Source organism: uncultured Rothia sp. (assembly GCF_916715725.1).
GTDB lineage: Bacteria > Actinomycetota > Actinomycetes > Actinomycetales > Micrococcaceae > Rothia.
This window is the reverse complement of sequence record NZ_CAKAPD010000012.1, coordinates 1-57,671: the sequence shown is the minus strand read 5'-3', so window position 1 is coordinate 57,671 and position 57,671 is coordinate 1. Positions and strand designations below refer to the sequence as shown.

General features: G+C 60.2%; 46 protein-coding genes (1 of these 46 running past the window's edge). 41 read left to right on the top strand and 5 right to left on the bottom strand.

The genetic code is table 11. The features are described from left to right. From mtnN to QZ822_RS07325, 6 genes are all read left to right on the top strand, one after another. Positions 1-708, top strand: the 3' portion of a protein-coding gene (gene mtnN, locus QZ822_RS07350; protein ID WP_005507095.1) for a 5'-methylthioadenosine/S-adenosylhomocysteine nucleosidase. Its footprint begins 186 nt before the window's first position; the window shows 708 of its 894 coding nt (coding positions 187-894); its start codon lies off the left edge, out of view; the stop codon is at positions 706-708. A 210-nt stretch (positions 709-918) separates the two neighbouring features. After that, positions 919-1,257 carry a hypothetical protein gene (locus QZ822_RS07345; protein WP_049341701.1) on the top strand — a complete coding sequence of 113 codons (339 nt, stop codon included), beginning with the start codon at positions 919-921 and terminating at the stop codon, positions 1,255-1,257. Between the two features lie 252 nt (positions 1,258-1,509). Further along, positions 1,510-2,925 (top strand): amino acid permease, encoded by a 1,416-nt coding sequence (locus QZ822_RS07340; protein ID WP_294643683.1) that lies wholly within the window; start codon positions 1,510-1,512, stop codon positions 2,923-2,925. 283 nt (positions 2,926-3,208) lie between these two features. Next, the gene (gene rpsO, locus QZ822_RS07335) at positions 3,209-3,478 is read left to right on the top strand and encodes a 30S ribosomal protein S15 (protein WP_005507098.1); all 270 of its coding nucleotides are present in this window, start codon (positions 3,209-3,211) and stop codon (positions 3,476-3,478) included. Positions 3,479-3,861: 383 nt separating this feature from the next. Further along, positions 3,862-6,081, top strand: coding sequence for a polyribonucleotide nucleotidyltransferase (locus QZ822_RS07330; protein WP_070633921.1), 2,220 nt, complete (start codon positions 3,862-3,864; stop codon positions 6,079-6,081). Between the two features lie 200 nt (positions 6,082-6,281). After that, positions 6,282-7,613 (top strand): pitrilysin family protein, encoded by a 1,332-nt coding sequence (locus tag QZ822_RS07325; protein WP_005507100.1) that lies wholly within the window; start codon positions 6,282-6,284, stop codon positions 7,611-7,613. A gap of 186 nt (positions 7,614-7,799) precedes the next feature. Here QZ822_RS07325 and QZ822_RS07320 read toward each other — a convergent pair whose 3' ends face one another. Then, a complete protein-coding gene (locus QZ822_RS07320; protein ID WP_294643681.1) occupies positions 7,800-9,746 on the bottom strand; it encodes an acyltransferase family protein in 1,947 nt (648 codons plus the stop codon). A 253-nt stretch (positions 9,747-9,999) separates the two neighbouring features. Here QZ822_RS07320 and dapB point away from each other — a divergent pair, with 253 nt between their 5' ends. The 11 genes from dapB to QZ822_RS07265 all read left to right on the top strand — a co-directional run bounded on the left by dapB (position 10,000) and on the right by QZ822_RS07265 (position 24,366). After that, the gene (gene dapB / locus QZ822_RS07315; RefSeq protein ID WP_294643678.1) at positions 10,000-10,770 is read left to right on the top strand and encodes a 4-hydroxy-tetrahydrodipicolinate reductase; all 771 of its coding nucleotides are present in this window, start codon (positions 10,000-10,002) and stop codon (positions 10,768-10,770) included. Between the two features lie 9 nt (positions 10,771-10,779). Continuing rightward, positions 10,780-11,442 carry a tetratricopeptide repeat protein gene (locus QZ822_RS07310; protein WP_294643676.1) on the top strand — a complete coding sequence of 221 codons (663 nt, stop codon included), beginning with the start codon at positions 10,780-10,782 and terminating at the stop codon, positions 11,440-11,442. 194 nt (positions 11,443-11,636) lie between these two features. Beyond that, a complete protein-coding gene (gene dapA, locus QZ822_RS07305) occupies positions 11,637-12,572 on the top strand; it encodes a 4-hydroxy-tetrahydrodipicolinate synthase (protein ID WP_070600699.1) in 936 nt (311 codons plus the stop codon). A gap of 383 nt (positions 12,573-12,955) precedes the next feature. Next, entirely contained in the window at positions 12,956-14,671 is a 1,716-nt protein-coding gene (locus tag QZ822_RS07300) for a ribonuclease J (protein ID WP_294643673.1), read from the top strand. A gap of 256 nt (positions 14,672-14,927) precedes the next feature. Further along, positions 14,928-18,107 (top strand): DNA translocase FtsK 4TM domain-containing protein, encoded by a 3,180-nt coding sequence (locus QZ822_RS07295; protein WP_294643671.1) that lies wholly within the window; start codon positions 14,928-14,930, stop codon positions 18,105-18,107. A gap of 212 nt (positions 18,108-18,319) precedes the next feature. After that, positions 18,320-18,967: a CDP-diacylglycerol--glycerol-3-phosphate 3-phosphatidyltransferase gene (gene pgsA / locus QZ822_RS07290; RefSeq protein WP_294643669.1), complete on the top strand. Its 648-nt coding sequence runs from the start codon at positions 18,320-18,322 to the stop codon at positions 18,965-18,967. A 100-nt stretch (positions 18,968-19,067) separates the two neighbouring features. Continuing rightward, on the top strand, positions 19,068-19,658 hold the full coding sequence (locus tag QZ822_RS07285) for a CinA family protein (protein ID WP_294643667.1): 591 nt from the start codon (positions 19,068-19,070) through the stop codon (positions 19,656-19,658). A 290-nt stretch (positions 19,659-19,948) separates the two neighbouring features. Next, the gene (locus QZ822_RS07280; protein WP_005507109.1) at positions 19,949-20,356 is read left to right on the top strand and encodes a helix-turn-helix domain-containing protein; all 408 of its coding nucleotides are present in this window, start codon (positions 19,949-19,951) and stop codon (positions 20,354-20,356) included. Between the two features lie 136 nt (positions 20,357-20,492). Next, positions 20,493-20,714, top strand: coding sequence for a DUF3046 domain-containing protein (locus QZ822_RS07275; protein ID WP_005507110.1), 222 nt, complete (start codon positions 20,493-20,495; stop codon positions 20,712-20,714). 390 nt (positions 20,715-21,104) lie between these two features. Further along, entirely contained in the window at positions 21,105-22,208 is a 1,104-nt protein-coding gene (recA, locus tag QZ822_RS07270; RefSeq protein ID WP_005507111.1) for a recombinase RecA, read from the top strand. Positions 22,209-22,419: 211 nt separating this feature from the next. Further along, positions 22,420-24,366 (top strand): regulatory protein RecX, encoded by a 1,947-nt coding sequence (locus QZ822_RS07265; protein ID WP_294643664.1) that lies wholly within the window; start codon positions 22,420-22,422, stop codon positions 24,364-24,366. A 169-nt stretch (positions 24,367-24,535) separates the two neighbouring features. On the opposite strand, the gene QZ822_RS07260 is transcribed toward QZ822_RS07265, so the two are convergent. Further along, entirely contained in the window at positions 24,536-25,903 is a 1,368-nt protein-coding gene (locus QZ822_RS07260; RefSeq protein WP_294643662.1) for a hemin ABC transporter substrate-binding protein, read from the bottom strand. Between the two features lie 35 nt (positions 25,904-25,938). On the opposite strand from QZ822_RS07260, the gene miaB reads away from it, so the two are divergent. The 3 genes from miaB to dapF all read left to right on the top strand — a co-directional run bounded on the left by miaB (position 25,939) and on the right by dapF (position 29,490). Beyond that, positions 25,939-27,453, top strand: a complete 1,515-nt coding sequence (miaB, locus tag QZ822_RS07255; RefSeq protein WP_294643660.1) for a tRNA (N6-isopentenyl adenosine(37)-C2)-methylthiotransferase MiaB — start codon at positions 25,939-25,941, stop codon at positions 27,451-27,453. 75 nt (positions 27,454-27,528) lie between these two features. Further along, positions 27,529-28,458, top strand: a complete 930-nt coding sequence (miaA, locus tag QZ822_RS07250; protein WP_294643658.1) for a tRNA (adenosine(37)-N6)-dimethylallyltransferase MiaA — start codon at positions 27,529-27,531, stop codon at positions 28,456-28,458. 96 nt (positions 28,459-28,554) lie between these two features. Next, positions 28,555-29,490, top strand: coding sequence for a diaminopimelate epimerase (gene dapF / locus QZ822_RS07245; RefSeq protein WP_294643657.1), 936 nt, complete (start codon positions 28,555-28,557; stop codon positions 29,488-29,490). A gap of 111 nt (positions 29,491-29,601) precedes the next feature. Here the strand turns inward: dapF and QZ822_RS07240 are convergent, their stop codons facing one another. Continuing rightward, positions 29,602-30,225 (bottom strand): class I SAM-dependent methyltransferase, encoded by a 624-nt coding sequence (locus QZ822_RS07240; RefSeq protein ID WP_294643655.1) that lies wholly within the window; start codon positions 30,223-30,225, stop codon positions 29,602-29,604. A gap of 172 nt (positions 30,226-30,397) precedes the next feature. Between QZ822_RS07240 and hflX the strand changes: the two genes are divergently transcribed. Both hflX and QZ822_RS07230 read left to right on the top strand, forming a co-directional pair. Then, positions 30,398-32,077, top strand: coding sequence for a GTPase HflX (hflX, locus tag QZ822_RS07235; protein ID WP_294643653.1), 1,680 nt, complete (start codon positions 30,398-30,400; stop codon positions 32,075-32,077). 12 nt (positions 32,078-32,089) lie between these two features. Next, positions 32,090-34,168 carry an ATP-dependent DNA helicase gene (locus tag QZ822_RS07230; RefSeq protein WP_294643651.1) on the top strand — a complete coding sequence of 693 codons (2,079 nt, stop codon included), beginning with the start codon at positions 32,090-32,092 and terminating at the stop codon, positions 34,166-34,168. A gap of 232 nt (positions 34,169-34,400) precedes the next feature. On the opposite strand, the gene lexA is transcribed toward QZ822_RS07230, so the two are convergent. After that, the gene (gene lexA, locus QZ822_RS07225) at positions 34,401-35,075 is read right to left on the bottom strand and encodes a transcriptional repressor LexA (RefSeq protein ID WP_070614766.1); all 675 of its coding nucleotides are present in this window, start codon (positions 35,073-35,075) and stop codon (positions 34,401-34,403) included. 815 nt (positions 35,076-35,890) lie between these two features. Between lexA and QZ822_RS07220 the strand changes: the two genes are divergently transcribed. From QZ822_RS07220 to QZ822_RS07210, 3 genes are all read left to right on the top strand, one after another. Beyond that, complete coding sequence (locus tag QZ822_RS07220; protein ID WP_294628815.1) at positions 35,891-36,568, top strand: LysM peptidoglycan-binding domain-containing protein; 678 nt, start codon at positions 35,891-35,893, stop codon at positions 36,566-36,568. A 133-nt stretch (positions 36,569-36,701) separates the two neighbouring features. Further along, positions 36,702-37,445, top strand: coding sequence for an imidazole glycerol phosphate synthase (locus QZ822_RS07215; protein ID WP_294643648.1), 744 nt, complete (start codon positions 36,702-36,704; stop codon positions 37,443-37,445). Further along, the gene (locus QZ822_RS07210; RefSeq protein WP_294643646.1) at positions 37,445-38,233 is read left to right on the top strand and encodes a HisA/HisF-related TIM barrel protein; all 789 of its coding nucleotides are present in this window, start codon (positions 37,445-37,447) and stop codon (positions 38,231-38,233) included. The genes QZ822_RS07215 and QZ822_RS07210 overlap by 1 nt, the downstream gene beginning before the upstream one ends. A 149-nt stretch (positions 38,234-38,382) precedes the next feature. On the opposite strand, the gene QZ822_RS07205 is transcribed toward QZ822_RS07210, so the two are convergent. Beyond that, positions 38,383-38,805 carry a DUF1844 domain-containing protein gene (locus QZ822_RS07205; protein WP_012903892.1) on the bottom strand — a complete coding sequence of 141 codons (423 nt, stop codon included), beginning with the start codon at positions 38,803-38,805 and terminating at the stop codon, positions 38,383-38,385. A 293-nt stretch (positions 38,806-39,098) separates the two neighbouring features. Here QZ822_RS07205 and infC point away from each other — a divergent pair, with 293 nt between their 5' ends. From infC to tyrS, 16 genes are all read left to right on the top strand, one after another. After that, a complete protein-coding gene (gene infC / locus QZ822_RS07200; protein WP_005507875.1) occupies positions 39,099-39,800 on the top strand; it encodes a translation initiation factor IF-3 in 702 nt (233 codons plus the stop codon). Between the two features lie 197 nt (positions 39,801-39,997). Beyond that, complete coding sequence (gene rpmI, locus QZ822_RS07195) at positions 39,998-40,192, top strand: 50S ribosomal protein L35 (RefSeq protein ID WP_004006287.1); 195 nt, start codon at positions 39,998-40,000, stop codon at positions 40,190-40,192. A gap of 114 nt (positions 40,193-40,306) precedes the next feature. Then, positions 40,307-40,687, top strand: a complete 381-nt coding sequence (rplT, locus tag QZ822_RS07190; RefSeq protein ID WP_005507127.1) for a 50S ribosomal protein L20 — start codon at positions 40,307-40,309, stop codon at positions 40,685-40,687. A 238-nt stretch (positions 40,688-40,925) separates the two neighbouring features. Beyond that, a complete protein-coding gene (locus QZ822_RS07185; protein ID WP_294643695.1) occupies positions 40,926-41,837 on the top strand; it encodes an RNA methyltransferase in 912 nt (303 codons plus the stop codon). Between the two features lie 91 nt (positions 41,838-41,928). After that, positions 41,929-42,849, top strand: coding sequence for a cation diffusion facilitator family transporter (locus tag QZ822_RS07180; RefSeq protein ID WP_070687935.1), 921 nt, complete (start codon positions 41,929-41,931; stop codon positions 42,847-42,849). An 18-nt stretch (positions 42,850-42,867) separates the two neighbouring features. Further along, complete coding sequence (locus QZ822_RS07175) at positions 42,868-43,683, top strand: DUF421 domain-containing protein (protein ID WP_294643644.1); 816 nt, start codon at positions 42,868-42,870, stop codon at positions 43,681-43,683. 16 nt (positions 43,684-43,699) lie between these two features. Further along, on the top strand, positions 43,700-44,182 hold the full coding sequence (locus QZ822_RS07170) for a (deoxy)nucleoside triphosphate pyrophosphohydrolase (RefSeq protein ID WP_070507681.1): 483 nt from the start codon (positions 43,700-43,702) through the stop codon (positions 44,180-44,182). A 313-nt stretch (positions 44,183-44,495) separates the two neighbouring features. Beyond that, complete coding sequence (locus QZ822_RS07165) at positions 44,496-45,017, top strand: hypothetical protein (protein ID WP_049352677.1); 522 nt, start codon at positions 44,496-44,498, stop codon at positions 45,015-45,017. Between the two features lie 237 nt (positions 45,018-45,254). Beyond that, positions 45,255-46,382 carry a phenylalanine--tRNA ligase subunit alpha gene (pheS, locus tag QZ822_RS07160; RefSeq protein ID WP_070594156.1) on the top strand — a complete coding sequence of 376 codons (1,128 nt, stop codon included), beginning with the start codon at positions 45,255-45,257 and terminating at the stop codon, positions 46,380-46,382. Positions 46,383-46,385: 3 nt separating this feature from the next. Further along, positions 46,386-48,956 (top strand): phenylalanine--tRNA ligase subunit beta, encoded by a 2,571-nt coding sequence (gene pheT, locus QZ822_RS07155; protein WP_294643641.1) that lies wholly within the window; start codon positions 46,386-46,388, stop codon positions 48,954-48,956. 191 nt (positions 48,957-49,147) lie between these two features. Continuing rightward, positions 49,148-49,927, top strand: a complete 780-nt coding sequence (locus QZ822_RS07150; protein WP_294643639.1) for a hypothetical protein — start codon at positions 49,148-49,150, stop codon at positions 49,925-49,927. A 395-nt stretch (positions 49,928-50,322) separates the two neighbouring features. Continuing rightward, positions 50,323-50,808, top strand: coding sequence for an arginine repressor (locus QZ822_RS07145; RefSeq protein WP_044150633.1), 486 nt, complete (start codon positions 50,323-50,325; stop codon positions 50,806-50,808). Between the two features lie 164 nt (positions 50,809-50,972). After that, positions 50,973-52,577, top strand: coding sequence for an AMP-binding protein (locus tag QZ822_RS07140; RefSeq protein WP_294643636.1), 1,605 nt, complete (start codon positions 50,973-50,975; stop codon positions 52,575-52,577). Positions 52,578-52,711: 134 nt separating this feature from the next. Next, on the top strand, positions 52,712-53,287 hold the full coding sequence (locus QZ822_RS07135; protein WP_294643634.1) for an adenine phosphoribosyltransferase: 576 nt from the start codon (positions 52,712-52,714) through the stop codon (positions 53,285-53,287). A gap of 226 nt (positions 53,288-53,513) precedes the next feature. Continuing rightward, a complete protein-coding gene (locus QZ822_RS07130; RefSeq protein WP_294643631.1) occupies positions 53,514-55,808 on the top strand; it encodes an AAA family ATPase in 2,295 nt (764 codons plus the stop codon). 166 nt (positions 55,809-55,974) lie between these two features. Continuing rightward, on the top strand, positions 55,975-57,279 hold the full coding sequence (tyrS, locus tag QZ822_RS07125) for a tyrosine--tRNA ligase (protein WP_294643630.1): 1,305 nt from the start codon (positions 55,975-55,977) through the stop codon (positions 57,277-57,279). Positions 57,280-57,671: the final 392 nt, after the last annotated feature.

Genomic DNA, 57,671 nt, shown 5'->3' with positions numbered 1-57,671 from the left:
CTACAGCCGTCCTTCACCGAGGGCGCCGCAGTATTCCACCCGCGCTACCTGCAGGTGGGCGAGGACCAGGTTCCGCTACTTCTGGTCCGCTCCAAGATTGGTCTGGTGAACGCGGCGAGCGCCGTCACCGAGGCGATCAGCTATTCCTCGAACTGCCTGGGCGTCATTAGCGCAGGTACCGCCGGCGGTTTGGCTCGCGGCATTAACGTGGGCGACGTGCTGATTGGCGAGAACTACACCTACACTGACGCCGACGCGACCGCGTTCGGTTACGCGCGCGGCCAGGTTCCGGGCATGCCCGAAAGCTACGACGGTCAGGCGGATGAGTGGCAGGACGCTCTGGAGCATGCGCTCGCTGCACTGGAGCCGGTGCGTGAGCAGGCTGAGAGCCCGTGGGAGGTGCGCCGCGGCCAGATGCTGGCGGGTAACTCCTTCGTGACCGCTCACAACGTGAAGGACACCCGCGAGGCGTTCGAGGGCGCCATCAGCACCGACATGGAGACCACCGCTATTGCGCAGGTCTGCCACAACTACGAGATTCCGTTTATCGGTGTGCGTTGCGTGTCTGATTTGTGCGGCCCGGAGGCTGACCAGGACTTCCACCTCTCCGTGGATGTGGTGGCTCCCCGTTCGGCTCGTTACGCTCTGCAGCTGGCCGCTGAGCTGTGGACCGAGGCGCAGCTGGAGGCGCTGGAGCTGGCTCTCTAAACCTCTAGAACACGCGGCAAGACTGCGGCGGGATGCGAATCTGAGCCCGCCGTTTAAAGTGCCGGAGGAAGTGCCGGGGCGTGAACCGATGGGTTTACGCCCCGGTCTTTTTGTACCGGTCTCTGCGCCCGGTTATACCCCTGAACCGCGCGAACTGCAGAAATATTAACCGCGGTGAATATACATTCTGTGTGTCGTGGAGTACTATGAATGAGGAAACTATCCGATCTCACAGAGGAGTACGTCGTGAAGTTCTGCCCGACTCTCGCCTCCGTCACCGGTCTGCTCGGTGGCTACAAGGTTGCATCTAGCACCGGCATCCGCCCGCTCGGTGGCGCTGTCCTGGCACTGTGCGGTGCCGTGGCTTACAAGAATTGGAAGCGTAAGGCTGGCGCAGGCCGTGCCACCTTCCTTACCGCTGTCTACCTCGGCGCGTTCGGCGCCGCTCATCCGCTCGCCAAGAAGCTTGGCGCGTGGCCTGCAGTCTACACCGTGACTGCTGCAACCGCTCTGTGCTCTATCGTCATTGGACGTAAGCGACAGAAGTAGTCTTTGCATCAAAGACGGCGGAAAGGCAACGTTGCCTTCCCGCCGTCTTTTGTATTCCCTCCCGCCGTACCGACCGGGTGGGGGTACGCCGGGGCGACGCGCGAAGGCAACACCTTCCGCGTAACGCCCCATCACTCGATGGGGAGTGAATCAACCGGTACCGCTCTCAGCCACCTGCTGAACTGCGGCACCACCCGATAAGTTTCCCCGCCACCGGCGGGTACACCCCACGAGGTAAAGGAAAAGAAGAAGATGAATATCACCCCGGACTCATCCCCGGTACAGCAGGGAGTAGCGGCAGCTGCCTCTGAGAGCCCGCAGCTAGCGCGTGGACTCTCCCTGCGCCACATTATGTTCATCGCCCTCGGCTCCGCCATCGGCACCGGCCTGTTCTACGGCTCGGCATCCGCCATTCAGCTGGCGGGCCCCTCCGTGCTGCTTGCCTACGTTATTGGCGGCGCGGCAGTGTTCATGGTGATGCGCGCAATGGGCGAACTCGCCCTGGCGCACCCGGTTTCCGGCGCGTTCTCTGAATACGCGACCCGCTACCTTGGACGCTGGGCGGGCTTCGTGACCGGCTGGACCTACGCCCTGGAAATGGCGCTGGTCGCCATCGCGGACGTCACCGCTTTCGCCGTGTACATGAAGTTCTGGTTCCCGAACAGCCCCTCCTGGATTTGGATCGTCTCCGTCCTGCTGATTCTGCTCGCCATTAACCTAGCGAAGGTCAAGGCATTCGGCGAGACCGAATTCTGGTTCACCCTCGTGAAGGTCAGCGCCATTATCGCCATGATCGTTGGCGGCGTAATTCTGCTCTTCGTGGGCGTGCAGGCACACGACTCCGTGGCGCCCTCCGTCACGAACCTCTGGGCTCTTGAAGGAGGCTTCTTCGCGAACGGATTTACCGGCTTCCTCGCCTGCTTTACCGTGGTGATGTTTGCCTTCGGCGGTATTGAGAACATCGGTATTGCCGCCGGTGAGGCGAAGGACCCGTGCACCTCAATCCCCAAGGCGATTCGCACGGTTCCGTTCCGCATCCTCATCTTCTACATTCTGACTCTGTCGGTCATCATGTCCCTGTACCCCTGGTACTCGGTCTCGAAGGCGAACTCGCCGTTCGTGCAGATTTTTGAGGGCCTGGGTATTCCGGCTGCCGCTTCGATTCTGAACGTGGTCATCATTACCGCCGCAATTTCTGCGCTGAACGCGGACGTGTACGGTGCCGGCCGCATGATGTACGGCCTGGCGAAGCAGAACCTGGCACCGGTTTCCTTCGCGAAGGTCACCAAGAACGGTGCGCCCTGGATGACCACCCTCATCATGGTGCTGGTCATGGCGGTCGGCGTGATCGTGAATGTGCTCTTCGAGAACGCCTTCGAGGTGGTTGCCTCCTTGGCAACCTTCGCGACCGTGTTCGTGTGGGTCATGATCCTGCTGGCGCACATCGCGTTCAAGCGCAGCGGCGCCGATACTGAGGCGCAGCCGGTACGCCAGCCCCTGTGGCTGAGCTACCTGGCATTGGCGTTCATGATTTTTATCGTGGTGCTCTTCGGCTGCTTTGCCGACACCCAGCTGGCGCTGGTCATGGGCGCGATCTGGTGCCTGTTCCTGCTGGGCTACTACCGCCTCGTGGTGGTGCGCGCTCGCGCTGAAGTAGCAGAAGCATAGGGAGCAGAAGCATGAATACCGAATAAATGTAGAGCTGGTGTGAAAACCTGGTGTAAGAAACCGATGTGAGAAGCCGGCTGTGAAGCCCGGCGGAAGGTAGTGTGATGAGCTACCTGCCGCAGGGCTTCTGCTCACCCTTCCGCGAAAGCGCCCCGGTAGCGTAGAATGGGAAGAACGCGTCTGCAGTCCGCAGTAGACGACGTGTATTACAGGGCGTAAGCCCACCACCCGGCGGCAACCGTCCGTACGGGACGTATGCGGTACTAACTCTAGGAGTTAAAAAGTGGCACTGGATCCCGCTGTCAAGCAGGCAATCATCAAGGAATACGCAACCCACGAGGGCGACACCGGTTCGCCCGAGGTTCAGATTGCAGTTCTGTCTCGTCGTATCGCCGACCTGACCGAGCACCTGAAGTTCCACAAGCACGATCACCACTCCCGTCGTGGCCTGATGATCCTCGTTGGTCGTCGCCGCAACATGCTCGGCTACCTGAAGAGCGTCGACATCGAGCGTTACCGTTCGCTGATCGAGCGCCTGGGCCTGCGCCGATAAAACAGGAGCGTCTTGACGCTTTTGTGGTGATTAATCGCCTTTAGGCGGTGTGTGCGGACGTGCTGTCAGCACTACCAGCCCTCCATTTCGGAGGCGGGTAGCGCCAGCGCGTCCGTACTGCCGCGTTGAGGGGCGCATCTTCCGCTGGCTAGATTCCCCTGGAACTCAAAGCTAGGCAACGTGAGAAGATGCCGTCCCACCTGAAAGAAAGAACACGGGCCGTACCGGCACACACGCCGCGGTCCTCGGTAGCGAATTACGGAACAACACCACCCCACAACCTCCCCGATAAAAGTCGGGCATAAGTAGGGGAGAGGTGCCGTGGTTTCCTATCGAAGGCCGACTCGTGCGCCGTACGGCCTACCAAGAAGAAAGAAGGAACCGTGGAAGGTCCCGAAATCAAGTTTGCCGAAGTCGAAATCGACAACGGCATTCACGGTAAGCGCCACGTGCGCTTTGAAACCGGCCGCCTTGCAAAGCAGGCAGCTGGCTCCGTCCTCGTCACCATCGATGACGAGACCACCCTGCTCTCCGCAACCGCAATCGGCAAGTCTCCCCGTGAGGGCTTCGACTTCTTCCCGCTGACCGTGGACGTGGAAGAGCGCATGTACGCAGGCGGCAAGATCCCCGCATCGTACTTCCGCCGCGAAGGCCGCCCCAGCACCGAGGCAATCCTGGCAGCCCGCCTGATTGACCGCCCGCTGCGCCCCGCCTTCACCAAGGGCATCCGCAACGAAGTTCAGGTCGTTGTGACCGTCCTGACCTACGAGCCGGACGAAATCTACAACACCTTCGCAATCAACGCTGCATCCGCATCGACCTCCCTGTCCGGTGCGCCGTTCAACGGCCCCATCGGTGGCGTGCGCATGGCACTGATCGACGGCCAGTGGGTCTGCTTCCCCAAGTACTCCCAGCTGGAAAACGCTGTGTTCGACATGGCTGTTGCCGGTCGTATCGTCACCAAGGCTGACGGTACCGAAGACGTCGCCATCATGATGGTTGAGGCAGAAGCAACCGACAACTCCTGGAAGCTCATCAAGGAAGACGGCCAGACCGCCCCCACCGAAGAGATCGTCGCAGAGGGTCTGGAAGCTGCTAAGCCCTTCATCGCAGCACTGTGCAAGGCACAGGCTGACCTGGTGGCTCGCGCAGGCAAGCCCGCCCTGGAGCTGCCCTTCTTCGGTGGCCACGGCGAGGACGTCGATGCAGCAGTTGAGGCATTCGCAGCAGACCGCCTGGCAGAGGTGTACTCCATCGCTGGCAAGCAGGAGCGCGAAGCCGCAGCAGCTGAGCTGCAGGAAGAGCTCATGGAAGCTCTCACCGGCGAAGGTAAGGAATTCGAAGAGCGCTCCAACGAGGTCTCCGTGGCATTCGCGGCACTGACCAAGCACGTGGTTCGCCAGCGCATCCTCACCGAGCAGGTTCGTATCGACGGCCGCGGCCTGACCGACATCCGCCAGCTCACCGCTGAGGTTGAAATCCTGCCCCGCGTTCACGGTTCCGCTCTCTTCGAGCGCGGCGAAACCCAGATCATGGGTATCACCACCCTGAACATGCTCAAGATGGAGCAGCAGCTGGACTCCCTGCACCCGGTCAAGTCCAAGCGCTACATCCACCACTACAACTTCCCGCCGTACTCCACCGGTGAGACCGGCCGCGTGGGTTCGCCCAAGCGCCGCGAAATCGGCCACGGTGCACTCGCAGAACGCGCAATCACCCCGGTGCTGCCCTCCCGCGAAGAGTTCCCCTACGCAATCCGTCAGGTCTCTGAGGCTCTGGGCTCCAACGGCTCGACCTCCATGGGTTCGGTCTGTGCATCGACCCTGTCCCTGCTGAACGCAGGTGTGCCGCTGCGCGCACCCGTTGCAGGTATCGCAATGGGCCTGGTCTCTGACGAGGTTGACGGCGAGACCCGCTACGCAGCCCTGACCGACATCCTCGGTGCGGAAGACGCACTGGGCGACATGGACTTCAAGGTTGCCGGTACCTCCGAGTTCGTGACCGCTATCCAGCTGGACACCAAGCTCGACGGCATCCCCGCATCCGTACTCGCTGGCGCACTGACCCAGGCACGTGAGGCTCGCCTGCACATCCTCGAGGTGCTCGTCAGCGCCATTGACGCACCGGACGAGATGAGCGAGTTCGCACCGCGCATTATTTCCGTGAAGATCCCGGTCGCCAAGATCGGTGAGGTCATCGGCCCCAAGGGTAAGATGATCAACCAGATTCAGGAAGACACCGGCGCAGACATCTCCATTGAGGACGACGGCACCGTGTACATCGGTGCAGCTGACGGCCCCTCCGCCGAGGCTGCACGTTCGGCAGTGAACGCTATCGCTAACCCGCAGGTTCCCGAGGTCGGCGAACGCTACCTGGGTACCGTGGTGAAGGTGACCGACTTCGGTGCCTTCATCTCCCTGACCCCCGGTAAGGACGGCCTGCTGCACATCTCCGAGATGCGTAAGCTCAACGGTGGCAAGCGCGTTGTTGACGCTGAGGACGTTGTCTCCGTGGGCCAGAAGGTCCAGGTGGAGATCACCAAGATTGATGATCGCGGCAAGCTCTCGCTGGCACCGGTCGTTGAGGGCGGCGACGACGAGTAGTCGTAACCCCCGCTAAGTGATGAGGGGCGTTCGGCGCACCCGGTGCGGTTCACTCCCCGCCGGATGCACCGGGCGCCCCTTCGCTGTGCTTGCCCTGCATCTTTTGATGCTCACCCACCCCACCAACTGTGGGACTGCCTACAGGCAGTGGGGCGGGAATGCTTACCTTCAGACGTACCTGTTGAAAGGTTCTTCTCCCTATGTCTATTTCCCTGCCCGTCGAGCTTGAGGCGATTGCCGAAGAGCTCAACTACGAGCACGGCCGCCTCATCTACGAGGGTGTAGGCGGTAACGAGGTGCGCCGTTCCATCCTGCCCGGTGGCGTACGCGTGATTACCGAAAAAATGCCCGGTACCCGCGGCGTATCCATCGGATTCTGGGTGGGAGTCGGCTCCCGCGACGAAGCCCCCGGCATGCTCGGCTCCACCCACTTCCTGGAACACCTGCTGTTCAAAGGCACCGGCACCCGCACCGCCCTGGACATCGCATCCTCCTTCGACGCGGTAGGCGGCGAATCCAACGCCCTGACCGCTAAAGAGCACACCTGCTACTACGCGCGTGTGCTCGACGATGACGCACCCATGGCGGTGGACGTCATCACCGATATGGTCACCAACGCACTGCTGGACCCGGCTCACCTGGAGCAGGAACGCGGCGTAATCCTCGAAGAGATTGCCATGGACCAGGACGACCCGACCGACGTTGCTTTCGAGAACTTCGTGGAGCAGCTCATGGGTGAGAACCCGCTGGGCCGCCCCATCGGCGGTACCCCGCAGGAGATTACCGAGGTGCCGCGTGACGCCGTGTGGGAGCACTACAAGCGCTACTACACCCCGGACCGCCTGGTCATTTCTGCCGCAGGTTCGCTGGAGCACAGCACCATGGTCCGCCTCGTGCTGGAGGCGCTGACCCGCTACGGCTGGAACCTGCAGGAGGGCGTGGCACCGGCACCGCGTCGCGTACGCACCGACAGTGGCATCGTTCCGCTGAGCGAGCTGCGTGAGGTGGAGAAGGGCTTCGAACAGACCAACATTGTGATGGGCTGCCCGAGCATTATCGCTGGTGACGACCGCCGCTACGCAATGAGCGTGCTGACCAGCGCATTCGGTGCGGGCATGTCTTCGCGTCTGTTCCAGGAGATTCGTGAGAAGCGCGGTCTGGCGTACAGCACGTTCGCGTTCTCCGGTGCGTACTCGGATGCTGGCTACTTCGGCATGTACGCGGGCTGCCTGCCCGCTAAGACCGAGCAGGTGCGCGAGGTCATGGGCTACGAGTTCGATAAGCTCGCCACCGCCGGTATTACCGAGGAGGAGCTGACGAAGGTCCGCGGCCAGCTGGCTGGCTCTACCGTGCTCGGTAGCGAGGATTCGGGCTCGCGCATGTCCCGCCTGGGCCGCGCCGAGCTGGACTCTGGACTGTTCACCAGCACCGATGAGCTGCTGGAGAAGATCCGCGCGGTCTCCCTGGAGGAGGTTCGTGACCTGGCGGCGTACCTGGGGCAGCAACAGATGATTACCACCATCGTGCGCTAACCCTCAACGCTTACGGTACGAAAATGCCCGTTCCCATACCCCAATGCGGGGGAGGGAACGGGCATTTTGTGTGCATCGGCACCTATCAAAGAGATGCCTCCAAGAAGTGCTTCTGGGCGTTCTGCCACCCATGCTCTTGACGCCCAGCATGAGCGGCAGAACCTGAAAAGCTTCTGCTCAGAGCTACTACTTCTGTGCCTTGGCGATAGCCTCCATCAGCACCTGAGCGTAGAGTTCCTGACCGGCAGCCTCCGGGTGAACACCGTCAGAGGCGAGCAGGCCGCTCTGAGTCTGCAGAGCCTGGCGGATCGTAGAGTTCCAATCCGCAATAATCACACGATCAGAATGCTGAGCCGCAAACTCACGAATCTTACCGTTCGAGTAGTCAATCCAGGTCAGGTTGCGCGGGCCGTAACCGGTGACCAGCACCAGCTTAGAATCGGCAGGCATAGCAGCCAGAACCTCGTCGAGCTGACCGTCCAGAATGGTCGAGTTCGCGGTCACCGACAGTACGAAGGTCTTACGAATCTGACCGTTAGCACCCATGGATTTAATAATCGGCAGGGCCTTGGCGATGGTGCGTGCTTCCTGCGCGTCAATAGTTGCTTCGGGCATCTTGTCGTACAGCTCGGGGGATACCGCCACCACAATGGAGTCACCCACAATGGTCACCTGCGAGGAGTTCACCGAACCGGTTGCAGCCTTCGACGCCGAGGGGCTTGCCGAAGCCTTCGCGTCCTTACCCGTTGCGCTTGGGCTTGCCGATGCGCTCGCAGCCTGCGCCTCCTGACGAGCCTTCAGGCGCTCAGCGGCGGCACGCTTGCCGTCCTCAACGGACTGCTGGGCGGTAGTCATTGCCGGCGCGGTGTGCACTGCCAGACCGGTCGAAGCAGCCGCCACAACAGCGGCAAGAGCCACCGAAACCGGCAGGAACTTAGTGCGCGAGGACTGGAACGCCACCGCCACACGGTTCGCGCTACCGCGGAAACCGTAACGGCGAATCGGGGTCTCAACCCAGCGGTACGACATCTCCGCAATCGCGAAGGTTGCTACCAGAACGCCCACATTTACCAGCGGGGAACGGTCCGCACCCATCAGGTAGTGCATGACCACGGCGAGCGGCCAGTGCCACAGGTACAGGCCGTAGGAGCGCTCACCCACCCAGCGTAGGGGAGCGAAGTTCAGCAGGCGGCGCAGCACCTCGGAAGCGCCAGCAAGCATGTCCGGAAGCATGCCCTGAATCACGCCCAGCGCCAGCAGGGAGGCGCCGAACAGACCCCAGGGAATCGCACCGGGAGCCGACTCGGGAACCAGAATTGCGTAGGGAATCAGAGCGAACAGGGACAGCCAGCTGATCATGACGCGGGCGAAGGCAACCAGGCCGAAGGGCTGAGCCACGCGGTACAGCACGGACTGCTGCAACGGCGGGTACAGCGACCAGGGGCGCGCAAACGCCAGCAGGGCGCCGAGCAGCAGGCCGTACAGGTGAGTGTCGGTGCCGTAGTAGACGCGGCTAATGGGGGAGCCGGACATCAGCAGTGCGGTGGCGGTGCTCAGCGACGCAATAATACCCAGCACCATAACCACGCTGAAACGACGCCACGAGCGGCGCAACAACAGGCCAGCACCAACAATGAGCAGCGGCCACACCACGTAGAACTGTTCTTCCACTGCCAGGGACCAGAAGTTCGTGAAGAGCTCCGGGGAGGTCTGCGCGAAGTAGTCGTTACCGGCAAAAATGGAAATCCAGTTGGACGAGAAGGTCGCCGCACCGGCGAGCTGTCGACCGAGGTTCACCTGAATATCGCCGCCAATGAGCAGGCTGACCGGTCCGAGAACCAGAATCAGCAGGGTAATGGCGGGAAGCAGTCGGCGGGCACGGCGGATCCAGAAGTTGCCCAGGGCAATTTTGCCGGTGAGCGCACCTTCACGCAGAAGCAGGGAGGTAATCAGGAAACCGGAGATGACGAAGAAGATATCCACGCCAATCATGCCGCCGGGTAGTACGGTGGGCCAGAAATGGTACACCATCACGAGGAGCACAGCGATTGCTCGCAGGCCGTCCAGACCCGGCAGAATATAACGCCGGTTAGCCTCATCTGGACGCACGGAGGAGGTAAAGAGGGACTTCATACTGTCTGTGTACTCCGTAGGACGGAAATTATAGAAATACTTCCTAATTATATGGTTGCTATCTTTAGATGACATATAAATGCCCGTATATGACGCACATAAGATTTCGTTTTTATACTGCTGAGGTTCTGCAGGGTATCTCATCCCGTGTGTGCGATGGCGTGAACTGCGCCCACACGGGGGATAATAGAGGCTGTACGTCACAGCGTCTACCCCATCGTCGGGGTGCTCATAAGTTACGGAGGAGAGAATCATGACCCACGAGGGTAACGAAAAAATCTGGAAGGTAGCGGTACTCGGTGCCGCGGGCCGTATGGGTTCCGAGGCGGTGCGCGCCGTCAACACCTCCGCAGACATGGACCTGGTGGCGGCGCTGGGCCGCGGCGACGACCTGCAGGAGCTGGTCGATGCCGGCGCAGAGATTGTTATTGACCTGACCGTTCCCGAATCCAGCGAGACGAACGTTCGCTTCGCGGTGGAGCACGGTATGCACGCGGTGGTTGGTACGACCGGTTGGACCCCCGAGCGTCTGGACTCCCTGCGCGAACTGCTGGCTGAGCACCCCGAGGTGGGTGTGCTCATCGCCCCGAACTTTGCGATTGGTTCGATTCTGGCGACCGAGTTCGCGGCGAAGGCGGCACGCTACTTCGAATCGGTAGAGATCATCGAGATTCACCATCCGAATAAGGTGGATGCCCCCTCCGGTACCGCTGTGCACACCGCCCGCAAGGTGGCTGCCGCCCGCGCGGAGGCTGGCGTGGGTGCAAGCCCGGATGCCACCACCTCCGATCCTTTGGGTTCGCGCGGCGCCGTAATCGACGATATTCACGTGCACGCGGTGCGTCTGCGCGGCATGGTGGCGCATCAGGAGATTCTGCTGGGCGATCCCGGTCAGCAGCTCGTGATTCGTCACGATTCTTTTGACCGTGCCTCCTTCATGCCCGGCGTACTGTTGGGTGTGCGTGAGGTGGCGGCGCATCCGGGTTTGAGCGTGGGCTTGGACGCCTACATGGATTTGTCGTAGGGGAGCGTTATGTCTGAACAGACTTCGCCTGAGAATGTGCAGGCATCTTCTGAGGCTCGTGGCCCCTGGTGGACTTCGCTGCGTTTGTGGACTGTCTGCGCCTGCGTGCTGATGGTGCTGACCGTGCTGATTCTGCCGCTGCCTCTGGCGGCGCGTGCCTCTATCCTGGGCGTGCTGATTTTTAGTGCCGTCTTTGTGACGGTGGATGCTGGCGGGTTCGGCAAGACCTTCGCGGCGCTGACCTGCGCGCTACTGACCCTGTACCTGGTGCATATTGCGCAGCAGGGGTTCGTGATGCTCACCTCCGGTTCGGCAGCTGGCATGGTGCTCGGCGCGGGTATGATTCTGCTGCCGATTCTGGGTGCCTGGGCGCTGGTGCGTGAGGTGCTTTTCGGCGCTCGTATTCAGCGTATGGCTCAGGAGCTGGCGGCGTCAGGCGAACTGGCGGAGGATACCCTGCCTCGCACCCCGGCGGGTCGTGTGGACCGTGAGGCTGCGGCGGTGGAGTTTGAGAGCTTCGCCGCGGCGGTGGAGCAGGAGCCGAATAACTGGAAGGCATGGTTCAACCTGGCGTGCATGTACGATGCCGGCGGCGAGCGCAAGCGTGCCCGTGCGGCGATGCGTAACGCGTGGGCGTTGCGTTCGGGCGGTGCCGCGAAGGGTATGCGGTAGGCGCTGTCCTTGGCGGCCCGTAGCAGGTACCGCATTTAGTTTCGGTATGAGGTTGATAACGCCGAGGCTGTGTGCCCGGTTTCATAGGCTCTCGCGGAAGTACCGCGGGTTTGAAAGAGTCCGAATAGTAGAACATGCATGATAACTTATGCGTTCTATAGCAAAAATCTGCATTTCGGGCGTACTCTAGACATATGTCTGAGAACCTTTCGAACCCCGGTACTTTTGTTGAACCTGTCTTCGGTCGCCTCCTGACCGCAATGGTGACCCCCTTCGCTAAGGACGGTTCCGTTGACGAAAAGCAGGTCGCAGACCTGGCGAACTACCTTGTGGAGAACGGTCACGACGGCCTGGTGGTCTGCGGTACCACCGGTGAATACTCCACCATGACCGATGACGAGAACGAGCGCGTCTTCCAGATTGTGAAGGATACCGTCGGCTCTCGCGCGAAGATTATTGCCGGTGTTGGTTCGAATGACACCGCGCACACTATTGAGCTGGCGCATCGCGCCGAAAAGATTGGTGTGGACGGCCTGCTGGTCGTGACCCCCTACTACAACAAACCGACTCAGCCGGGTGTCTACGCCCATTTTGCGACCGTTGCTCAAGCAACTGAGACCCCCGTCATGCTGTACGATATTCCGGGTCGTGCGGGCATCCCCATCGCACCCGAAACCTACCGTCGCCTTGCAGAAATTGATAGTATTGTAGCGGTGAAAGACGCCAAGGCAGACTTCGGTGCCGCAACCGAAGTCATGGCAACCACCGACCTGCACTACTACAGCGGCGACGACGGACTGACCCTTCCCTGGATGGCAATGGGCGCCGTCGGCCTCGTTTCGGTGACCGCACATGTGGCACCCGCACTTTTCCGTGCCCTGATTGATGCTGTTGTTGCACAGGATTTGGTGGAGGCGCAGCGTCTGCACCTGGAACTGACTCCGATTGTCCGCGCAACTATGGGCCGTGCGCCCGGTTGCGTTGCCGCCAAGGAAATTCTTTCCTGGCAGGGTGTGCTGGATGAGCCTGTTGTTCGCCTGCCGCACGTACTCTCCGAGCCGGAGGTGGCACAGGCTATGCGAGCTGACCTGCTCTCCTCGAGCATCGCTCACACCCTCAAGAACTCCTAAACTTTGACGCCAACCCGGCGCACGCAATAGCGCGGGGGAGCGTATATATAGAGGATTTCGGCTACCCTACGCCCCGCTTTCGGGGCGCGTGATGTAGCCAACGGACGCGGACTCCACACCTAACACTAGGTGAGGGGTCCGCTCTGGCGTATTGTCGCGGTTTACCGCCCAACTATTCGGCTCCCACTCAGACAGGGGCCCAACTTAGTCAGAGGCACCCGAGCACTACGCCCCGCATACTTTTGAATACTTTCGGTGATTTGGACGCACCGGCAGCACCACCGCCTCGGCACATGAGAGTCGGCTGGGGTGCTTGCGGTACGAAGCGTCGCCTACGAATCACAGACATCACAAGAAAACATAGAAGAAAGAGGAGACACACGATGAGCGTCTTTGAAGCGAATCTTCCCCTGCCTCCCCGCCTGAAGAAGGACACCCTGCGCGTGGTGCCCCTGGGCGGTCTGGGCGAAGTCGGTCGTAACATGACCGTGTACGAAATCAACGGCAAGCTGCTGATTGTTGACTGCGGCGTGCTCTTCCCCGAAGAGTCCCAGCCCGGCGTGGACCTGATTCTGCCCGACTTCAGCTACATTGTCGACCGTCTGGACGACGTGGTCGCCATGGTGCTGACCCACGGCCACGAGGACCACATCGGTGCGGTTCCTTACCTGCTGCGCCGCCGCCCCGACATCCCCCTGGTCGGCTCCGAACTGACCCTGGCGCTGGTCGAGGCGAAGCTCGCCGAGCACCGCATCAAGCCCTACACCCTCGCGGTGAAGGAACACCAGGTGGAGCGTTTCGGCCCGTTCGAGTGCGAGTTCGTTGCTGTGAACCACTCGATTCCGGACGCACTGGCTGTTTACATCCGTACCAAGGCTGGCAAGGTTCTGCACACCGGTGACTTCAAGATGGACCAGCTGCCGCTGGATGGCCGCATCACCGACCTGCGCCACTTCGCTCGCCTGGGCGAGGAGGGCGTGGACCTGTTCCTGCCGGACTCCACCAACGCTGAGGTTCCCGGCTTCACTCCGACCGAGAAGCACATTGGTCCGGTGCTGTCGAACGTCTTCCGTGACGCCCGCGGCCGCATCATTGTGGCGTCCTTCTCCTCCCACGTTCACCGCGTGCAGCAGGTTCTGGACGCAGCCGCTGAGCGTGGCCGCAAGGTCGTGCTCGTGGGCCGCTCCATGGTCCGTAACATGACCATCGCTGAGAAGCTGGGCTACCTGAAGGTTCCCGCCAACGTACTAGTGGACCTGAAGAAGGTTGACGACTACCGCCCCGACCAGATCGTGATGATGTGCACCGGTTCGCAGGGCGAGCCGATGGCGGCACTGTCCCGTATGGCGAACGGCGACCACAAGATTCAGATTGAGCCCGGCGACACCGTGGTGCTCGCCTCCTCGCTGATTCCCGGTAACGAGACCAGCGTGTTCCGCATCATCAACGCCCTCATGAAGCTGGGCGCTAACGTGGTGCACAAGGGCAACGCGAAGGTTCACGTTTCCGGTCACGCTGCCGCGGGTGAGCTGCTGTACTGCTACAACATTCTCAAGCCGAAGAACGTTATGCCCGTTCACGGCGAGGTTCGCCACCTGATCGCTAGCGGTGATCTGGCGATGGAGACCGGTGTTCCGAAGAAGAATGTGCTGCTCTGCGAGTCCGGCACCGTTGTGGATCTGCGCGATGGTGTGGCGTCCGTAGTGGGCGAGGTTCCCTGCGAGTACCTGTACGTGGACGGCCGCTCCGTCGGTGAGGTCACCGAGAGCGACCTGAAGGATCGCCGCATCCTGGGTGAAGAGGGCTTCGTGTCCATCGTGACCGTGGTGGATCGTGCCACCAAGCGCGTGGTGACCGGCCCGGATATTCACGCTCGTGGTATCGCTGAGGACGACTCGGTCTTTGACGAGATTGTTCCGAAGATTACCGCTGCTCTGGAGGATGCTCTGCACCGCGCACCCGAGAAGGTGCACACCGTGCAGCAGTTGCAGCAGATTGTGCGCCGCACCATCGGTGCCTGGATTTCTCGCCGTCTGCGCCGCAAGCCCATGATTGTTCCCGTGGTTGTTGAGAACACCTCGAAGGCTACGAAGAACTAACACTCTGCGCGAGGCTAGCTGTCCGTAAACAGCGAAAAGGCGGGGTCGATACGTTGTGTCGGCCCCGCCTGCTGTGTATCTGCAGAACGCATGGGCGAAAGTTGTGCGAAAGCTACGCGAAAGCGAACACGGTGGGGGAGAACCGCCTCATTAGCGCCTTATCGATGCCCTCATAGGTGCCGGCGGGGCGCACTTTTTAGCTCACTGATAACGAAAGAATCGGTACATTAACGGGAAGGTTGATACCCTAAAAGGTATGGCTCCACGGACCACGAAGGGTCGTAACACGACCTCTACTAAAGCAAACACTAAGAAGACCACCCGCAAGCGCACCACCTCCCGAGGCGGTGCCCAGCGCGGTGCCAACGCGGCGAACCCTGTTGCGGGCGCTATCTCCTCCGTCTGGCTGAGCATTGCTCACGCTATCGGTGGGCTCTTCCGCTCCATTGGCGCGGTGCGCACCGACCTTGCGCCCGAAGACCGCCGCGACGGCGGCGCGCTCACCATCCTGCTGTTCGGCCTGATTAGCGCCGGAGTGGAGTGGTACAACTGGCGTGCCCACACCTCCCTCGGTTTGTTGCGAGCGCCCCTGGACGCCTGGCACACCATGTTGGGCGGTATTTTCGGTCAGGGCGCCCTGCTGATTCCAGTGTTCTGCCTCATCATGGCGTGGTGCGTTTTCCGTGGACCCGACCTGATTAAACGTAATAACCGCGTGGCGGTGGGTTCCTTCATCATGCTGGTGGCGACCTCCCTGTTCTTTGCTCGCCATGCGGGTCACCCGACCTTCGCGGATGGTTTTAACGCCGTCTGGGCTGGTGGCGGCGTGGCTGGCGTGCTGCTGGGCACCCCCATTGTGCGTGTGAGCGGCGGTATTGCGTTCGTTGAGATTCTGATTCACCTGCTGCTGGGTATTGCCGGTCTGATGGTTCTGACGAACACTCCGATTCGTCAGGTGGTGCCGCGTACCCTGCACCTGGTCGGTTTGGCTCTGGGTGAGAAGCCCAACGGCACGACTCGAACCTCCGTGAAGGACACCCCTTCGGATGCGACTCAGACCGTGGATTTAAACGCTGAGGAGCACGACCGTAGCTACCTGTACGAGGATGAGAAACCGGCACGCACGGCTCAGAAGTCTGGCGGCCTGTTCTCTCGTCTACGCGGCTGGTTGGGCTTTGCTCCCGCTGAGTCGACCGATTCTTCCCTGGACGAGTACGCCGGTGATGAAGCATTCGTGAGCGCCGTGGTGGATGAGACTCACCCGGAGACTACGCAGATGCCGGTACAGCCGGAGGATTCGGCACAGGACTCCGCTCAGCAGGCGCGCCCGGCGGCTAAGCCGAACCGCCTGTCCCGCCTGCCCGGTCGCCTCAACCAGGCACCGGCTGCGCAGGGTACGGCGCAGGGTGCTTCTGCGCAGAACAGCACTTATTCGAGTAGCCCCGACCTCTTCGACGTTGAGGCATCGGATGCACCCGCAGCCCGCCTGGACCAGGTGCAGCGCGCCGCCGTGGCGAACGGCCGCGTGAACCGTATTCCGGGTGAGGAACCCCTCTTTGACGTTGAAGCATACGACGGCTTCGGCGCTTCTGAGCAAGCTGCACCGCAGACGAAGCCGCACCAGGTAGTGAACCCCGCGCAGTCTGCCGCCCAGGCTTCCGCGCCCCAGGCTCATGCTGCATCTGCGGCTCAGCCTCCGATTCCGACCCGCATGCACTCGCCGGGTGCGCACCCGAAGAACGCGGCTCCCGCGGCGTCGCGAGCGCCCGAGGCTGGCGCATCCCGCCCGTTGCAGAACAACACTCAGGTGGCGACCACCGAGCAGGCGCGCGGCGAGCAGGTTGTGCAGTCCTCCCGCGGCACCTATGTGCTGCCCTCGGAGGAGATGCTGGTTTCCGGCCCTCCGGCTAAGGAATCGTCCGAGGTCAACGAGCACGTGGTTGAGGCTCTGACGAATGTGCTGGAGCAGTTCAAGGTGGATGCGCAGGTCACCGGTTTCTCGCGCGGCCCGACCGTGACCCGCTACGAGATTGAGCTGGGTCCCGCCACGAAGGTGGAGCGTGTGACCGCGCTGAGTAAGAACATTGCGTACGCTGTGGCGAGCCCGGATGTTCGTATTCTGTCCCCGATTCCGGGTAAGTCCGCGATTGGTATTGAGATTCCGAATACGGACCGTGAGACCGTTGCGCTGGGCGACGTGCTGCGTTCCCCGCAGGCTCACGCGAACCACCACCCGATGGTCATGGGTGTGGGTAAGGACGTTGAGGGCGGCTTCGTGCTGGCGAACCTTGCGAAGATGCCGCATATGCTGGTTGCCGGTGCGACCGGTGCCGGTAAGTCTTCGTTCGTGAACTCGATGATTACCTCGATTCTGATGCGCGCGACACCGGACCAGGTGCGCCTGGTGATGGTCGACCCGAAGCGTGTGGAGCTGACCGCATACGAGGGCATTCCGCACCTGATTACGCCCATCATTACGAACCCGAAGAAGGCTGCTGAGGCTCTTCAGTGGGTGGTTCGTGAGATGGACGCCCGCTATGATGACCTCGCCCATTACGGCTATAAGCACGTGGACGACTTCAACAAGGCGGTGCGTGAGGGTAAGGTTCAGCCCGATCCCGGTAGCAAGCGCACGGTGCACGAGTACCCGTATCTGTTGGTGATTGTGGACGAGCTTGCCGACCTGATGATGGTCGCTCCGCGTGACGTGGAAGAGGCGATTGTTCGTATTACGCAGCTGGCGCGTGCGGCGGGTATTCACCTGGTGCTGGCGACCCAGCGTCCGTCGGTGGATGTGGTGACCGGTCTGATTAAGGCGAACGTTCCGTCTCGTATGGCCTTTGCGACTTCTTCGGTCACTGACTCCCGCGTGGTGCTGGATCAGCCCGGCGCTGAGAAGCTGATTGGTCAGGGTGACGCGCTCTTCCTGCCGATGGGTGCCTCGAAGCCGATGCGTGTTCAGGGCGCGTGGGTGTCTGAATCTGAGATTCACGCCGTGGTTGAGCACGTGAAGAAGCAGGCGCCGACCATCTACCGTGAGGACGTGATGGTCTCTGCCGCGAAGAAGCAGATTGATGAGGAAATCGGCGATGACCTCGACGATCTGCTGCAGGCGGCGGAGATTGTGATTACGACCCAGTTCGGTTCGACCTCGATGCTGCAGCGTAAGCTGCGCATGGGCTTCGCGAAGGCTGGCCGCATCATGGACCTGCTGGAGTCGCAGGGCGTGGTGGGCCCCTCGGAAGGCTCGAAGGCGCGTGAGGTGCTGATCCGCCCGGATGACCTTCAGGCAACCCTGGCACGTATTCGCGGTGAGGAGCCTCCGGCTGCCGACCCGTACGCGAACGCGGTAGACCCGGGCGAGGCGGTCACCGACTATTTCGATGAGCCCGATGATGAGGGCTCGGAGGACGCCTGGCAGCTGACCGGCCGCTAGTGCCTCAGCGCCCTGCCCGCTCAGCTGACCCGCCCAACTAACCCACTCAGCCGAGTGAGCGTGCGACATACACCCCGTATCATCCCTGTGATGTCTGCTACGGCACACGTATAATGGACGGTACGGGGTGTTTGCGTATCCCCGATACGTTTAGGTGTCGGTGCGTACGCGGTCTCTCACCGTCGAAAGCCATCTACCCGTAAGGAGCCGTTATGAGTGAAGCTCGCAATTCCGTACCCGCCGGTGCGGTCAGCACAGCGAAGCCTTCGAACTGGAATGTGCCGAATGTGTTGACGGTTCTGCGTATTATTGCGGTTCCTTTCTTCATTGTTGCCCTGGTTTCGGGCGGTACTTTTGGTGCCGCTGATCCGACGCACCGCTGGCTGGCGTGGATTATTTTCATTCTTGCCATGCTCACGGACTGGGCGGACGGCTACCTGGCGCGCTCGCGTAACCTGATTACGAGCTTCGGCAAGATTGCTGACCCGATTGCCGATAAGTTCCTCACCGGTGCGGCGTTCATTGTGCTGTCTGCGCTGGGCGAGCTGTGGTGGTGGGTCACGATTGTGATTCTGCTGCGCGAGTGGGGCATTACGATCATGCGTCTGTTCGTCATTAAGTACGGTGTGATGGCCGCTAGTAAGGGCGGCAAGATTAAGACCGTGCTGCAGACGGTGGCGCTGGTTCTGATGCTTCTGCCGCTGGGTCAGCTGGGCCTTGGCTGGCTGATTCCCGATTGGGTTCTGATGGGCGCGGTTACCGCGATTACCGTATGGACCGGCCTGGTGTATGTGCGTGATGCGTATATTTTGCGTCGTAACTGGTTGCAGGCTCAGGCCTCCCAGGGCGGCGGTATGTAGAGGCGAGGGGAGTGGCGTGTGCTGCTCCCCTTCGCTGTACCTGCGGTGCGTTGTGTGCCGCGTGAGGTTTTGGGCGGCGGTTCGCCGCTGAAAGGAGAGAATGATGGTTCCCCTCGTACTTGAAGATGCTCTGTCCCTTGAGCTTTCCTCCGCTGAGGTTTTCTCCGGCACCCCGGAGGCGGCGGCGCTGCTGCTCCGCGATGCGGTGCGGTTGCGTGCCTCCCAGGAGGGCCCGGTGCTGGTGGCGACGGCTGAGTCGCTGACCGGCGGGGATGTGGGCGGCGCGATTTGTACGGTGCCGGGCGCATCCGCGTATTACCGCGGCGGCGTGATTTCCTATGCCTACGAGGTGAAGGCTCAGGTGTTGGGCGTGGACGCTCAGCTGCTGGCGCGTGAGGGTGCGGTGCATCCTGCGGTGGCGGTGCAGATGGCGGTCGGTGCGGCGCGCGTGTGCGGTGCCGATTATGCGGTGTCGACCACGGGCGTTGCCGGTCCTGATCCTGCGGATGGCCAGCCGGTGGGCACGGTCTATATCGGTGTGTGTTCCCCGGGCGGTTCTGAGGTGTTTGAACGCCACTATTCGGGGGACCGGGCGCAGATTCGTGCGGCGGCGAGCGCGGATGCGATTGCTCTGCTGGCGCGTGCGGTGCGCGGCGGTGCCGGTGGGGTTCTGGAGAACGAGCTGGCGTAGCGGGCGGGGCTGTGCTGGGCTGTGCTGTGCTGTGCGGTGCCTGAAGCGGCTGTGTAGTCGCCTGCGCGGCGCCTACCTGAGAAAAAGTTTTACGGCTCAAATATATTCACAGGGTTCTTTCAGCTCCGCAGGAATAAAGGCATAGGTTCGCCTGTTTGAATAGATACAAGCCTTAAGAAGAGAACGAAAATGGCGAGGCTCCTAGCCCGCGCCCCAAAAATCAGTTAGGCTTAACTCTGTACAGTCCCGCAGGTCGGGAATACCTACTCAGGAAAGTGATATAGAAGCTCATGGCTAAGCAGCGCGTATCGATTAATGGCATTACTAAGTGGAAGGAAATCGAGGAGACCCCCCGACAGGTCGCCCCGGTCGTTGAGGAAGCTAAGGTTGTTCCCCTGCGACAGGCAATCGGTGAGGTTCTTCGCGATGTTCGCCAGCGTCAGGGCCGCACCCTGCGCGAGGTTTCCCAGCGTGCCCGTGTTTCCCTCGGTTACCTGAGCGAAGTTGAGCGCGGTCAGAAGGAAGCTTCCTCCGAACTGCTGGCGTGGATTTGCCAGGCTCTGGACATTCCGATGTCCCAGATGCTGCGTGAGGTTGCCGACCGTATGGCGGTTCTCGAGGGCGTTCAGATCCCGGATACTGTTCCGGCTGAGATGTCCGAGCAGTACAAGAGCGATTACTACATTCTCTCGAAGTAACGAGAAGCGGCACATGCCGCGCTAAACGTGAAGCGATGCCGTGCATCCCCCGTAAGGTGGGGGTGCGCGGCATCGCTTATTCTTGGCTAATGCGACGAATTATGAAGCGAACTAGCGGTGAAACGGAGGAATGCTTGTGAAGCTGAGCGAATTTTGGGCGTGCATGGAGTATGAGTTCGGTGCCGGGTATGCGCCAGTGCTGGCGCGTGACTTGGTGCTAGGGTCGCTGGGCCATGTGACCGCTGCGGAGGCGCTGGACCAGGGCGTTAACCCGAAGGATGTGTGGCTTGCGATCTGTGAGGAGCAGGAGATTCCGCAGGAGCGCCGCCTGGGTCCCGATAAGGAGCCGTTGCGCTAGTCGGTAAGTCTGGCGTTTTCTAACGTAGGGGCGGGGCCTGCCGTTTGTTCGAGTGCTAGCGCCTGCGCGGGAGGTATTTTCGAATAATTAGCCGATAATCTGGGGATTTTCGAAAATATATGCCGAAACACTATCCGATTTATTCGAAACTGGGTCGTAATTTTGTTCGACTCGTGCTAGACTTTTCCACATCAGGAATTTTTCGGAAAAATCTTCAAAGTTTTCCACAGATTTTAAAAAATGGCCTTATCCTGTCAGGCTGTGACCCTAGAGTAGTCTCAGAAGGAACCGGTAGGCCAAAACCTTCAAGGTCTCGATTACGAGTCCCACCGATTCCGAAGAAACATTACTCCCGTCAACCACTGACAACACAAAGAACGAGGTACTACCGTGGCTAAGAACACCAAGTCTCAGAGCGTAGCTCGCGTTCCCGAAGAGGGTCGCGCCAAGGCACTTGAAGCCGTGATGGCACAGATCGATAAGAACTACGGCAAGGGTGCAGTCATGCGCCTGGGCGATAAGGAAATCACCAAGACCGAGGTTATCTCCACCGGCGCTATCGCTCTGGATGCCGCTCTGGGTATTGGCGGTCTGCCCCGCGGCCGCGTCATCGAGATTTACGGTCCCGAGTCCTCCGGTAAGACCACCGTTGCACTGCACGCTGTAGCGAACGTTCAGAAGGCAGGCGGCGTGGCAGCGTTCATTGACGCCGAGCACGCGCTGGACCCGATTTACGCGGCTAAGCTGGGCGTGGACATCGACCAGCTGCTGGTCTCTCAGCCCGACACCGGTGAGCAGGCGCTGGAAATCATGGACATGCTGGTTGGTTCCGGCGCCGTTGATATCGTGGTCGTCGACTCCGTTGCCGCGCTGGTACCCCGCGCCGAAATTGAAGGCGACATGGGTGACTCCCACGTGGGTCTGCAGGCTCGCCTCATGAGCCAGGCGCTGCGTAAGATTACCGGCCGCCTCTCCGCAACCGGCACCACCGCAATCTTCATCAACCAGCTGCGTGAGAAGATTGGCGTCTTCTTCGGCTCTCCCGAAACCACCACCGGTGGTAAGGCGCTGAAGTTCTACGCTTCGGTCCGTATCGACATCCGCCGCATTGAGACCCTCAAGGACGGCGCTAACCCGATCGGTAACCGCACCCGCGCCAAGATCGTGAAGAACAAGATGGCTCCGCCCTTCAAGCAGGCTGAGTTCGATATTCTCTACGGTGAGGGCATCTCCGTTGAGGGCGGCATCCTGGACCTGGCGGTGGAGAACGACATCGTCAAGAAGTCCGGCGCATGGTTCACCTACGACGGTGAGCAGCTGGGCCAGGGCCGCGAGAACGTTCGTAAGCTGCTCAAGGACAACCCCGAGCTCACCGAGGAACTGCAGTACAAGGTTCTGGTGAAGCTGGGCATCATTGAGGAAGAAGCTGACGAGCAGGCAGCTGCTGAGTCCGAGGGTAACGACCCGCTGGACGAGCTGGCTGAGGAGTTCTAAACCCGCCCACGTAGCTTCTTGCTAACACCACGACTGATTGCCGTGTGCTGTGCATTCCGCACGGTGCACGGCAATCTGTCGTTAACGGGGGGTGCGTTAAATGGAGCGCCAGCGGGTGCCGGGACAGCGCCTCGTTACAATGGGGGAGCGCCGTATAGCCCGGCGCACGGGCCATCAAGCGACCCAACACAGGGGAGAGGAGGAACTGAACATGACGGAACAGCGCATGACGGAACAGAACGGTCATGAAGAGCGCGAGCGAAACAGCGCGCGTGATGGCGACGCCGGTTTTGCGGCGCTGGATGCGACCGAACCGCACTTCGGTTCCTCAGTGCTTGGTGATTCTGTATTCTCAGCCTCTGTTTCCTTTGAGTCTGCTATTTCCTTTGAACCTGCAGCCCCGCCGGTTGAGGTAGGCGGCTTCGAGGCACTCAATTTTGAGGTGCCCGCCGCCCTGGCGGAGCCCACCCTCAACTGGGAGGCGCCGCAGGCTACTGTTCCCGCTGTTGAAGAGCCCCCGTATGAGGAAGAGCCCCCATACCCTGATGAGCCTCCCTATGAGGGTGAACCTCCCTATGAGGACGAACCTCCCTATCCGGCAGAGCCTTTGTACCCTGAAGCAGAGTACGCGGGGGAATATTGGGTACCCTCGGACGAAGCGGCACCCGCAGACGCGATAGCGAAGAAGCATGGGGGCCAAGAAACCGCACCCCAGAAACCTAAGCCGAAAGCGCGGCAGGCTGAAAAGCCCGCGCCTCAGAAGAAGCCAGCGGCTAAGAAGAAGTTAGCGTCCGCAGAAAACGCACCCAAAAAGTGGGTGCGGAACAGGGCCGCGGATTCGGTAGTCGCTGAGGAGTTCCCGGACTGGCACCCCGCCGCGCACGGCTTTGTTGAAGAAAGCATTGCCCGCGATAACGGCGGCGACTACGCCGGGGAGTTCCGCGTACCCGAGCTGCCCCTGCAGGCTGTGCCCTCCGGCGCTGTACTTTCCGATGCTGTGCCATCAGGCTTTGGGAAAGACGGCGAGTCGCAGCGCCGCAGCCTGCTCGTTGACCCGAACCTGCCCGCCATCTCCATTGACGAAGCGCCCGTTCGTGCTTTTACCCCCGGCGGCGCCGAACCGCGCCCTATGGCGGCGGGGCGCATGAGTCGAGCCGGTGCCGCCTCCATCGGATCGGGGCTCACCGCCGAAGAGAAGGAAGAAATCGAGAGGCAAGCCGCTCAGCGGGATAAGCAGAAGAAACGCAAGTCTTCGCGCGCCTCCAAGAACACCGACTACAAGCGCGGGTTCCGCCGCATGAGTGCGGCGCAGCAAGAGAAAATGCGGAGCCGCTCGCCCTACGCGCCCGCCTTCGGGGCTCGAAATGACGACGAGGAAACCCGCAAGAGTCCTGCGGGCCGCGGCTCGGGGAGCAACCTATTTAGGGAGGGAAGTAGCTTGAATGAAGAACTCACCCCCGCCGAAGAAGCACTCATTCGCGGTATTGCCGAGGAGGAAGCACAGGGCGTCGGTATTGGCAAGCGCCGTGCCGCTTCGGCTGGATCCCCAAAGGGCGGTTCTCCGACACGCGGTTTTCAGAAGGGAAGCGCTTCCTCACAGGCGGAAGGCGCTGTGACCTCCTGGAAGCAGAAGGTGCGTGCCGCCCGAGCCGCGGAAGAAACAGACCCGTACACGCGCGCTAAAACCATCGTGTACAACCAGCTGGCGTACTCGGCAAAAACCCGAGGTCAGCTGCGTAAGAAGCTGCAGGCAGAAGGCTTCGAGGCCGAGCTCATTGAGCCGCTGCTCGATAAGTTCGAGGCTGCAAAACTCATTGATGACGCCGAATACGCCCAAAGCTTTGTGGCGCAGAAGAGCCGCACCAAGAAGCTCTCCCGCGCCGCGCTACGCCGCGAGCTCGCTGAACGCGGGGTGCGCGGTGAAGAGGCAGAGAACGCCCTGGCTCAGCGCACCGACGAGCAGGAACGTGAGGACGCCGCCGAGCTGGTGCGTAAGAAGCTGCGCCCCGGTATGGATTTGAGCGACCGCGCTGAAAAGGATAAGGTGACCCGCCGACTGCTGGGGATGCTGGCTCGCCGCGGGTACTCCTCTTCGGTGTCGATGTCGGTGATTCGTGAGGAACTTGCTGCCTACGGTGCGGAGGACGAGCTCTGGTAGTTTACTGCCCTGGCAGGGGACAATCAGGTACGCATCGTCAACGAGCATCCGTCAACCAGCTCAAAGGGTGAGCCCACTACAGAGATACTCTGTGGCGGGCTCACCCTTTACACTTTTGAATTTTATAAAACGCCTTGTCGAAGGCTATATCCGCTGTTTACTCTGCTGCTTATTCAGCGGCACCCAGACGCTCCGCGAATTCGGCGAGGGTTGCATCCTGAGAACCGGCGATCTCAAGGAACAGACGCATCAGTTGCGCACCTTCACGGCGAATACGCGGCAACAAGTCAGAACGCGACGAGGAAGAGTACAACTCCAGCAGCGCGCACACGGTCACCGCTGCGCACACGGCAAGATCTTCCGCCAGGTGCTCATCCAGCGGGGCGTCCTCGAAGAGGGCAGAGTACAGCGCCGGCAGCGCCTTCTTGCGGTCCACCCGGTAGCGCGGGTACTCCGGCGAGGAGGGGAAGCCCAGCATCGCCTCAACGAAGGGGAAGCCGCGGTGGTGCAGGCAGGTGCCCTCCGCATCGACCATGCGCACCTGCGCGCCGTCCGCCGAACCGATCAGCACGTTCTGCGGCGAAAAATCGCCCGAAGAGAGCATATACACCCTGCCGCGGTTGAGCTTGAACTGCTCGGGTACCGGCGGGCGTTTGGTAAAGAAAGGCTGCAGAACGCGGCGGAAACGGAAGGACAGCTCCTCAACGGCGGCGGGAAGAACGGGCGCGTCCTCATGTGCGGCGGGGCTAGAATCGGGGCTAGAGTCAGCACCGTGCTCGGGGGTGCGCGCCTCATCAGCCACACCGTACAGCTTCTTCAAACCGCGCTCGGCCAAACCCGGCGAGGCAATAGCGCCCGGGAACTGCGCCTTGCGGTCGGCACGCGCCAGGTTCAGGCGGTAATCCTCCACCGTCTCACCCATAATGCCGCTGGCGGCAAGGCAACGGTACGCCTCAATGTAGTAGTTCAGAGCGTCCAGCGCTTGCTGTTCGGTGCCCTCCAGCAGGGCGTGGGCGACCGAATACTGCTCGCCCTCAACGGTTCCGGCGCTCACATCCTCCAGAGCCAGCACACGCAGCTCAGGATCCGCGCCGTAGAGCTGCGGGAACAGGCCCGGAACCTGCAGGTTCAGCGCCTCCAAACCGTAACGCTCACGCAGGTACCCGAAACCGCCCGCGTTCACCGTCGAATCCTTACGGCGGTAACGCTTCACAATAATCGAGGTCGGCAAAGACTCCGCAGACTCGACTGCAGGCTCATACGCCACACGCACCACAACCGAACGCATGCCGGTGCCCAGAATCTGTACGCGCTCAACCGCGCGGGCAGCCACCTGATCCAAAGAATGCGCCCAGCTAAGCAGCTGCATCAGGTTCTGACGCATCGAGGCAGAATCAGCGCTCGCCTGAGGCGGCACGGGGGAGTATGCGGCAATTGCCTCCTCAATGAGGGCGCTCAGATGCTCCACGTTAGGGGCGGGAGCGGAAGAATCGTTTGGTGACAGAGCCGGAAAGTTACTACTAAGGGAAACCTGCATAGAGCCATTATCCCCCATCGGATACCCTATAGGGCATGACTTCGACCCTCAGCGATTCCGCCCAGACCCCCGAAACCAGCCCCCGCACCTACGAAGTGCGCACTTTCGGCTGCCAGATGAACGTGCACGACTCCGAACGAATGTCCGGCCTGCTGGAGGCTAACGGCTACGTTCGCGCTGAGGAAGGCACCCAGCCCGACCTGGTTGTTTTCAACACCTGCGCGGTCCGCGAAAACGCTTCCAACCGCCTGTACGGTCACCTCGGCCAGCTCGCACCGGTCAAGCGCAGCCACAAGGGCATGCAGATCGCCGTGGGTGGCTGCCTGGCGCAGAAGGACCAGGACGCCATCATTGAGAAGGCACCCTGGGTTGACGTCGTGTTTGGTACCCACAACATTGGTTCCCTGCCGGCATTGCTGGAGCGTGCCCGCCACAACCACGAGGCGCAGGCAGAACTGCTCGAATCCCTCGAAGTTTTCCCCTCCACCCTGCCTACTAAGCGCGATCACGTGTACTCCGGCTGGGTGTCCATCTCCGTGGGCTGTAACAACACCTGCACCTTCTGCATCGTGCCGTCCCTGCGCGGTAAGGAGAAGGACCGCCGCCCCGGCGACATCCTTGCTGAGGTTCAGGCGCTGGTCGATGACGGCGCTATTGAGGTGACCCTGCTCGGTCAGAACGTGAACTCCTACGGCGTGGAGTTCGGCGACCGCCAGGCGTTCTCCAAGCTACTGCGCGCCTGCGGTGAAATTGAGGGCCTGGAGCGTGTACGCTTCACCTCCCCGCACCCGGCAATGTTCACCGACGACGTGATTGACGCGATGGCGGAGACCCCGAACGTCATGCCCGTGCTGCACATGCCGCTGCAGTCCGGCTCCGATAAGGTGCTTAAGGATATGCGCCGTTCCTACCGTTCCAAGAAGTTCCTGAACATTCTGGAGAAGGTGCGCGAGCGCATCCCGAACGCCGTGATTACCACCGACATTATTGTGGGCTTCCCCGGCGAGACTGAAGAGGACTTCCAGGACACCCTGAAGGTTGTGGAGCAGGCTCGTTTCTCCTCCGCGTTCACCTTCCAGTACTCGATCCGCCCCGGCACCCCGGCGGCGACCATGGAGAACCAGATTCCGAAGGAGGTCGTGCAGGAACGCTACGAGCGTCTGATTGCCCTGCAGGACCGCATCGCCGGTGAAGAGAACCGCAAGCAGCTCGGTAAGACCGTTGAGCTGATGGTTGTTGCGGAGGCGGGCCGTAAGGCTGAGCAGACTCATCGCCTCTCCGGTCGCGGCCCGGACCAGCGCCTCGTGCACTTCTCGGTGCCCGAGGGCTGCGAAGCTCCCCGCCCCGGCGACATGGTCACCGTGCCCATTACCGAGGCTGGCTCCTTCCACCTGATTTCTGACCCGACCGCCGAGCAGTACCAGCTGCGCCGCACCCGCGCCGGTGACGCGTGGGACCGCTCCCAAGCTGACTCGTGCGGTACCGGCACCACCCAGGTGCCCGGTGCGCCGGTGGGTCTGGGCATGCCGACCATCGGTCTGCGCCCCTAAAACCTATAACGAATCATGCGCCCTGTTCTTCAGGCTCGCACCGCCACCGCAAGTGGGGGTGAGGGAACCGGTAGAATGGGGCGCATGACTATCTCCGAAACTCTGCCCGTTATCGCTATTGTGGGCCCGACCGGCACCGGTAAGAGCGCGCTCGCGATTGAGCTGGCTCTGCGCCTGAACGGTGAGTGCATTAACGCCGACTCCATGCAGTTCTACCGGGGCATGGACATCGGTACCGCGAAGGTCACCGCTGAGGAGATGCGCGGCGTCCCGCACCACCTGCTGGACATTATGGATGTGCGGGATGAGGCGTCCGTGGCGGAGTTTCAGAAGCGTAGCCGTGAGCTGATTGAGCAGATTCGCGGCCGTGGCCGCTACCCGATTCTGGTGGGTGGTTCCGGCCTGTATGTGCGTGCCGCCCTGGATAAGTTGGAGTTTCCCGGCACGGATGCGCGGGTGCGTGAGCGTCTGGAGGAGCAGGCACGTACCGAGGGTATTGGTGTTCTGCATGCCCGCCTGGCGGAGGTCGACCCGGAGTCGGCAGCGCGCGTGAAGGATGAGCGTCGCATTATTCGTGCCCTGGAGGTGTTCGAGGTGACGGGCCGGCCGTTCTCGGCGTTTATGCCGGTGCGTGAGTACGTGACGGAGAGTGTTCAGATTGGTCTGGATATGGATCGTGCCCTGCTACACGAGCGTCTGCACCGCCGCGTGGAGCTGATGCATGAGCAGGGGCTGCTCGATGAGATTCGCACACTGAACGAGCAGGGGTTGCAGGAGGGGAAGACCGCCTCCCGCGCGATTGGTTACGCGCAGTTCGCTCGCGCCTTTGAGGATGCGGACTACAGTGTGGAGCAGGCGATTGAGGATACGACGATTGCTACCCGCCAGTTTGCGCGCCGCCAGCTGACCTGGTTCCGTGCGGACCCGCGTGTGCACTGGCTGGATGCGCTCTCACCCACCCTGGTCGATGAGGCGGAAGCCATCATCCGAGGAAGTACCCGATAAGCCACAATAACGAGCCGTAGCCAAACAGATACCCCTTCGAACCGGTCGTCGCGGTAAAATCATAGACGGACTGGTCACCGACTTTAAGGACAGCATATGAGCGAGAACCCTTCCATCTGGGGCGAGCTGGCAGGCCTAACCCTCACCAAAGGTCACGGCACCGGTAACGATTTCGTCTTCGTGACGGACGAAAACGCAGAGATTGCCCTCACCCCCGAGCTGGTCGCCCGCGTCTGCGACCGCCACTTCGGCATCGGTGCGGACGGCTTCGTTCGTGCTGCCCACAGCACCGCCTCCCGCGCGGGTCAGAAGCTCCTCGAGGAATACCCTGACGCTGTGTGGTTCATGGACTACCGCAACGGTGACGGCTCTATCGCAGAGATGTGCGGCAACGGCGTGCGAGCCTTCGTGGAGTACCTGCGCACCGAGGGCCTGATAGAGCTTGAGGTGGGCGAGACCGTGCAGATTGGTACCCGTGCCGGCGTGAAGACTGTGGCACGCACCGAAGAGGGCTACGCGATTGATATGGGCCCGTGGAGCTTTATTCACGGTGACGCCGCCCGTGAGGGAGGCGAGGACTGCCTGGTGTCTGCCCGCGGCCTGAAGACTCCGCGTGCTGGCCTGTCCATCTCGATGGGCAACCCGCACACCGTGGTCATGCTCGGCTCCGAGGGCAAGCTGGACGGCCTGGATTTGCACAGCCAGCCGCAGGTCAACCCCGTGCCCGCAGATGGCACGAACGTCGAATTTGTGGTTCCGGTCGATTTGGAAAACGATGGTGGTTCACATGTTGGCGCTATCCGTATGCGCGTGCACGAACGCGGAGTAGGCGAGACTCTGTCGTGCGGTACCGGCGCGTGTGCGGCCGCCGCAGCCACCCGATTCTGGGGCGGCGAGGAAGCACCGGACGAATGGCTCGTACACGTGCCCGGCGGTACCCTCGCGGTGACTTTCGTGCTGGGCCCGGACGACCTGGAGCATGTTGTCTTGGCTGGTCCGGCGCAGATGGTTGCGACCGTCGTGTTGCGATAACGAACAGTCTTAGATAGAGACTTGATATAGACAAACGGCGGGTGTTTTCTGAACTTGTTGTCAGAAAACACCCGCCGCTTTTATGTTTTTTAGCAATCTGCGCTACAGGTTTTAGTCCTCGTAGCGGTGCACCCGCAGAATACGGAAGCCCTTCGCCGTTGCGTAGCGTGACACCTCAAACTCGCCTGGGTACAGCTCGTCCAGCTTCGCATCCAGCCACTTCTGCAGTGAGTCGGAGCCGAGGTTCTTCTGCACCACCAGGTATGCCTCCCCCTCGGGGGCCAGGCGTGGCAACCAGGTCAGCAGAATCTCGTGTAGAACCTCCTTGCCTACGCGAATTGGCGGATTCGACCAGATGGTGTCGAATCGCAGCTCAGGGTCCACTGAGTCGGGGGTTCCCACGGTGACGTTCGGTAGTCCGAGCGCAGCGGCGTTGCACTCAGTCAGGCTGATGGAGCGGGAGTTGACGTCCACGGCGTGCACCTGAGCCTGCGGGGCGAGCATCGCCAGGGTCAGGGTGATGGGGCCCCAACCGCAGCCGATATCAAGGAGGCGCTCGCCGCGGGGTTCGGGCGCCTCCTGAAGCAGGATGGCCGTGCCCTTATCAATACCGGAGGGGCTGAAGATGCCGTTGGCGGTGGTGACGGTGACCTTGCGGCCTACCAGCTCCACCTGCACGGGGCGGGGCTTGAACTCCGTCTCGGGGATCTCAGAAAAGTAATGCTGCTCGCTCATGCTATCCAGTGTACCGGGCGGCCCGCGCCCTCCGGCTTCCGGGGCCGAACGGCGCCCTGATCCCGCCTGATGCTCATGGCCCGCACACCGCCGTGCCCGCCTGCACGCCCTGAGTGCACAGGTGACCAAACCCCCTACCCGAGTGGGGCAACGGCGGTAGAATGGAAGGCGTATGACTTCTAAGAATAATTCCGTATCCGAGGCCGAGAAGCTGCCGAGCGACGAGCAGCTGCGCCGCACCGTGGACCGCGTTCTGGGCCGCTCCCAGTCCGCCCCCTCACTGACCACCTACGATGCCGCGGGCACCGCGCATCACGAGAGCGCGCCGACGCGCGGTAGCCACCGCGTGCTCGACACCCGCGCGCGTGAAATTTCCGATGTTCAGCGCGAGCACTCCGAGTTCGATGGAGACCAGGAAGACCTCGCCGAGCGCCGCGCCCTGCGCCGAGTAGCTAACCTCTCCACCGAGCTGGAGGACGTGACCGAGGTCGAGTACCGCCAGCTGCGCCTGGAGCGCGTGGTGCTGGCTGGCCTGTGGACCGAAGGCACCGTCGAGGACGCCGAGAACTCCCTGCGTGAGCTGGCCGCGCTGGCCGAGACCGCAGGCTCCGAGGTACTGGACGGCCTGGTTCAGCGCCGCCTCAAGCCCGATCCGGGCACCTTCCTCGGCTCCGGCAAGGCCCTCGAGCTCAAGGACATTGTGGAGGCCACCGGCGCCGACACCGTGATTGTCGACTCCGAGCTGGCTCCCTCTCAGCGTCGTGCCCTCGAAGACATTGTGAAGGTCAAGGTCATTGACCGCACCGCCCTGATTCTCGACATCTTCGCTCAGCACGCTAAGTCCCGCGAAGGTAAGGCGCAGGTTGAGCTGGCTCAGCTGGAGTACATGCTGCCGCGTCTGCGTGGTTGGGGTGCGTCCCTGTCCCGTCAGGCCGGTGGCCGTGCCGCCTCCGGTGAAGGCATCGGCTCGCGTGGTCCCGGTGAAACCAAGATCGAGATGGACCGTCGCCGCCTGCGCGCCCGCATGGCCAAGCTCAAGCGTGAAATCGCCGCGATGGCTCCGGCCCGCGAGACGAAGCGCCTGAACCGCCGCCGCAACCGCGTGCCCTCGGTGGCTATTGCCGGTTACACGAACGCCGGTAAGTCCTCCCTGCTGAACCGTCTGACCGATGCCGGCGTGCTCGTGGAGAATGCCCTGTTCGCAACCCTGGACCCGACCGTCCGTAAGGCGCAGACCCCCGACGGCATCGGCTATACCCTCTCCGACACGGTGGGCTTCGTGCGTTCGTTGCCGACCCAGCTGGTTGAGGCGTTCCGCTCCACCCTGGAGGAGGTTGCGGACGCCGACGTGATCCTGCACGTGGTGGATGCTTCGCACCCCGACCCGGAGGGCCAGATTCGCGCGGTCCGCGAGGTCTTTGCCGAGGTGGATGCCCGCCACATCCCCGAAATCATTGTGCTGAATAAGGCGGACGCCGCCGACCCGTTCGTACTGGAACGTATGCGTCAGCGCGAGCCGGAGCATGTGATTGTTTCGGCGCGTACCGGTGAGGGCATCGAGGAGCTTAAGCAGAAGATTGCGGACACGATTCCGCGCCCTTCGATTGAGGTCAAGCTGCTGATTCCCTACAACCACGGTGAGATTATTTCGCGCCTACACGAGTGGGATGCCGAAATTAAGAGCACTGATTTCGTGTCGGACGGCACGTTCGTAGTGGCTCTGGTCCGTGAAGATGTCGCTTCGGATCTGGCCGAGTATGTGCTGGAGGGCGACCTGCTGAAGGTCCTGGAAGAGGAGCTGGCTGAGGCCCGCGCCCTCACAGCCGAGGCCGATACCGCCGAGACTCACTAGGAACCGGTCAACGTGACGCAGAAGACGACGGGACGCACCAGCGCGCCCAAAAACGCCTCCGGGGCCGCCCCAGAATCCACAACCGACAGTACCCGATTCACCGGGCAGGAGCTTGAGACTCTGCCCGGCGCTAAGGACGCCCTGAACCTGCTCGACGAGGTTGTGGAGGCCACCGGTGGGCAGAAACGTGAAGGCCAGCGCACCATGGCGGCGCACGTGGCGCAGGCTCTTGAGCTGCAGCGTCACCTGCTGGTTCAGGCGGGTACCGGCACCGGTAAGTCTCTGGGCTATCTGGTCCCGGCCCTCGCACGTGTGGGGGAGTCCGACCAGCCAATTGTGGTAGCGACTGCGACCCTGGCCCTGCAGGCACAGATTGTCAACCGCGACATTCCGCGTCTTTTGGAAGCGCTGGAGCCGCGCCCGGAATCTCAAGCGCAGGTGGCTCTGCTCAAGGGCCGCAATAATTACCTGTGCCTGCACAAGCTGGAGGGTGGCTACCCCGAAGACGAGCCGGATGCCCTCTTTGACATGCCTTCTTCGACCTCCCGTGTGGGCGAGGAGGTCGTGCGCCTGCGCGAGTGGGCTGACCGTACGGAGACCGGTGACCGCGACGAGCTCAAGCCCGGCGTGTCCGATCGCGCGTGGGCGCAGGTGTCGGTGAGCGCCGCCGAATGTCTGGGCCGCCGCTGCCCTCTGGTGGAGGAATGCTTCAGCGAGATGGCGCGTAGCCGCGCCGCTGAGGCTGACATTGTCATTACGAACCATGCCCTGCTGGCAATTAACGCTTTCGAAGGCATGAAGGTTCTGCCCGAACATGAGACCGTCATCATTGACGAGGCCCACGAGCTGGTGGACCGCGTGACCGGTGCGGTGTCTGGTTCTTTGACGGTTGCGATGGTTCACCGCGCCGCCCGAGGCGTGAAGAAACATTCTAAGGCCGACTCCGGCGCCCTGGAGATGGCCGCCGGAACCCTGGAAACCGCGCTGGAGGGCCTGCCTGAGGGCCTGTTGAAGGGGTTGGATGGTCGCCTGCTTACGGCCCTGTCTGCTGTGAACGATGCGGCCCGCGCCGCACTTTCCGACACGAAACCGGACGGCCAAGAAGTTGACGCAGGCCTGCAGATGGCCCGTTCCCGCGTTTCGGAGGTGCACGAGGTGAGCAACCGCATCCTGGAAGCCTCGGCTGAGCAGGATGTGCTGTGGGTTTCGCGTCAGGGTGGTTGGGAGAACGGCCGCTACGTGGTTGCCTCCGATACCGACCCTGCAACCCTGAATATCGCCCCGCTGAGCGTTGGCCTGCAGCTGCGCGACGGCCTGTTCGCCGACCGCACCGTGATCCTAACGAGCGCGACCCTGACAGTGGGTGATTCCTTCGACGTTGCCGCCGGTGCCCTCGGTTTGCAGGGGGAGGGCGCTCCCCGCTGGACGAGCATCGACGTGGGCTCGCCCTTCGACTACCGCAAGCAGGGCATCATGTATGTTGCTGGGGACCTGAAGCCTCCGGGATTTGGCGTGCACGAGGGCCAGCTGGAGCGACTTCGCGAGCTGTGTGAAGCGTCAGAAGGTGGCGCCCTGGGCCTGTTCTCCTCGAAGCGCGCCGCCGAGCGCGCCGCCGAGTACATGCGTGAGCACAGTGACCTGAACATTCTTCTGCAGGGTGAGTCTTCACTGAAGGCCCTCGTGGAGGAGTTTAGCGAGGACGTCGACTCGTGCCTGTTCGGCACGATGAGCCTGTGGCAGGGCGTGGATGTCCCCGGCGATTCCTGCCGCCTGGTGGTAATGGACCGCATCCCGTTCCCACGCCCGGATGACCCGATTGCGCGGGCTCGTACGGAGTCGGTGAACCGTCACCGCGGCAACGGCTTCATGGCCGTCTCGGCGCATCACGCGGCTATCCGCATGGCGCAGGGCGCAGGCCGCCTGATCCGTTCGGTGAATGACCGCGGCGTGGTGGCTGTGCTGGATTCGCGTGTGGCGACTAAACGCTACGGCGGTTTCTTGATGAAGGCGATGCCGCCGATGTGGTCGACGCAGAATAAGGCTGCGGTGACCGGCGCGTTGGCTCGTCTTTCGGCGAGTATTGAGCGTTAGCTCGGGTGGGATTCATTCCTGGCTACGCCGCACCTTCCGCTTTGGAAATATAGAAATCACCCCGGTGATACGTGAACGTTCACGTATCACCGGGGTGATTTCTATATAGAGCTAAAAGCCTCGCGGTTATGTCTTTTAGAGGCTGTGTTGTTTAAAACAGCTTCTTTGAGATGCTGTGGCTGTTTAGAGCCCGCGTCTTTCAGAGACTGCATCTTCTAGAGGCTGTGGTTTTCTAGAGACTACGCAGCACGGAGACGACCTTACCCATGACGGTTGCGCGGTCGCCCATAATCGGCTCGTAGTTGGAGTTGCGCGGCATGAGCCAGGTGTGGCCGTCGACCTGACGGAACACCTTCACGGTTGCTTCATCGTCAAGCAGCGCAGCTACGATATCGCCGTTGTCTGCGGTGTGCTGCTCGCGGACAACCACCCAGTCGCCGTCGCAGATTGCGGCGTCAATCATGGAATCGCCCTTGACCTTGAGCATGAAAAGCTTGCCGTTACCGACCAACTGGCGGGGCAGGGCGAGCACATCCTCCACGGACTGCTCGGCGGTGATGGGACCGCCCGCTGCAATTCGTCCAACTAGGGGAACGGGTACGAGGTCTTCATCGCCGACTTCGAAGTTCGGCAGCTCGGGCAGGGACGAGGAGGAGCTACCGTGGATGCCGACGCCGTTCTCATCCAGCACCTCAATGGCGCGGGGGAGCTTGGGGTCGCGGCGAATATAGCCCATAGTCTCGAGGCGACCAAGCTGGTGAGTGACCGAGGACAGGGACGCAAGACCCACCATGTCACCAATCTGGCGCATGGACGGCGGGTAACCCTTCTGTTCAATCTCGGTGCGGATCGCGTCAAGAATCTTCTGCTGGCGCGCGGTCAGCGCCGGACGGGGTGCTGTTGCCATTTCTTTTCCTTCGGTCTGTACTCCGGCCTTTGTATTTCCGGTCGGGGCACGGATGGGTGCTTCACACGTTTTCTGGTGGTGTCCTAAAAATTTTTTGGTTCTGCCGAAATGGGTCTTATCTCGTCAGGGGGTGGAGGAATTCTATCCGTGCCGAAGCGATACCGGAGCGATACACAGGCAACGAGTATGCGCCTCCGCCCTACATAGCAATACTCAGCCAGCAGCACCTGCGGTCGATACAGAACCAAGCTGTAACGAATACAGAAACCTGCTGTGAGTAGGACTCATCAGGAGCGTGTGGAACGTCTCTTGACACCAGTGTAGAACACTACACCGAAAAACTCAAACAAATATTCTAGATTTTTTCTTCGAAACTCGAAGAAATTTTTAGTACATCTCTGCTAGACTTTAGAACAAGAGTTCGTATATACTCTTGAATCTCTCCTGAAATTCAGGATTTACGGGTGGATGTTCGAAAAATATTCGAAGATTCGACCCTGAGTATTCCGGGAGAGGAGAGTGAATGAGTGTTCGAATGTATTCGAATCCTCTGCCTCTCTCTTCGAATAATCTACCTCGGATGCTCTAGCGAGCATCTGGCGAAGAGAGAGCGCAGGGGATGGGGTGCTGGGGCGACCCAGCGCAGCCCGGTGCACCCGACGCTCTGACCTAACTAGAGAATAGCTACCCAATAGTTATCGCCTAACAATCACCACTCCATAGTTATCACTCAACTAGGACCTCCGAGCGGGTATCGCTCGGCATTGCTAGACCCGCGGGGCAACCCCGGGGCGAGCTGAGAGAAAGGAACCACAATGACTACTGCAGCACCTATTGCTTCTCAAGGCACTTCTGCACACCTTCCGGCAGGTTTGGTGGTACTTCACCCCGCCCGCACCGCGTCCGTCCGCACCGTGTCTGCCCGCACCGTGCAGGGGCGTTCTCGTGTGCTTGCGTCTCCGCAGTCTGTTCGCTCTTCTCGTGCGGCTCATGCACCCCGCCCCGCGCAGGTGGCCCAGCCTACCCACGCTCCCGCTGTTTCTGCACCTGCTATTTCTGCCAAGGCACCTGCTCCGGTTCGCTCCGCAGCTTCTGAGGCGCAGGCTGTTTCTGATGCACAGGCGCCTAGCGTGAAGAGTGCTCTTCTAGCTAAGGGTGGCGAACTTCTGCGCGCGGTTCCCGCTTCGATTCGTCGTCTTGGCACTCCGCGCGGTTTCCTGAAGGGCCTGCCTCTGCTGACCCTGGCAGCGCTGATTGTGCTCGGTGCTATTAGCTTCTTCGGCCCGGCAGCTTCTGCTTCCGTGGAGAACGCTTCGGTGACTCGAACCGTCGTTGTGGTCAAGCACGGCGAGACTCTGTGGGATATTGCTCAGGCGGTGGATCCGCAGGGTGACACCCGTGATACTGTGGTTCGTATTATGGAGTTGAACTCGTTGACCAGCACCTCTGTTGATGCCGGTCAGCGTCTGGAAATTCCTCAGACTCAGCGCTAAAGCTCAAGGCCGCGGCTCATGCCCGCTCCTGGGGTAGCAGAGCTGAGTCTGCAGATTCTGAACCCGCTATCTGGCTCAAACTGTAGTGCCTGAACTACATGAATTCTTGACCCTCTGAAATAGGAGCGCGCCGATGCCTGTCCCCGCTGAATCCACACCCGTCGAAACTGAAACTGTGCAGAGCGCTCGTCCTGTGGTTGCCGTCTTGGGCGAACCCGGAACTCGTGGCGCCCTGGTGAAGCTTCTTCAGGATGCGGGGGCGGACGTTATCGTCACTACCGTGCCCAATCAGCTGCGTGAGGCTGACGGCATGGCGGTTACGGGCGGCGCGAGCTCTCTTGAGGCATACGAAGACCTGAAAGCTAAGGATGCCGAGCGTGTGATTGGTCGCCGCGTTGCCGGCGGTCGTCCGGTGCTGGTTGCCGGCGCGGCGTTGAGCTGCCTCTTTGAGTCCGTTACGGTGGAGCATCCGCAGATGGGGCAGGTTCAGGTGCAGGGCATGGGGGAGTGGCCCGGTGAGGGTGTGGAGCTTTCGACTCGCGACCTGGCGCCCGGAACTTCCGCTCTGAGCCCGTCTACCGATAGCACGCTACTCAAGGACCTTGAGGGCGAGGCTCACTTCAAGTCTGAGCACGGCGTTTTTGAGTGGGCTTTTGATCAGAGCATTGAATATATCGCCCCTCCTGCAGTGACTTGGACTGTCACCGAACCTGCGTATATTGCGGCGGTTGAGAACGGTCCGCTGACGGCGGTGCAGTTCTGCCCGGTAGGTTCCGGCGAGCTGGGCGCGGAGTTTATGCGTCGCTGGGTTGCGTCCCTGGCGGTGACCGGTCGCCTGTCTTCTGACGACTCCGCTACTGTTGCAGGAGGTAACTAATGTCTGCGCCCGTTCTTGAACTTCTGCCCGCTGTTGATATTTCTGAAGGCTATGCGGTGCGCCCGGTGGGCGGCACCCTGTCCGGTGGTGAGCAGCGCCTCGACCCGATGGAGGCGGCTCTGACCTGGGTGAAGGCTGGCGCCCGCTGGATTCACCTGGTCGACCTTGATTTGGCGTTTGGTCGCGGTACGAATACCGAGGTTCTGGCTGAGGTGGTTGCCGCCGTCCGTGCCGAGAGCGCCCAGAACTCTGACCCGGTTCGTATTCAGGTTAGTGGCGGCGTGCGTAATGCTGAGAGCCTGGAGCGCGCCCTGAGTCTGAATCCGGACCGCGTGAACGTGACCAGTGCGGCTCTGGCGGATTCTTCCTGGCTTGAAAGCACCCTGGCTCGCTACGCTGATTCTGATCTTCTTGCCCTCGGGCTCGACGCCCGCTACAACCCCGAGCGGGGCTGGGTGACGGTGGCTCGCGGTACCGACTGGTCGGGCCCTGACCTGGCGGAGGCGCTGGCTTGGCTGGAGGGCGCGGGCGTGCGTCGCTATATCGTTACGGATGTGAGTAAAGACGGTTCTCTGGCGGGTCCCGGTGCGGAGCTGCTGGATGAGGTGCTTGCCCAGAGCGCCTGTCGGGTGGTGGCGTCCGGTGGTGTGGCATCGCTGGCTGATCTTGAGAAGCTGCGTTCCATGGTGCCTTATGGGCTGGAGGGCGTGGTGCTTGGTAAGGCACTGTATGTGGGCAACTTTAGTTTTGAGCAGGCTCTTGAGGCTGCCGGCTCCCGCTCCCGCTAAATTTTGTTCCTGCTAAAGCTGCCGGCTTGCTCTAGCCCGCATATCTAGCCCGGGTAGATTCCTTGTCCGCACAGGCTTATATACGACGAAGCCCCGTCTTCCTCATCGTGAGGGAGACGGGGCTTCGCTGTGAATAGACCGGGTACGGTTTAGTACACCGGGCCGGTGAGCTTTTCGCCGGGGCCCTTGCCGGGCTCGTCCGGGAAGGGGGATGCTTCGCGGAATGCGAGCTGCAGGGTGCGCAGGCCGTCGCGCAGGGGCGCTGCGTGCTGGGAGCCGATTTCGGGTGCTGCGGCGGTGACGAGGCCTGCCAGCGCGGTGATGAGCTTGCGTGCTTCGTCGAGGTCCTTGAGGTCGTCGGCGTTTTCGTCGGCTGCGAGGCCGCACTTGACGGCTGCGGCGCTCATCATGTGGATGGCTGCGGAGCTGATGATTTCGATGGCGGGTACGTCTGCGATGTCGCGCAGCTGTTCGTTGACGGCTTCGACCTGCTCTTCGGTGAGTTCGGTGTGGCCGTGTACGGGGGTTTCTTCTTCCGCGGTGAAGCGGAAACTCGTGTTTTCAGTGCTCATAGTCCTAGAATCTCATATTTCGTTTGTTTCGGTAAATGCGTCCTTAAGAGTGGGCGCGTCCGTGGACTTCCCGCGGTCAGGACCGCAATTTTTATGGTGTTTTACGTCTAATTCCTTGCGTCAGTCGGGGATTCTGCGGTATGGTTATAGGCAGTTTGCAAGTGGAGCATGTCTCCCACCCGGTTGACCGCCGCAGGCGTTTGTTTGCGAGTTTTGAGGTGAACGGGTTCGTCCGCCGCTTTCGGCGTACGCTGGTTTGTGCCTCCGCTTGTGTAACTGCGGGGGCTTTTTTAGTGCCCGCAACGGATAGTATTCACGGGGAAACCCACAGAGCACAGGAGCTAGTCATTAGCGAACCACGCATTAACGATCGTATCCGCGTTCCCGAGGTCCGTCTTGTCGGTCCCGGTGGCGAGCAGGTAGGCGTTGTCCCTCTGAAGGACGCTCTGCGTCTGGCTGAGGACGCCGAACTCGACCTGGTCGAGGTTGCCCCGAACGCGAAGCCGCCCGTGTGCAAGCTCATGGATTACGGTAAGTACAAGTACGAAGCCGCGATCAAGGCTCGTGAATCCCGCAAGAAGCAGGCTAATGCCGTTCTGAAGGAGATCCGTTTCCGCCTGAAGATTGATACCCACGACTACGAAACCAAGGTTGGACACGCTCGTCGTTTCCTTTCCGGTGGTGACAAGGTCAAGGCAATGATTCAGTTCCGTGGTCGTGAGCAGCAGCGCCCCGAGATGGGTGTGCGTCTGCTGGAGCGTCTGGCGGCTGAGCTGGCTGAGGTGAGCACCGTTGAGTCTCGCCCCCGTCAGGATGGCCGCAACATGGTGATGGTTCTGGCTCCGCTTCGCGGTAAGGCAGAGGCTCGCCGTGAGCAGGGCGCCGGCGGTCGCAAGGGTCGCGAGCGTATTGACACGACCAAGGCGAAGCCCGTAACTAATTCTCTGGCAGACGCTATGCCTGCCGAGTTGAAGGCACAGGCTTCCGCCGAGTAGGGAACCGGGTCGTCACTTTAGGATGGGCACGCGCCTCCACCGTTGGGTGGGTGTTGCGGGTTCACCCGGTGCCGGTTCCGAGGCACCTCGTTGGGGGTGCCTCACCTTTGGTCCTTGGGGCTGATGCGTGTATCGCTCAACCCCACTAAGCTACCCCGCCGTTGTGGCGGGGGATGAATGTAAGGAGAACGGCAGCTATGCCGAAGCAGAAGACCCACTCTGGTGCTAAGAAGCGCTTCAAGCTCACCGGTAGCGGCAAGGTTAAGCGCCAGCAGGCGAACCGCCGCCACTACCTGGAGCACAAGTCCTCTCGTCTGACCCGTCGTCTGGCTTCTGACCAGATCGTTACCGGCGGCCAGGCAAAGGTTGTCAAGAAGATGCTGGGTAAGTAAGCAACGCTTACTCTCTGCACCTGGCGCACTGATAGTGGTGCGCACTGATTAAAGACTCGCTCCTGTTCAGCGTGATATGTGAGCTGTTCAGGACATAAGACGAAGGAGACACACGTGGCACGTGTGAAGCGCGCGGTTAACGCGCACAAGAAGCGCCGTACTATTCTCGATCGTGCATCCGGCTACCGCGGTCAGCGTTCTCGCCTGTACCGTAAGGCTAAGGAGCAGGTCACTCACTCGCTGGTTTACAGCTACGACCACCGTCGTAAGAAGAAGGGTGACTTCCGTCGCCTGTGGATTCAGCGTATCAACGCTGCTTCCCGCGCACAGGGCCTGACTTACAACCGCTTCATCCAGGGCCTGAAGGCTGCTGGTGTTGAGGTTGACCGCCGTATGCTGGCTGAGCTGGCTGTTAACGAGCCCGCTGCTTTCAACGCACTGGTTGAGATTGCTAAGAACAACCTGCCCGAGGACACCTCGGCTCCCAAGGCTTAATTAGCCTAGGTTGTGTGCTTCTGCCTTGAAGATCTAGGTTCGGGGTGGGATGCTCAAGCGTCGTGAGCGGCCGTCTGCACTTTTGAGTGTGGGCGGCCGCTTTCTGCGTATCTGGGGGCTCTTGTGACTGTTCTGCTTGTGGCTGTTGTGCTTCTGACTGTTCTGCGTTCTTTGGGTGCGTCTTTGCCTGTACCCTTTAAGAGTGAACTTTTTTGAACGTATTAGTACCCCCGTTGTGATGTCCAATCCGCAGGCTGATCGTGTGCGCGATATTGCGAAGCTGCGTACCCGCGCGGCGCGCACGAAGAAGGGCCAGTTCCTGGTGGAAGGCCCGCAGGCTGTGCGTGAGGCGTTGAAGGCGCACCTGAAGAGCCCCATCCTGGACGCTGTGTATGTCACGGAGGCGGCTTTTGACCGTCATGAGGATATCGCTGAGCTGCTGGAGCAGGTGTACGGCACTCCCACCCCGGAGGAGGGCCGCCGCGTCTTTATGCGTGTGGTGACCGATGAAGTGCTGGAGGCGATGGCTGATTCGGTGAGCCCGCAGGGTATTATTGCGGTTTCCTTTATGGTGGATGCGTCGTTCTCGCTGCTGTGGGGTGAGGGCGCGTTGAACCCGAAGTTGATTGCTGTGCTGTCTCGCGTGCAGGATCCGGGTAATGCGGGCACTATTCTTCGCGTGGCTGATGCGGCCGGTGCTGACTTGGTGATTACGACTAAGGGTTCGGTGGATTTGTATAACCCGAAGACGGTGCGTTCTACCGCGGGTTCGCTGTTCCATGTGCCGATTATTCAGGGCGTGCAGCTGGAGGATTTCGCGGAGGACGTGAAGTCTCAGGGTACTGCTGTGTTGGCTGCTGACGGCTATGGTGCGGTGAATCTGCAGGAGTTGAGCGAGTACACTGCGGCTCGTCGTGCCGGTGTGGAGGCGAGTGCCCCCTCCGGCGTGAAGGGTAATTTTGATCTTTCTAAGCCGACGATGTGGCTTTTCGGTAATGAGGCGCAGGGCTTGAACGCTGAAGAGAAGGGTGCCGCTACGATGCGCGTGGCTGTTCCTGTCTATGGTTCGGCTGAGTCTTTGAATGTGGGTACGGCTGCTGCTGTGTGCCTGTATGCTTCGGCGATGGCTCAGCGCGGCGTTTCTCGCTAGGTTTTGGGCGGTTCACGGCTGTGGTACAGCGGTGGGCCGCTTTAGCATCATGGGTTTTAGAGTTTTAGTTTAGGGCTGAGAAAGGGAAATTATGTCTGCTCCTTCTGGTCATTCGGGTTCGGGCGCGATTATTGCCGCGCTGGGCGCGAATCTGGGTATTGCGGTGCTGAAGTTTTTGGCTTTTGCGCTGACTCGTTCGTCGTCGATGCTGGCGGAGGCTATTCACTCGGTGGCTGACTCCGGTAATCAGCTGCTGCTGCTTCTGGGCGGTCGTGCTTCGCAGAAGCAGGCTGATGAGGAACATCCGTTTGGTTATGGCCGTAACCGCTATATTTACGCGTTTATTGTGTCGATTATTATCTTTGCCCTGGGTGGCTTGTTCGCCCTGTATGAGGGTTATGAGAAGCTGCATGACCCGCACGGTATTACTGAGTGGCAGTGGGTTCCGGTGGCTGTTCTGGTGGGTTCGATCCTGCTGGAGGGTAATTCGTTCCGCGTGGCGGTGAAGGAGTCGCGTGAGCTGAAGGGCAAGCAGAGCTGGATGCGTTTCTTGCGTACTTCGAAGAACCCGGAGCTTCCGGTGCTTCTGCTGGAGGACGCGGGTGCGCTGCTGGGTCTGATTTTTGCGCTCTTTGGCGTGGGTCTGACCCTGCTGACCGGTAATGGCCTGTGGGATGCGTTCGGCACCCTGGCTATTGGTGTGCTGCTGGTCTTTATTGCTGTGTTCCTTGCGGTGGAGATGAAGTCGCTGATTTTGGGTGAGGCTGCTTCGCCGGAGGATTTGGCGAAGATTCGTGCGGCGATTGAGGATGGCGATAGCGAGCGCATTATCCACATTAAGACTGTGCACCTGGGTCCTGAGGAGATTCTGGTGGCGGCAAAGATTCGCATTCATGATGCTGACACTGGTCGTGCGGTGGCTGATGAGATTGACGCGGCTGAGGTTCGTATTCGCGAGGCTGTTCCTGCGGCACGCATCATTTATTTGGAGCCGGATATTTTCCGGGCTTAGTTCTAGGAGATTTTTGTTATGACCGTTGAGATGATCGTTGATGGTTTGCTAAAGATTTTCGTTGGCCTGATCATTCTTTTGGTGTACCTGCGTCTGACTCACCGTTCTCAGGCGGGGCACCAGACCCCGATTGATACCATCGGTAACTTTGTCATCGGTGGTGTGTTCGGTGGCGTGTTGTACAGCAAGCAGATTAGCCTGTTCTACTTTGTCATCTACATGGTGTTTACGCTGTGCATGATTCAGCTGCTGAACGTGGCGACCACGAAGATTCGTTTTCTGCATATGGCGGTGCGTGAGCAGCGCGTGCCGGTCATTACGGATGGTGATATCGATATTAAGAGCTTCCAGCAGGCAGATGTGGTTCTTGATCCGATGCGCCTGATTGCTGACCTTCGTGCGCAGGGTATTTACGACCTGGAAGACATTGAGTTCGCTCAGATTGAACCGAACGGTGCGCTGAGCGTGATCCGTAAGGGCGACGGTGTGCCGAACTTTGCTCTGATTGTGAAGGGTAGCTTGGTCACTCGCGATATCGCGGATGCGCACAAGACCGAGGATTGGGTGTACCTACAGTTGCGTGCCGCTGAGGTCGAGCTTGAGGATGTCTTCCTCATGGAGTTCAAGAACGGTAACCGCCTTCTGATTCTGCTGAATGACGGCACTAATATTCGCCGTGAGGTGGCAGAAGCCTCGAATATGAATGATGAGGAAGAAGAGTGGCAGGAAGGCGTGGAGGAAGCTCCTGAGCCTGAGGATACTGAGGATGCAGAGAAGGAAGTAGCGGAGCACGCTGCTGAAGATGCGCATCCGATGAAGGATTCTAAAGCGTAGAAGAAGGTAGAGAAAGATGAGTGAAGTGTCGCCCTCGTTTGAGGTTCAGGTGGTTGGCGCCGCCGTGGTTGATTCTTTGGTGGCTCCGACCCGTATGCTGGTGGCTCAGCGTTCTGAGCCGCAGACTGTTGCCGGCATGTGGGAGTTCCCGGGCGGTAAGGTCGAGCCGGGGGAGAGCTGCAAGCAGGCGCTGGTGCGTGAGCTGAAGGAGGAGCTGGGCGTGCAGGCGCGTTTGGGTGCTGAGGTGCCCGGTGCGTATCCGCAGGGCTGGCGTCTGAGCGAGCGTCTGGCGATGCGTGTGTTCTTTGCTGAGATTCTTTCGGGTACTCCGGATACTTTGGAAGATCATAGTGCTCTGCGGTGGATGCCGCTGCCGAAGTCTAAGGATGACGCGCAGGCGTACGATGACCTGCTGGGTTTGCCGTGGATTCCTGCTGACTTCCCGATTGTGGAAGCGCTCCTGCAGCAGCTGCAGGACACTGGCACTGGCGAGGCGTAGACCCAAGGTCTGACCTAATGCTCTGCGCTAGTTCGTTGCGAGGCTAAGTCACCGTTATGTGACACGTTCGCGGCGGTAACAGGATAAATTTTCTCTATCTTTTTTGACGCTGTTTGAAGGCGGGATTCCTTTCGGGGAGTCCCGCCTTTATGCATCTTTTGAGGGTGAATTATGCGCCAGGTGATTCTGACTTGTGTATTTGTGGGGGAGAGGAATTTGTCATATATGGGTTCGACACGGATACATACTTTGGAAACCAATCGGTAGGCGGGTAGTATTGAGGGAGAAATCACATACGTATTGGGAGACAATGATGACTGCTCAACCCCCGTTTGATCCGGGTGCCTACCGCTCCGACGCGGTTCCCTCGGACACTCAAGCTATTTATATTCAGGAAGGCGGCGCTGAGCCGCGCGGAATTCTGTTCCACTCGCCGACCAAGCACCCGAAGATTCTGCGTCTGCAGGAGATTATGATTGTCTCCGCGCTGCTCTGCTTGATCCACGGTGTTATTTCCTCGTTCGCACCGGATAACCTGTCCCCGCTGAAGGGTCTGCCGGAGGTCGGCGTTGCAGGCGGTATCGGCCTGCTGGTTGTTTCTGCGGTTGTGTACATCTGGGTCTACTTCACGATTCAGAAGGGCAAGCGTCTGGGCCTGACTGTCGGTCTGATTTTTGCGATTCTGGGTGCGTTCGTGGCGATTCTGTCTCTGATTGGTAATGTCATTGACGCTCAGCGCTACGGCTTCGTGCCCCTGTACGCGGCATGGTTCATTGCGAACGTGCTGTGGATTCGTGCTTCTTTTGACCCGGCTGTGAAGCAGGCTCTGAAGTAGAAGTACCCTCTTCAACCCTGTTGTTGAAAAGATATACTCTAGAACGCCCGGATGGACTATCCGGGCGTTCTGCTGTTTGCGCTTCCTTCTCTGGTCTAAAATGGATAGGATATACGCCCGTCGCCATCCCCCTGTTCCGCACCCTGTGCGGGTAGCCGGGGGAGAGCAGACGGTGCTGCCTAAGGTGTATAACGAGCCAGCCGGCATAGTGCCGGTGGTATGCAGAGAAGAGTGACAATGACCGATTCCGTGCAGGAACACGAGGGTCTTAACGGCCCGGCTCAGGTTCTCGCCCGCATTGCGCAGGTTCTGGAGGAGAACCCCGAGAACGGTTTGGACGCTATCCGTGAGGCTTTTGAGGCTGAGCGTGAGCGCGCCCGCCAGGAGATTCGCGAGAAGGCTAAGGACTTTGACAGCCTCAAGGAGGTGCGCCTGAGCTTCTTCGGTGAGAAGGGCATCATGAGCATCGCTAACCGCCAGATGCGTGATCTTCAGAACCAGCACAAGGGCCCGGTGGGTAAGCTGATGGGTCAGGCTCGTGCAGCCCTGACTGAGGCTATTGAGGCTCGTACCGCCGAGCTGGAGGCTGAGCGTGAGGCTCGTATCCTGGCTGAGGAAGCTGTGGACGTTTCTGCTGCTTCGCCTCGCCGTTCCCTGGGCGGCCGCCACCCGATTGCTCTGATGCAGGAGCGCCTGACTGATATCTTCGTTGGTATGGGCTGGGAGGTTGCTGACGGCCCCGAGCTGGAGTCTGAGTGGTACAACTTTGACGCTCTGAACATTAAGCCGGATCACCCGGCACGCGAAATGCAGGACACTTTCTACGTTGAGCCGAAGAACGCTCACCTGCTGCTGCGCACTCACACGTCGCCGGTGCAGATGCGCTCGCTACTTTCGCGTGATTTGCCGCTGTACATTGTGTGCCCGGGTCAGGTGTACCGCACCGATGAGCTGGACGCGACCCACACCCCGGTCTTCCACCAGATTGAGGGCCTTGCCGTGGATAAGGGCCTGACGATGGCTGACCTGAAGGGCACCCTGGAGTACATGGCACGCGCCATGTTCGGTGAGGACGCTAAGATCCGCCTGCGCCCGAACTTCTTCCCGTTCACTGAGCCTTCCGCTGAGCTGGATTTGTGGCACCCGAACGCTAAGGGCGGCCCGCAGTGGATTGAGTGGGGCGGCTGCGGCATGGTGAACCCGAATGTTCTGCGTGCTGCGGGTATCGATCCTGAGGAGTACTCGGGCTTCGCTTTCGGTATGGGTATTGAACGTACCCTCATGTTCCGTAACAACGTCGCTGACATGCATGACATGGTTGAAGGCGACATCCGTTTCTCTGAGCAGTTCGGGATGGAGATCTAAATTATGCGTGTACCCCTGTCATGGCTGCGCGAGTTCGTGCCTGTAGCCGAGGATGCTTCGGCTGAAGATTTGATGGCAACCCTGGTGAAGGTTGGCCTGGAAGAAGAAGACGTTCACCGCCCCTCTGATGAGCTGTCCGGACCAATTGTGGTTGGCCAGGTGCTCTCCATGGAGCCGGAGACTCACTCTAACGGCAAGACCGTGAACTGGTGCCAGGTGCGTGTGGTTCCGGAAGGTCAGGAACAGACTCTGACCGGTAAGGGCATTGAGCCTTCCGGCGTTCAGGGCATTATTTGTGGTGCCCACAACTTCAAGCCCGGCGACAAGGTTGTTGTGACCCTGCCCGGTGCTGTTCTGCCCGGCGGTTTCGCGATTACCGCCCGCAAGACTTACGGCCACAAGTCGGCTGGCATGATTGCCTCGACCCGTGAGCTGGGTATTGGCGATGACCACGGCGGCATCCTGGTGCTCTCGACCCTGGGCCTGGACCCGGAGGTTGGCACCGACGCGATGGAGCTGCTGGGCCTGTACGATCAGGCTGCTGAGGTCAACGTGACCCCGGACCGCGGTTACGCGTTCTCTCTGCGCGGTATTGCCCGCGAGTGGTGCCACGCTACCGGTTCTTCCTTCGAGGATTTTGTGCTGGCGTACGGCGAGCGCGCCCCGGAGGCGAACGAGTCCGGCCACGCTGTCGTCCTGCGTGATGACGCCCCGATTCACGGTAACCCGGGCTGCACTCGTTTCGTGATGCGCGAGGTTTCGGGCGTGAAGGCGGATGCGCCGGTTCCGACCTGGATGTCTTCGCGTCTGCGTCTGGCGGGTGTGCGCTCGCTGTCGCTGCCGGTGGATATTTCGAACTACGTGATGCTGGAGACCGGTCAGCCGCTGCACTTCTACGATGCTGACAAGGTTCAGGGTGAGATTGTGGTGCGCCGCGCCGCTGCTGGCGAGAAGCTGGTGACCCTGGATGGTGTGGAGCGTGTTCTGCACCCCGAGGACATTGTTATTGCTGATGATTCGGGCGTGATTGGTCTTGCCGGTGTGATGGGTGGCGCCTCCACTGAGGTGACTGATTCGACCACCCGTATCCTGGTTGAGGCTGCTCGTTTTGATGAGGTGTCGGTGGCTCGTACTGCTCGCCGCCACAAGCTGATTTCTGAGTCTTCGAAGCGTTTTGAGCGTGGCGTGGATCCGCAGATTCAGGCTGCAGCTGCCCAGCGTGCGGTAGAGCTGCTGGTTGAGCTGGCTGGTGCTCAGGCTGAGCCGGGCGTTACTGACGTATCCCTCGGTTACGAGCCGGTCGTGATTGACCTGCCGGCTGATTACACTGCCGGTCGTATCGGCGTGGATTACTCGCCGGAGCAGATTGAGTCCTGCCTGCGTGAGATTGGTTGCTCGGTGGAGCGTACCGAGTCCGGTTACGCTGTGACCGTTCCGTCGTGGCGTACCGACCTGCGCGCGAAGGAAGACCTGACCGAGGAAATCGCACGTATCGACGGTTACGAGAACATCCCCTCGACTCTGCCGGTGGCTCCTGCGGGCCGCGGTTACACTCCGGAGCAGGCGGGTAAGCGTCGTGCGCTGAATACGCTGGCGGCTTCCGGTCTGACTGAGGTGTTCGCGTACCCCTTCGTGTCGGCTGATGCGAATAACCTGTGGTCGGCTCCGTGGGTGAGCACCCCCGAGAACCCCGTGACCGAGGTTCCTTCGATTCGCCTGGAGAACCCGATTTCTTCGGCTGAGGGCTGGATGCGCCGCTCGCTGCTGCCGGGCCTGGTTGAGGTTCTGAAGCGTAACCTGTCTCGCGGTTTCAAGAACCTGGCTATTTTTGAGTCGGGTCACGTGTTCATTCCGGGTGAGCAGCTGGGTTCGGAGTCTATTCCGCCGCTGGGTGCTCGTCCTTCGGATGAGGTTCTGGCTGATCTGAATGCCGGTATTCCGCAGCAGCCCACTTTCATTGCTGGTCTGTTCGCAGGTACTGAGCACGAGGCGATGCCGGGTGCTGCTCCGCGTGCTTACGACTGGCGTGACGCTCTGGACGCTGTGCGTCTGGTGGCTGCCGCTGTGTCTGCTGAGATTCAGGTGCGTAATGGTGTGCACACTGCGTTCCACCCGGGCCGTGTGGCTGAGGTTCTGAACGCTGCCGGTGAGCGTGTTGGTTTCGCTGGCGAGTTGCACCCGAAGCTTCTGCAGGAGCTGAACCTGCCTGAGCGTACTTGCGCGTTTGAGCTGGATTTCTCGGCGCTGTTCGCTGGTCGTGTTGAGGCGCATCAGGCTGTTCCGGTGCTGACGTTCCCGGCTGCTACTCAGGACGTGGCGCTTCTGGTGGATCGCGACCTGCCTGCTTCTGAGGTGGAGCGTGTTCTGCGTGAGGGCGCTGGCGAGCTGCTGGAGGATATCCGCGTGTTCGATGATTACCGCGGTACCGGTATTGATGAGTCGAAGAAGTCCTTGGCATTTGCGCTGCGTTTCCGTGCGCCGGATCGTACGCTAACTGCCGATGAGGCGTCGGCTGCTCGTGAGGCTGCTGTGGCTGCGACTGTTGAGCAGCTGGGTGCAGAACCGCGTGTCTAACCGGGTCTAACCCTATGGCGTAGTGCCTAGTGCTGACGGGGTGGGAGTCGCTGGCTCCCACCCCGTAGCTTTTGGCGTTGCGTCGTGGGTTTACCCGTCGGTGTGTTCATGAAGCGCTGATAAGCGCTTTCCTTGGTGAACTCATGTGGTTATGGGTACCCTAGAAGATAGATGAAGTGAGGGAGAGAGTAATGGCTAATCGAGAGAACTCGCGCGAGCAGGACGAGCTGTCGCAGTCTGAGGTCGAAGAAACCTATTTCGAGGATTCTCAGTACGATGACTCTGAGTATGAAGACCCTGAGTATGAGGAGTACGACGAGTACGAGGATTACGACGATGAAGAAGAGAACTCCTCTCTTTTCGCGATGAGTGAGGAAGAGCTGGATGACCGTCCGGGTGTGAACTGGCTGTCGGTTCTTTCTGCTGCTGTTGCGGTTATTCTTTCCATTGTTTTGGCTATTGCGGGTGTCCGTGCTTTTGCGTCGGTGAATAATAACGCCGAGTATGCCGGTAAGAGCTGGGTCATTCAGGGCACCTACCAGGATTTGACTCCTGACCTGATTACGAAGGGTAATGTTGCTCGTTATAAGGGCAACCTGCCGGCTGATGACGCGCTGAATGGTAAGACCTATGTGTCGAACCTGAAGGATAAGTATCAGGTGACTTCGGGTGCTCCGATTGAGTTCCGTGGTTCGCAGACTGGTGATGTTCCCTCCGAGTTCCCGCGTGAGGTAGACGGCCTGTTGGTGGAGAAGGGCGGCACTCTTGAGGTCGTCTACACCGCTGAGAAGGGCACGTTGAAGCCTGTGACTGAGGACAGCGTGAATGCTGAGCGTTTTGCCGGTATCGCAAGTATTGTTGGTGCGGTGCTGGTGCTTCTGCTGGGCCTGGGTTTTGCTGTGTGGCTGAACCGCCGATCGCGCGATGTCGAGTATGAGGACCTGGATGGTCTGGTGGAGGATGAACGCTAGGCGTTCTGAGTCCTGAGGATTTACCTCGAAGTTTTGTTGAAGGAGCCTGTTTCTGGCGCACGTGGTGTTGCTGGAGGCGGGCTCCTTTTTCATGCTCGCCTGTCGGAGGTCTCTTGACCGGCGCGGCGCACCAGCCCACAATGTTCTTGCACGCTATGCATTCATTGCGAGGTTATGCGCCCGAATGTGTAGATACACGTTACATTCGCGGCGTTTTGCGTGACAGCTGGTGAGATAAACCCTGAAATTTCCCCCATATCTTGGAATAATCCGTATTTGGTGCGCATATTTATGTGCATATGTATTATCTTGGGTAGTAAAGAATGTTGCGCTGCGCCACCGTTGGGCAGCTCCGTTCTGAATTCGTGATTGGCACCGTAGGAAGAAGAGATATTATGCCTTTCCCCTCGACCAAGATCGCGCGTCAGGCACGCATCGTTGAATTGCTGCAGACCCGACGTGTCCGCTCCCAGGCTGAACTGGCGCAGTACCTGACCGATGATGGTATGAAGGTTACTCAGGCGACCCTTTCCCGTGATCTTGTTGAAATTGGCGCTGAGCGCATCCGTGATGAAGGCGCCGGCTTGATTTATGCTGTGCCGAATTATCCTGCTCGTCGTGGCGGCGGTACTGCACCTGATGCCCGTATGATTTCCCTGTTTAAGGAGCTGCTGATTACCGCTGAGGGTTCGGCGAATATTACGGTTCTGCGTACTCCTCCGGGTGCCGCGCAGTTCTTGGCGTCGTCGATTGACCAGGGCGGTCTTGAAGCGATCATGGGCACTATTGCCGGTGACGATACGGTCATTGTGGTTACTCGTGACCCCAATGGTGGGGCTGCGCTTGCCGAGAGCTTCTTGGATTGGTCTGCTGCTCAGTAGTAGCTGGGGCGTATCTTGCGCTGTTCTTCTGATGTTTCGGGGGGAGCGGTTGAAGGTACGCCCTTCTGCTGTCTTTGGGCTCTTTTCCGGGCTCCTTGCCGGGCTTCTAGCTCGGCTTCTCCTTTTTAGATTTACCGATTTTTCTGTGGTGAGAGTTTTCTATCATGTCTGAAATGCACGATTCAGCGAACAATATTGCCTACCTTTTGGCGGAGGCTGCTTCTGGTTCTGGGGCCAAGGCGGCTTTGGCGATTCCGGCTTCTGACTCTGCTGATGTGCAGGTGGTGAGCTACGCGCAGTTGGCGTCTGCGGCTGCGCAGGTTCAGCGTCATGTGGCGGCGCTCGGCGTTGAGCGTGGCGACCGTGTTGCGTTGTCTATGCCGAATGTAGCGTTGATGCCGGCGTTGTATTACGGCATTGTGGCTGCGGGTGCGATTTGTGTTCCGTTGAATCCGCTGTTGTCGGGTGCTGAGCTGGACTATCATCTGCGCGATAGCGGGGCAAAGGTGCTTTTTGCTTTTGCGGGTACTCGTCTGGCGTCGGAGGCTTCCTCGACGGTACCGGTGAAGAACGGTTCGGTTCGTTGTGAGATTTTCACCGGGGGAGAGGGTTCGCCGGTGGCTCCTTTTGATGCGCCTGCCGATAGCGCGCTGTCGGATGCTGTTCCGTCGGCTGCTGTTCTGGAGCCTGTCCCGGTGGCGGCGAGTGACCCGGCGATTATTCTGTACACCTCGGGTACGACTGGTCGTCCGAAGGGCGCGACGCTGACTCACGCGAATATCCTCTCGAATGCTCGTAGCTGCGTGAGCGTTTTTGGTTTCACCGCTGAGGACGTCATTTTTGGCGGTCTTCCGCTGTTCCACGCGTTCGGTCAGACGGTGTCGATGAACGCGGCGTTTGCGGCGTCGGCTACGGTTGCTTTGCTGCCGCGTTTTACCCCTGATGGTGCGCTGAATCTGATGGAGCGTGCCGGGGTGTCGGTGTTGGCTGCGGTCCCGAGCATGTATGTGTCGTTGGCGGCGGCGCTGGAGGCTGAGCCTGAGCGTGCGCGCTCGCTGCGTGGTCGCATCCGTTTCGGTATTTCGGGCGGTTCGCCGCTGCCTGCGCCGGTGCATTCTGCGTTGAAAACACTGATTGAGTGCCCGGTGTATGAGGGTTACGGTTTGAGTGAGACGTCGCCGGTGGTTTCGTTTAATCAGGCGGAGTTTGGCATGGTGCTCGGTTCGGTGGGTCGTGTGCTGCCGGGCGTGCAGGTGCAGGTCCGTTGCCCGCAAGGTTCAGAGTGCGCGCCGGGCGTGAGCGGTCAGCTGTGGGTGCGCGGTGAGAATGTGATGGCTGGCTACTGGAACAATCCGGCGGCTACTGCTGAGGTTTTTGACGGCGAGTGGTTTGCGACCGGCGACGTTGCTCGTGTTGATGAGCAGGGCAATATTTTTATTGTGGACCGTATTAAGGACATGGTTCTGCGTAACGGCTATTCGGTGTATCCGCGTGAGATTGAGGATGTTCTCTATACCCATGAGCAGGTGCAGTCGGTAGCTGTGTTGGGCGTGCCGGATGAGCGCGTGGGCGAGGAGATTGTCGCCGTGGTGATGCCGCGTCCGGGTGCTGATGAGGGCGTGCTGCAGGCGGAGTTGAATGCGTTGGCGCGTACTCGTTTGGCGGCGTATAAGTATCCTCGCCGCTACGTGATGGTGGAGAGCATGCCGCTGGGGCCGACCGGCAAGATTCTTAAGCGTGACTTGCGGGTTGTGATTCAGAGAGGCTAATCCCGGCAGATGGTTCTTGTCGCTCATCTGAGGACAAGCGCGGGTGAAGAGGGTAGAATTTTGTAGGCGGCTTCTACCGCGTTATTGTTCCCGGGTGTTTTTTTCGGGACTATCCCCTTCACGAAAGAGAGAGCATGAGCGTTCCCGCTTCTGAGGCTTCGCGAACCCCTATTGAGCAGTTGATTCCGGCTGCTTGCGCTACGATTCCGAATTACCCGCATGAGGGTATCCTCTTTTACGATGTGACCACTCTCTTCGCTAATGCTGAGGTGTTCAAGGCGTGCATTGATGAGCTGGCTACTCGTTTTGAGGGTCAGTTTGATGTGGTGGCTGGTGTTGAGGCTCGCGGTTTCTTGCTGGCTTCTGCGCTCGCGTACGCTACCGGCACTGGCGTGATGACGGTTCGTAAGGCGGGTAAGCTTCCGCGTGAGACGTACCGTGAGGAGTATGCGCTGGAGTACGGTAGCGCGGCGATTGAGATTCACTGTAATGATTTCGCTCCGGGTACTCGTGTGCTTCTGCTGGATGATCTGCTGGCGACTGGCGGTACCCTGGTGGCTGCCGCGAAGCTGGTGGAGCGCGCGAACCTGAAGGTTGCCGGCGTTGGCGCTCTTCTGGAGCTGGATGGTCTGGGCGGTCGTGAGGCGTTGGATGGTTACCGTCTTGAGACGCTGAGCTTGGTGTCTGAGTACCCGCTGCCGTCGAAGTAGTTTTATAGAGTTTGAGGCTTACCGCCGGTTGGGCGTGTGTAGCTGATAGTGATGAGGGGTGCCCTGCCGGTTGAGCCGGTGGGGCACTTTTCTGTATGGGCCGGTGCGGGTTTTCTACGGGGGTAATATTTCTGCCCTTCGGAGCCTGTCCTGTAAAATAGTGACCCGTATTTTTGGGTGTCTGTCGCACCCTGTCTTTGAGACACCATAGGTTTAAGGAGCTTACGTGTCATCTGAATCTCTACCCCAGCAGTCTGCTGATTCTTCGGCGGCTGAGAAGCTGTTTGCTGAGCAGATGGCTGCGGAGCGTGAGTATGTTGCTCGCGTGTATGCTCGCCTGGATGAGCTCCGTGAGGAGACGGCTGAGAAGCTGGCTGCTGTGCGTAAGAATCAGGCGGTGGGCGGTCATCAGAACCGTTCGGAGCGTGACTCTTTTGCTACTCACTATGAGGATCGTTTGGCGCAGCTGAATGCTGTGGATTCTCGTCTGACGTTTGGCCGACTGGATATGGACCGTGAGGGCGCTGATGCGGTGCGTTATATCGGTCGTATTGGTATTACGGATAGCAATCAGCAGCGTCTGCTGATGGACTGGCGTGCCCCGGAGGCGGGTACCTTCTATCAGGCGACTGCTTTCCACTCGATGGGTGTGCGCCGCCGCCGTCACCTGATGCTTGAGGGCCGCACTGTCGTAAATATTGAGGATGAGGTCTTCGATTCGGAGATGCTGCAGGATGAGGACACCCTCCACGGTGAGGGTGCTCTGTTGGCGGCGTTGAATAAGAAGCGTACCGGCCGCATGGGCGATATTGTGGCGACGATTCAGGCTGAGCAGGATGTGATTATCCGCTCGGAGCTGCCGGGTGTGCGTGTTGTGCAGGGTGGCCCGGGTACCGGTAAGACTGCTGTGGCGCTGCATCGTGCGGCGTACCTGCTGTACACAAACCGTGAGCGCCTGTCGAAGGCTGGCGTGCTGGTGGTTGGTCCGTCGAATTCGTTCATGTGGTATATCGAGCGTGTGCTTCCTTCGCTGGGTGAGACCGGCGTGGTGATGGCTTCGTTGGCGACCCTGTACCCGGGTCTGCGTGCTGTGCCTGAGAAGGACCGCGCGGTTGCCGCGTTGAAGGGCGATTTGCGCATGGTGAAGGTTATTAAGCGTGCGGTGGCGGATCGTCAGAAGGTGCCGGCTCAGGTTCAGCGTCTGAATGTTGAGGGTACTGATGTTGAGCTGACTCCGGAGATGGTTCGTTCGGCTCGTTCTCGTGCTCGTTCGACGGGTAAGCCCCATAATGAGGCTCGTGAGACGTTCGTGAAGATTCTGTTGAAGGAGCTGACCGCGAAGCTGGATGATCAGCTGAACCGTGCGGCGGGTCGTGTGGTGGAGCGTCCGTATCTGCAGGATGATGTGCGTGCTTCGATGGATGTGCGCCGTGCCTTGAACTTGGCGTGGATGCCGCTGTCGCCGGAGACTCTGTTGCGTTCGCTGTTTTCGAAGCCGCACTATCTGGAGTCTGCGACTCGTGAGTTGTCGAAGGCTGAGCGTGAGCTGCTGGCCCGCCCGGCGGATGCCCCCTTCACGGAGGCTGATGTTCCTCTGCTGGATGAGGCCGCTGAGCTTTTGGGTGATTTTTCGAAGGTGACCGGTGCGGCTGCTGCGGCTCGTGCCGCGGCGGAGCATCGCGCGAACCTTGAGAATGCGGCGAAGGCTCTGGAGAATGTTCACCAGTCGCTGGAGGATATTGGCGCTGATGGTGTGATTACTCCTGAGCAGATTGCGATGATGAATGAGGTTCGTGGCGAGCGTATGACTGCTGCGGCTGCGGCGTCGGCTGATCGTACGTGGGCGTATGGCCATATTGTGGTGGATGAGGCTCAGGAGCTTTCACCCATGCAGTGGCGTTTGCTGATGCGTCGTTGCCCGATGAAGTCGTTTACGATTGTGGGCGATATTGCTCAGGCTTCTTCTGCTGCGGCTGCTTCGTCGTGGTCGCAGGCGTTGGAGCCGTTTGTGGGTGAGCGTTTCACTCTGGAGGAGCTGACGATTAATTACCGTACTCCGGCTCAGATTGCTGAGGCGGCGGTGTCGGTTGCTCAGGCTGCTGGTTATGAGGTGTCTGCGCCTCGTGCGGTGCGTGAGGGCCAGTGGCCTCCGCTGGTTCATGAGGTTGCCGCCGAGTCTGTTGTGGAGCAGACCGTGGCCGTGGTCAGCGAGGAGGTCGCTCATTCGGGTGGCGCGCTGATTGGTGTTGTGTGCCCGCCGAGCCTGTATGTTCAGACGGCTCAGGCTGTGGCTCGTGCTCATGCTGATCGTACGGGTACCGCGCAGACTGCGTTGGAGAATCAGGTGCTGGTTCTGACTCCGTGGGAGGCGAAGGGCCTGGAGTTTGATGTTGTGGTGATTGTTGAGCCGCAGCAGCTGATTGATGATGCTGATGGTGCTGTGGGCGACTTGTACGTGTCGATGACTCGTCCGACTCAGCGCCTGCACATGGTGGGTTCGCGGATGCCCGCGGGTCTGTAGCCTTGCGGCTCGTGTAGCCTCTATCTGTTATTTCTTTGAGCCGGTGCCGCACCGGTTTGGGCGCTCGCTTGGGTTTTTCTGAGCGTTTGGGCTGGTGCGGTGCTAGGCTTGTTACATATTTTGTTCGAGCGCCTTCGGGCGTTGTTACCTTGTGAATGGGAGAAGCATGTCTGCCGAGATCCTCAACGCGCAGCATAATGACGATACCTTCGAGAATATTTGGCAGGAGCTGAAGTGGCGCGGCCTGGTGCACGTGAGCACTGATGAGGCTGCTTTGGAGAAGGCGCTGAGCGAGGAGAGCCTGACTTTCTATACGGGTTATGATCCGACTGCGGCTTCTTTGCACCTGGGTCACTTGGTGCAGCTGCTGGTGATGCGTCGTCTGCAGCTGGCCGGTCACAGGCCGCTGGGTTTGGTGGGTGGTTTCACCGGTTTGATTGGTGATCCGCGTCAGACGTCTGAGCGTGTGCTGAACTCTCCTGAGGTTGTTGCTGAGTGGGTTAAGTCTCTGCGTGCTCAGATTGAGCGTTTCCTGTCTTTCGAGGGTGAGAACGCTGCCCGTATGGTGAATAACCTGGACTGGAGCGGTCAGATGTCTGCTCTGCAGTTGCTGCGCGATGTTGGTAAGCACTTCCGCGTGGGCACCATGGTGAAGAAGGAGATTGTGGCGAAGCGCCTGAACTCCGACGAGGGCATTTCGTACACCGAGTTTTCGTACCAGATTCTGCAGGGCCTGGACTTCTTGGAGCTGAACCGTCGTTTCGGTTGTACTCTGCAGACCGGTGGTTCTGATCAGTGGGGTAACCTGACGAGCGGTACTGAGCTGATTCGTAAGGTGGAGGGTAAGAGCGTTCACGCTATTGGTACTCCGCTGATTACTAACTCTGATGGCACTAAGTTCGGTAAGAGCGAGGGTAACGCTATTTGGCTGAACCCGCAGATGTGCTCGCCGTACGCTTTCTACCAGTTCTGGCTGAACACTGCGGATGCGGATGTGCTGGATCGTTTGAAGGTCTTTACTTTCTTGACTCGTGCTGAGATTGCTGAGTTTGCGGAGAAGGTTGAGAAGGAACCGTTTAAGCGTGAGGCTCAGAAGACTCTGGCGTACCTGGTGACTTCGCTGGTTCACGGTACTGAGGCTACTGATCAGGCTGTGGCTGCTTCGGAGGCGTTGTTCGGTAAGGGCGATTTCGCTGCTCTGGATGAGGCTACCTTGGAGTCTGTGGTTGCTGAACTTCCTTCGGCTAAGCTGTCCGAGGACCGCCTGGACATGATTTCTGTTCTGACTGAGCTGGGCTTTGCGAAGTCTAACTCTGAGGCTCGTCGCATTCTGAAGGAGGGCGGCGCTTCGGTGAACGGCGTGAAGGTTCAGGGCGAGGACGCAGCTATTTCTAAGGATGATCTGCTGCACGGTCGTTTTGCGATGGTTCGCCGCGGCAAGAAGAACCAGGGTGCTGTAGAGCTGATCTAATACAGAGCTGATTTAGTCTTCTCGATACATATAGATGGGAGGGGTGCTTCTCTGCTGAGTGTTTAGTACTGAATGTTCGGTGGGGGAGTGTCCCTCCTTTTCTGTTCCCTATATACACAGAGCCCCTCCATCAGGAGGGGCTCTTCTTGTATCGTTCTGCTGCCCTCTGTCTTGTATCGTTCTGCTACCCTCTGGCTCTGGGGTTTCTTGGTTTGTCTTTGTTGGCGAGGGCTTTGGGCGCCTTTCGACCCTGTTTTGGGGCTCCAGCGAGGGGAATTCGCAGATTTTTGAGGTTTCTAGAAGTTTTTTGAAGATTTTTTAGCACCCACAAAACGCGCTGACTAGGCGATTTAGTGTCTGAGAGGGTGTTTGAGACCCTTTCAAGGCCCTTT

Excerpts from the sequence above, each read along its gene's own strand:
- QZ822_RS07215 (WP_294643648.1), top strand. The coding sequence starts at position 36,702 with ATGCCTGTCCCCGCTGAATCCACACCCGTCGAAACTGAAACTGTGCAG.
- QZ822_RS07325 (WP_005507100.1), top strand. The coding sequence starts at position 6,282 with ATGTCTATTTCCCTGCCCGTCGAGCTTGAGGCGATTGCCGAAGAGCTC.
- QZ822_RS07140 (WP_294643636.1), top strand. The coding sequence starts at position 50,973 with ATGTCTGAAATGCACGATTCAGCGAACAATATTGCCTACCTTTTGGCG.
- QZ822_RS07205 (WP_012903892.1), bottom strand. The coding sequence starts at position 38,805 with ATGAGCACTGAAAACACGAGTTTCCGCTTCACCGCGGAAGAAGAAACC.
- QZ822_RS07185 (WP_294643695.1), top strand. The coding sequence starts at position 40,926 with ATGTCCAATCCGCAGGCTGATCGTGTGCGCGATATTGCGAAGCTGCGT.
- QZ822_RS07295 (WP_294643671.1), top strand. The coding sequence starts at position 14,928 with ATGGCTCCACGGACCACGAAGGGTCGTAACACGACCTCTACTAAAGCA.
- dapF (WP_294643657.1), top strand. The coding sequence starts at position 28,555 with ATGAGCGAGAACCCTTCCATCTGGGGCGAGCTGGCAGGCCTAACCCTC.
- QZ822_RS07210 (WP_294643646.1), top strand. The coding sequence starts at position 37,445 with ATGTCTGCGCCCGTTCTTGAACTTCTGCCCGCTGTTGATATTTCTGAA.
- QZ822_RS07300 (WP_294643673.1), top strand. The coding sequence starts at position 12,956 with ATGAGCGTCTTTGAAGCGAATCTTCCCCTGCCTCCCCGCCTGAAGAAG.
- QZ822_RS07260 (WP_294643662.1), bottom strand. The coding sequence starts at position 25,903 with ATGCAGGTTTCCCTTAGTAGTAACTTTCCGGCTCTGTCACCAAACGAT.
- QZ822_RS07180 (WP_070687935.1), top strand. The coding sequence starts at position 41,929 with ATGTCTGCTCCTTCTGGTCATTCGGGTTCGGGCGCGATTATTGCCGCG.
- miaB (WP_294643660.1), top strand. The coding sequence starts at position 25,939 with ATGACTTCGACCCTCAGCGATTCCGCCCAGACCCCCGAAACCAGCCCC.
- QZ822_RS07320 (WP_294643681.1), bottom strand. The coding sequence starts at position 9,746 with ATGAAGTCCCTCTTTACCTCCTCCGTGCGTCCAGATGAGGCTAACCGG.
- tyrS (WP_294643630.1), top strand. The coding sequence starts at position 55,975 with ATGTCTGCCGAGATCCTCAACGCGCAGCATAATGACGATACCTTCGAG.
- QZ822_RS07310 (WP_294643676.1), top strand. The coding sequence starts at position 10,780 with ATGTCTGAACAGACTTCGCCTGAGAATGTGCAGGCATCTTCTGAGGCT.
- QZ822_RS07240 (WP_294643655.1), bottom strand. The coding sequence starts at position 30,225 with ATGAGCGAGCAGCATTACTTTTCTGAGATCCCCGAGACGGAGTTCAAG.
- hflX (WP_294643653.1), top strand. The coding sequence starts at position 30,398 with ATGACTTCTAAGAATAATTCCGTATCCGAGGCCGAGAAGCTGCCGAGC.
- rpmI (WP_004006287.1), top strand. The coding sequence starts at position 39,998 with ATGCCGAAGCAGAAGACCCACTCTGGTGCTAAGAAGCGCTTCAAGCTC.
- pgsA (WP_294643669.1), top strand. The coding sequence starts at position 18,320 with ATGAGTGAAGCTCGCAATTCCGTACCCGCCGGTGCGGTCAGCACAGCG.
- miaA (WP_294643658.1), top strand. The coding sequence starts at position 27,529 with ATGGGGCGCATGACTATCTCCGAAACTCTGCCCGTTATCGCTATTGTG.
- QZ822_RS07175 (WP_294643644.1), top strand. The coding sequence starts at position 42,868 with ATGACCGTTGAGATGATCGTTGATGGTTTGCTAAAGATTTTCGTTGGC.
- lexA (WP_070614766.1), bottom strand. The coding sequence starts at position 35,075 with ATGGCAACAGCACCCCGTCCGGCGCTGACCGCGCGCCAGCAGAAGATT.
- dapB (WP_294643678.1), top strand. The coding sequence starts at position 10,000 with ATGACCCACGAGGGTAACGAAAAAATCTGGAAGGTAGCGGTACTCGGT.
- QZ822_RS07135 (WP_294643634.1), top strand. The coding sequence starts at position 52,712 with ATGAGCGTTCCCGCTTCTGAGGCTTCGCGAACCCCTATTGAGCAGTTG.
- QZ822_RS07170 (WP_070507681.1), top strand. The coding sequence starts at position 43,700 with ATGAGTGAAGTGTCGCCCTCGTTTGAGGTTCAGGTGGTTGGCGCCGCC.
- QZ822_RS07150 (WP_294643639.1), top strand. The coding sequence starts at position 49,148 with ATGGCTAATCGAGAGAACTCGCGCGAGCAGGACGAGCTGTCGCAGTCT.
- QZ822_RS07345 (WP_049341701.1), top strand. The coding sequence starts at position 919 with ATGAGGAAACTATCCGATCTCACAGAGGAGTACGTCGTGAAGTTCTGC.
- QZ822_RS07285 (WP_294643667.1), top strand. The coding sequence starts at position 19,068 with ATGATGGTTCCCCTCGTACTTGAAGATGCTCTGTCCCTTGAGCTTTCC.
- QZ822_RS07220 (WP_294628815.1), top strand. The coding sequence starts at position 35,891 with ATGACTACTGCAGCACCTATTGCTTCTCAAGGCACTTCTGCACACCTT.
- QZ822_RS07165 (WP_049352677.1), top strand. The coding sequence starts at position 44,496 with ATGACTGCTCAACCCCCGTTTGATCCGGGTGCCTACCGCTCCGACGCG.
- QZ822_RS07340 (WP_294643683.1), top strand. The coding sequence starts at position 1,510 with ATGAATATCACCCCGGACTCATCCCCGGTACAGCAGGGAGTAGCGGCA.
- dapA (WP_070600699.1), top strand. The coding sequence starts at position 11,637 with ATGTCTGAGAACCTTTCGAACCCCGGTACTTTTGTTGAACCTGTCTTC.
- pheT (WP_294643641.1), top strand. The coding sequence starts at position 46,386 with ATGCGTGTACCCCTGTCATGGCTGCGCGAGTTCGTGCCTGTAGCCGAG.
- QZ822_RS07265 (WP_294643664.1), top strand. The coding sequence starts at position 22,420 with ATGACGGAACAGCGCATGACGGAACAGAACGGTCATGAAGAGCGCGAG.
- QZ822_RS07280 (WP_005507109.1), top strand. The coding sequence starts at position 19,949 with ATGGCTAAGCAGCGCGTATCGATTAATGGCATTACTAAGTGGAAGGAA.
- QZ822_RS07145 (WP_044150633.1), top strand. The coding sequence starts at position 50,323 with ATGCCTTTCCCCTCGACCAAGATCGCGCGTCAGGCACGCATCGTTGAA.
- pheS (WP_070594156.1), top strand. The coding sequence starts at position 45,255 with ATGACCGATTCCGTGCAGGAACACGAGGGTCTTAACGGCCCGGCTCAG.